The sequence below is a fragment of the Thalassorhabdus alkalitolerans genome, from assembly GCF_042656525.1.
Taxonomy (GTDB): Bacteria; Bacillota; Bacilli; order Bacillales; family Marinococcaceae; genus Thalassorhabdus; species Thalassorhabdus alkalitolerans.
The window spans coordinates 1-57,671 of the sequence record NZ_JBHSOZ010000004.1 but is presented as its reverse complement, the minus strand read 5'-3'; the positions used below and the strand labels follow the sequence as shown (position 1 = coordinate 57,671).

General features: G+C 40.1%; 53 protein-coding genes, 1 pseudogene and 1 riboswitch (1 of these 55 running past the window's edge). Of the genes and pseudogenes, 14 read left to right on the top strand and 40 right to left on the bottom strand.

Annotated features, from left to right (window positions below):
- The 3 genes in view from ACFPU1_RS09800 to ACFPU1_RS09790 are tightly spaced (at most 39 nt apart) and all read left to right on the top strand, a layout consistent with a single transcriptional unit that may run on beyond the window.
- A protein-coding gene (locus ACFPU1_RS09800; protein ID WP_385940605.1) for a spore germination protein crosses the window boundary here: on the top strand, positions 1-407 show its 3' portion. 1,174 nt of this gene lie to the left of the window's left edge; 407 of the gene's 1,581 nt are visible here — the last part of the coding sequence; its start codon lies beyond the left edge, outside the window; the stop codon is at positions 405-407.
- Positions 408-429: 22 nt separating this feature from the next.
- Complete coding sequence (locus tag ACFPU1_RS09795) at positions 430-1,626, top strand: Ger(x)C family spore germination protein (RefSeq protein ID WP_385940603.1); 1,197 nt, start codon at positions 430-432, stop codon at positions 1,624-1,626.
- 39 nt (positions 1,627-1,665) lie between these two features.
- Positions 1,666-2,796, top strand: a complete 1,131-nt coding sequence (locus tag ACFPU1_RS09790) for a GerAB/ArcD/ProY family transporter (RefSeq protein WP_385940601.1) — start codon at positions 1,666-1,668, stop codon at positions 2,794-2,796.
- 63 nt (positions 2,797-2,859) lie between these two features.
- On the opposite strand, the gene ACFPU1_RS09785 is transcribed toward ACFPU1_RS09790, so the two are convergent.
- The 3 genes from ACFPU1_RS09785 to ACFPU1_RS09775 form a co-directional block, all read right to left on the bottom strand.
- Entirely contained in the window at positions 2,860-5,217 is a 2,358-nt protein-coding gene (locus ACFPU1_RS09785; protein WP_385940599.1) for an FdhF/YdeP family oxidoreductase, read from the bottom strand.
- Between the two features lie 142 nt (positions 5,218-5,359).
- A complete protein-coding gene (locus tag ACFPU1_RS09780; RefSeq protein ID WP_054637502.1) occupies positions 5,360-5,719 on the bottom strand; it encodes a Na-translocating system protein MpsC family protein in 360 nt (119 codons plus the stop codon).
- Positions 5,720-5,779: 60 nt separating this feature from the next.
- Positions 5,780-7,024, bottom strand: a complete 1,245-nt coding sequence (locus ACFPU1_RS09775) for an L-lactate MFS transporter (protein ID WP_385940596.1) — start codon at positions 7,022-7,024, stop codon at positions 5,780-5,782.
- Between the two features lie 445 nt (positions 7,025-7,469).
- Here ACFPU1_RS09775 and fdhD point away from each other — a divergent pair, with 445 nt between their 5' ends.
- Both fdhD and ACFPU1_RS09765 read left to right on the top strand, forming a co-directional pair.
- Positions 7,470-8,261 (top strand): formate dehydrogenase accessory sulfurtransferase FdhD, encoded by a 792-nt coding sequence (gene fdhD / locus ACFPU1_RS09770; protein ID WP_054637496.1) that lies wholly within the window; start codon positions 7,470-7,472, stop codon positions 8,259-8,261.
- A gap of 31 nt (positions 8,262-8,292) precedes the next feature.
- Positions 8,293-8,523 carry a hypothetical protein gene (locus ACFPU1_RS09765; protein ID WP_054637497.1) on the top strand — a complete coding sequence of 77 codons (231 nt, stop codon included), beginning with the start codon at positions 8,293-8,295 and terminating at the stop codon, positions 8,521-8,523.
- Positions 8,524-8,568: 45 nt separating this feature from the next.
- On the opposite strand, the gene moaD is transcribed toward ACFPU1_RS09765, so the two are convergent.
- Genes moaD through moaA form a run of 5 tightly spaced genes read right to left on the bottom strand, consistent with a single transcriptional unit; the run spans position 8,569 to position 12,025 of the window.
- Positions 8,569-8,802 (bottom strand): molybdopterin converting factor subunit 1, encoded by a 234-nt coding sequence (gene moaD / locus ACFPU1_RS09760; RefSeq protein ID WP_100397881.1) that lies wholly within the window; start codon positions 8,800-8,802, stop codon positions 8,569-8,571.
- Positions 8,795-9,268 (bottom strand): molybdenum cofactor biosynthesis protein MoaE, encoded by a 474-nt coding sequence (locus ACFPU1_RS09755; protein ID WP_054637503.1) that lies wholly within the window; start codon positions 9,266-9,268, stop codon positions 8,795-8,797. Before ACFPU1_RS09755 ends, moaD begins: the two co-directional genes overlap by 8 nt.
- 1 nt (position 9,269) lies before the next feature.
- The gene (gene mobB / locus ACFPU1_RS09750; protein WP_385940593.1) at positions 9,270-9,782 is read right to left on the bottom strand and encodes a molybdopterin-guanine dinucleotide biosynthesis protein B; all 513 of its coding nucleotides are present in this window, start codon (positions 9,780-9,782) and stop codon (positions 9,270-9,272) included.
- Positions 9,746-11,035, bottom strand: a complete 1,290-nt coding sequence (locus ACFPU1_RS09745; protein ID WP_385940591.1) for a molybdopterin molybdotransferase MoeA — start codon at positions 11,033-11,035, stop codon at positions 9,746-9,748. Before ACFPU1_RS09745 ends, mobB begins: the two co-directional genes overlap by 37 nt.
- A 36-nt stretch (positions 11,036-11,071) precedes the next feature.
- Complete coding sequence (moaA, locus tag ACFPU1_RS09740) at positions 11,072-12,025, bottom strand: GTP 3',8-cyclase MoaA (protein ID WP_385940925.1); 954 nt, start codon at positions 12,023-12,025, stop codon at positions 11,072-11,074.
- A gap of 527 nt (positions 12,026-12,552) precedes the next feature.
- Here moaA and ACFPU1_RS09735 point away from each other — a divergent pair.
- Entirely contained in the window at positions 12,553-13,143 is a 591-nt protein-coding gene (locus tag ACFPU1_RS09735) for a molybdenum cofactor guanylyltransferase (protein ID WP_385940589.1), read from the top strand.
- 21 nt (positions 13,144-13,164) lie between these two features.
- Here ACFPU1_RS09735 and ACFPU1_RS09730 read toward each other — a convergent pair whose 3' ends face one another.
- Both ACFPU1_RS09730 and ACFPU1_RS09725 read right to left on the bottom strand, forming a co-directional pair.
- Positions 13,165-13,815 (bottom strand): cyclase family protein, encoded by a 651-nt coding sequence (locus ACFPU1_RS09730; RefSeq protein ID WP_385940587.1) that lies wholly within the window; start codon positions 13,813-13,815, stop codon positions 13,165-13,167.
- 69 nt (positions 13,816-13,884) lie between these two features.
- Positions 13,885-14,301 carry a universal stress protein gene (locus tag ACFPU1_RS09725; protein WP_385940585.1) on the bottom strand — a complete coding sequence of 139 codons (417 nt, stop codon included), beginning with the start codon at positions 14,299-14,301 and terminating at the stop codon, positions 13,885-13,887.
- Between the two features lie 269 nt (positions 14,302-14,570).
- On the opposite strand from ACFPU1_RS09725, the gene ACFPU1_RS09720 reads away from it, so the two are divergent.
- Entirely contained in the window at positions 14,571-15,875 is a 1,305-nt protein-coding gene (locus ACFPU1_RS09720; RefSeq protein ID WP_385940583.1) for a protoglobin domain-containing protein, read from the top strand.
- A gap of 164 nt (positions 15,876-16,039) precedes the next feature.
- Here the strand turns inward: ACFPU1_RS09720 and ACFPU1_RS09715 are convergent, their stop codons facing one another.
- Positions 16,040-16,165, bottom strand: coding sequence for a hypothetical protein (locus ACFPU1_RS09715; protein WP_269758167.1), 126 nt, complete (start codon positions 16,163-16,165; stop codon positions 16,040-16,042).
- Between the two features lie 122 nt (positions 16,166-16,287).
- Between ACFPU1_RS09715 and ACFPU1_RS09710 the strand changes: the two are divergent.
- Positions 16,288-17,095: pseudogene (locus tag ACFPU1_RS09710) on the top strand (transposase); the annotation flags it as partial.
- Here ACFPU1_RS09710 and dctP read toward each other — a convergent pair.
- The 5 genes from dctP to ACFPU1_RS09685 all read right to left on the bottom strand — a co-directional run bounded on the left by dctP (position 17,013) and on the right by ACFPU1_RS09685 (position 22,963).
- Positions 17,013-18,047: a TRAP transporter substrate-binding protein DctP gene (gene dctP, locus ACFPU1_RS09705; protein ID WP_385940581.1), complete on the bottom strand. Its 1,035-nt coding sequence runs from the start codon at positions 18,045-18,047 to the stop codon at positions 17,013-17,015. The pseudogene ACFPU1_RS09710 and the gene dctP sit on opposite strands and share 83 nt — an antisense overlap.
- Positions 18,048-18,291: 244 nt before the next feature.
- The gene (gene megL / locus ACFPU1_RS09700; protein WP_385940579.1) at positions 18,292-19,476 is read right to left on the bottom strand and encodes a methionine gamma-lyase; all 1,185 of its coding nucleotides are present in this window, start codon (positions 19,474-19,476) and stop codon (positions 18,292-18,294) included.
- 239 nt (positions 19,477-19,715) lie between these two features.
- Positions 19,716-20,846: a 5-methyltetrahydropteroyltriglutamate--homocysteine S-methyltransferase gene (locus tag ACFPU1_RS09695; RefSeq protein ID WP_385940577.1), complete on the bottom strand. Its 1,131-nt coding sequence runs from the start codon at positions 20,844-20,846 to the stop codon at positions 19,716-19,718.
- Between the two features lie 216 nt (positions 20,847-21,062).
- Positions 21,063-21,254: riboswitch (cobalamin riboswitch) on the bottom strand.
- Between the two features lie 77 nt (positions 21,255-21,331).
- Entirely contained in the window at positions 21,332-22,180 is an 849-nt protein-coding gene (locus ACFPU1_RS09690; RefSeq protein ID WP_385940575.1) for a patatin-like phospholipase family protein, read from the bottom strand.
- 18 nt (positions 22,181-22,198) lie between these two features.
- Positions 22,199-22,963, bottom strand: a complete 765-nt coding sequence (locus ACFPU1_RS09685; RefSeq protein ID WP_385940573.1) for an alpha/beta fold hydrolase — start codon at positions 22,961-22,963, stop codon at positions 22,199-22,201.
- A gap of 209 nt (positions 22,964-23,172) precedes the next feature.
- Between ACFPU1_RS09685 and ACFPU1_RS09680 the strand changes: the two genes are divergently transcribed.
- The gene (locus ACFPU1_RS09680) at positions 23,173-23,367 is read left to right on the top strand and encodes a YwbE family protein (RefSeq protein WP_054636015.1); all 195 of its coding nucleotides are present in this window, start codon (positions 23,173-23,175) and stop codon (positions 23,365-23,367) included.
- Between the two features lie 133 nt (positions 23,368-23,500).
- On the opposite strand, the gene ACFPU1_RS09675 is transcribed toward ACFPU1_RS09680, so the two are convergent.
- From ACFPU1_RS09675 to ACFPU1_RS09610, 14 genes are all read right to left on the bottom strand, one after another.
- Complete coding sequence (locus ACFPU1_RS09675; protein ID WP_385940571.1) at positions 23,501-23,926, bottom strand: universal stress protein; 426 nt, start codon at positions 23,924-23,926, stop codon at positions 23,501-23,503.
- A gap of 26 nt (positions 23,927-23,952) precedes the next feature.
- Entirely contained in the window at positions 23,953-24,678 is a 726-nt protein-coding gene (locus ACFPU1_RS09670) for a hypothetical protein (RefSeq protein ID WP_385940569.1), read from the bottom strand.
- 634 nt (positions 24,679-25,312) lie between these two features.
- Positions 25,313-26,692: a sugar transferase gene (locus tag ACFPU1_RS09665; RefSeq protein WP_385940567.1), complete on the bottom strand. Its 1,380-nt coding sequence runs from the start codon at positions 26,690-26,692 to the stop codon at positions 25,313-25,315.
- A gap of 65 nt (positions 26,693-26,757) precedes the next feature.
- Positions 26,758-27,855 carry a glycosyltransferase family 4 protein gene (locus ACFPU1_RS09660; protein ID WP_385940565.1) on the bottom strand — a complete coding sequence of 366 codons (1,098 nt, stop codon included), beginning with the start codon at positions 27,853-27,855 and terminating at the stop codon, positions 26,758-26,760.
- A gap of 13 nt (positions 27,856-27,868) precedes the next feature.
- The gene (locus tag ACFPU1_RS09655; RefSeq protein ID WP_385940563.1) at positions 27,869-29,143 is read right to left on the bottom strand and encodes an O-antigen ligase family protein; all 1,275 of its coding nucleotides are present in this window, start codon (positions 29,141-29,143) and stop codon (positions 27,869-27,871) included.
- On the bottom strand, positions 29,133-30,593 hold the full coding sequence (locus tag ACFPU1_RS09650) for an oligosaccharide flippase family protein (RefSeq protein ID WP_385940561.1): 1,461 nt from the start codon (positions 30,591-30,593) through the stop codon (positions 29,133-29,135). The genes ACFPU1_RS09655 and ACFPU1_RS09650 overlap by 11 nt, the downstream gene beginning before the upstream one ends.
- A gap of 39 nt (positions 30,594-30,632) precedes the next feature.
- Positions 30,633-31,268 carry a CpsD/CapB family tyrosine-protein kinase gene (locus ACFPU1_RS09645; RefSeq protein WP_385940559.1) on the bottom strand — a complete coding sequence of 212 codons (636 nt, stop codon included), beginning with the start codon at positions 31,266-31,268 and terminating at the stop codon, positions 30,633-30,635.
- Positions 31,249-31,995, bottom strand: coding sequence for a YveK family protein (locus tag ACFPU1_RS09640; RefSeq protein ID WP_385940557.1), 747 nt, complete (start codon positions 31,993-31,995; stop codon positions 31,249-31,251). The genes ACFPU1_RS09645 and ACFPU1_RS09640 overlap by 20 nt, the downstream gene beginning before the upstream one ends.
- Before the next feature lie 18 nt (positions 31,996-32,013).
- The gene (locus ACFPU1_RS09635) at positions 32,014-32,940 is read right to left on the bottom strand and encodes an NAD-dependent epimerase/dehydratase family protein (protein ID WP_385940555.1); all 927 of its coding nucleotides are present in this window, start codon (positions 32,938-32,940) and stop codon (positions 32,014-32,016) included.
- Positions 32,941-33,251: 311 nt separating this feature from the next.
- Positions 33,252-34,241 (bottom strand): hypothetical protein, encoded by a 990-nt coding sequence (locus ACFPU1_RS09630; protein ID WP_385940553.1) that lies wholly within the window; start codon positions 34,239-34,241, stop codon positions 33,252-33,254.
- Positions 34,242-34,616: 375 nt separating this feature from the next.
- Positions 34,617-35,477: a methyl-accepting chemotaxis protein gene (locus ACFPU1_RS09625; RefSeq protein ID WP_385940551.1), complete on the bottom strand. Its 861-nt coding sequence runs from the start codon at positions 35,475-35,477 to the stop codon at positions 34,617-34,619.
- 22 nt (positions 35,478-35,499) lie between these two features.
- Positions 35,500-36,957, bottom strand: coding sequence for a benzaldehyde dehydrogenase (gene yfmT / locus ACFPU1_RS09620; protein ID WP_385940549.1), 1,458 nt, complete (start codon positions 36,955-36,957; stop codon positions 35,500-35,502).
- 265 nt (positions 36,958-37,222) lie between these two features.
- Complete coding sequence (locus ACFPU1_RS09615; protein WP_385940547.1) at positions 37,223-37,816, bottom strand: nitroreductase family protein; 594 nt, start codon at positions 37,814-37,816, stop codon at positions 37,223-37,225.
- 46 nt (positions 37,817-37,862) lie between these two features.
- Positions 37,863-38,726, bottom strand: a complete 864-nt coding sequence (locus ACFPU1_RS09610; protein ID WP_385940545.1) for a pirin family protein — start codon at positions 38,724-38,726, stop codon at positions 37,863-37,865.
- A gap of 370 nt (positions 38,727-39,096) precedes the next feature.
- Here ACFPU1_RS09610 and ACFPU1_RS09605 point away from each other — a divergent pair, with 370 nt between their 5' ends.
- On the top strand, positions 39,097-40,443 hold the full coding sequence (locus ACFPU1_RS09605; RefSeq protein WP_385940543.1) for an amidohydrolase family protein: 1,347 nt from the start codon (positions 39,097-39,099) through the stop codon (positions 40,441-40,443).
- A gap of 81 nt (positions 40,444-40,524) precedes the next feature.
- Here the strand turns inward: ACFPU1_RS09605 and ACFPU1_RS09600 are convergent, their stop codons facing one another.
- The 3 genes from ACFPU1_RS09600 to ACFPU1_RS09590 all read right to left on the bottom strand — a co-directional run bounded on the left by ACFPU1_RS09600 (position 40,525) and on the right by ACFPU1_RS09590 (position 43,956).
- The gene (locus ACFPU1_RS09600) at positions 40,525-42,198 is read right to left on the bottom strand and encodes a ribonuclease J (protein WP_054635987.1); all 1,674 of its coding nucleotides are present in this window, start codon (positions 42,196-42,198) and stop codon (positions 40,525-40,527) included.
- 103 nt (positions 42,199-42,301) lie between these two features.
- Positions 42,302-42,955: a ribonuclease H family protein gene (locus ACFPU1_RS09595; protein WP_385940540.1), complete on the bottom strand. Its 654-nt coding sequence runs from the start codon at positions 42,953-42,955 to the stop codon at positions 42,302-42,304.
- 104 nt (positions 42,956-43,059) lie between these two features.
- Complete coding sequence (locus ACFPU1_RS09590) at positions 43,060-43,956, bottom strand: DMT family transporter (RefSeq protein WP_054635985.1); 897 nt, start codon at positions 43,954-43,956, stop codon at positions 43,060-43,062.
- Positions 43,957-44,197: 241 nt separating this feature from the next.
- On the opposite strand from ACFPU1_RS09590, the gene ACFPU1_RS09585 reads away from it, so the two are divergent.
- Complete coding sequence (locus ACFPU1_RS09585; RefSeq protein ID WP_385940538.1) at positions 44,198-45,172, top strand: prenyltransferase; 975 nt, start codon at positions 44,198-44,200, stop codon at positions 45,170-45,172.
- 139 nt (positions 45,173-45,311) lie between these two features.
- Here the strand turns inward: ACFPU1_RS09585 and ACFPU1_RS09580 are convergent, their stop codons facing one another.
- Positions 45,312-46,787 carry a protein adenylyltransferase SelO gene (locus ACFPU1_RS09580; protein ID WP_385940536.1) on the bottom strand — a complete coding sequence of 492 codons (1,476 nt, stop codon included), beginning with the start codon at positions 46,785-46,787 and terminating at the stop codon, positions 45,312-45,314.
- A gap of 255 nt (positions 46,788-47,042) precedes the next feature.
- A complete protein-coding gene (locus ACFPU1_RS09575; protein ID WP_385940534.1) occupies positions 47,043-48,335 on the bottom strand; it encodes an ATP-binding protein in 1,293 nt (430 codons plus the stop codon).
- Positions 48,336-48,810: 475 nt separating this feature from the next.
- On the opposite strand from ACFPU1_RS09575, the gene ACFPU1_RS09570 reads away from it, so the two are divergent.
- Positions 48,811-49,245 (top strand): hypothetical protein, encoded by a 435-nt coding sequence (locus tag ACFPU1_RS09570; RefSeq protein ID WP_385940532.1) that lies wholly within the window; start codon positions 48,811-48,813, stop codon positions 49,243-49,245.
- A gap of 96 nt (positions 49,246-49,341) precedes the next feature.
- On the opposite strand, the gene ACFPU1_RS09565 is transcribed toward ACFPU1_RS09570, so the two are convergent.
- The 5 genes from ACFPU1_RS09565 to ACFPU1_RS09545 form a co-directional block, all read right to left on the bottom strand.
- Positions 49,342-49,791 (bottom strand): GNAT family N-acetyltransferase, encoded by a 450-nt coding sequence (locus ACFPU1_RS09565; RefSeq protein ID WP_385940530.1) that lies wholly within the window; start codon positions 49,789-49,791, stop codon positions 49,342-49,344.
- A 145-nt stretch (positions 49,792-49,936) separates the two neighbouring features.
- Entirely contained in the window at positions 49,937-50,914 is a 978-nt protein-coding gene (locus ACFPU1_RS09560; protein ID WP_385940528.1) for an HD domain-containing protein, read from the bottom strand.
- A gap of 391 nt (positions 50,915-51,305) precedes the next feature.
- Positions 51,306-52,700, bottom strand: a complete 1,395-nt coding sequence (rlmD, locus tag ACFPU1_RS09555; RefSeq protein WP_385940526.1) for a 23S rRNA (uracil(1939)-C(5))-methyltransferase RlmD — start codon at positions 52,698-52,700, stop codon at positions 51,306-51,308.
- Positions 52,701-52,863: 163 nt separating this feature from the next.
- Complete coding sequence (glpK, locus tag ACFPU1_RS09550; RefSeq protein ID WP_054635975.1) at positions 52,864-54,357, bottom strand: glycerol kinase GlpK; 1,494 nt, start codon at positions 54,355-54,357, stop codon at positions 52,864-52,866.
- 19 nt (positions 54,358-54,376) lie between these two features.
- Complete coding sequence (locus tag ACFPU1_RS09545; protein WP_385940524.1) at positions 54,377-55,222, bottom strand: MIP/aquaporin family protein; 846 nt, start codon at positions 55,220-55,222, stop codon at positions 54,377-54,379.
- 441 nt (positions 55,223-55,663) lie between these two features.
- Between ACFPU1_RS09545 and adh the strand changes: the two genes are divergently transcribed.
- Positions 55,664-57,184, top strand: a complete 1,521-nt coding sequence (adh, locus tag ACFPU1_RS09540) for an aldehyde dehydrogenase (protein WP_385940522.1) — start codon at positions 55,664-55,666, stop codon at positions 57,182-57,184.
- Positions 57,185-57,241: 57 nt separating this feature from the next.
- Complete coding sequence (locus tag ACFPU1_RS09535; protein WP_385940520.1) at positions 57,242-57,604, top strand: DUF779 domain-containing protein; 363 nt, start codon at positions 57,242-57,244, stop codon at positions 57,602-57,604.
- Positions 57,605-57,671: the final 67 nt, after the last annotated feature.

Sequence of the window (57,671 nt, the reverse complement as noted above, 5' to 3'; positions counted from 1 at the left end):
TTGTAGGGGCTCTTGTTATTGGACAGGCAGCTGTAGAAGCAGGATTTGTGTCTTCATCTATGGTAATCGTCGTAGCAATCACAGCAATAGCTAACTTTATCATGCCAAATTACAACATGTCGATCCCGGTAAGGCTATTACGGTTCGCTTTTATGATCATTGCTTCCATGCTGGGGCTGATTGGCATTCTCTTTGGGTTAATTGCTTTAACCATTCACTTATGTAAGCTTCGATCCTTTGGTGTTCCTTATATGGCTCCTTTAACTCCTTTACAGGGAGAAGAGCAAAAAGATACAATCCTCCGCCTGCCATGGTGGACATTAAAGAAACGTCCTGGCTTTATGTCGAAGAAGAATGTGTTAAGAAATGAAACACCAAAACCCCAGCCTGAATCACCTAGTAATTAGAAGCAATGAGGAGGCGTTGTAAATGGGGAGAAAAGGCTTCATGCTTTTGCTTTGTTGTCTCTTGCTAATCCCTTTGACGGGGTGCTGGAATACCAAAGAGCTTGATGAGTTATCTATCGCTTCAATGATAGCTATCGATAAAACAAACGAAAACACTTATGAAATCACAGCACAAATTATTAACCCCGCCCAAAACGTGGAGGAAGAGCGGACAGATCGGGCACCGGTAGCGACGCATAGAGTAACGGGTGCCTCTGTCTTTGAAGGGCTGCGTCGGTTAACTACTGATATTCCTCGAAAGCTTTATTTAGCGCATATCAGAGTCATCGTCATTAGTGAGAAGATTGCCGAGGAGGACTTTGCTGAAGTTTTGGACTTCTTATTCCGTGATCATCAAGTAAGGACTGATTTCTTTGTCGTTATCAGCAGAGACCAACAAGCAAAGGAAATATTAAAGGTGTTAACTCGAGTGGATGAAATTCCTGCAGAAAAGGTATTTTCCTCTATCACTTTTTCTGAAGAAAATTGGGCTCCCACCAAAGGAATGCAAATCGATGACATTGTGGAACAGCTGGTACTAGATGGGGATAACCCTGTAGTAACTGGTATAAGGGTTGTTGGCGATAAGGAGATAGGCGGTAGCAGAGAACATGTGGAAACCATTGAAACCCAGGCAGTGCTGAAGCTTCAAAACCTGGCTGCCTTTCGAGGGGAAACGCTTGCCGGCTGGATGACAGAGGATCAAAGCAAAGGTTATAACTATATCCGCGGCAATGTGCAAAGCACCTTAGGTGTGATTCCCTGTAAAGACGGCAGGCTTACCTTTGAAGTGATTCGTTCAGAAAGCAATATTGAGGCAAAGGTGATTAATGGCAAGCCTCAGATAGACGTCATCATTTCCACAGAGGGAAATATCGCTGAAGTAACTTGTGCCATTGATTTATCTAACCCTCAAACCATTGAGAAAATTGAAAAAGAGATAGCTGACGGCATTAAGACTATATCCATGGATTCGATTGCCCGGGCTCAAACTGATTTCAGAAGCGACATTTTTGGGTTTGGAGAACACATCCGCAGAGCTGATCCTGCCTACTGGAAAAGTGTAAAAAATGATTGGAACACTCATTTTGAAGATATAACTGTAAATGTGAACGTCGATTTCTCTATTCACCATACAGGTACATTGACTGAATCCTTTATTAATGAAAAGAAAAAATAATAATCTGGTGGTTTTATCCAAGAGGGAAGGAGAGGGAGGATGCAGAAAGCTCGAATTGGATTAATACAGCTGTTTTTTTTAATGGCCCTTTTTCAGTCCGGAAGCGCTGTCATCGTTGGAGTAGGCATTAATGCTAGACAGGATGCCTGGATTGCTATTCTTTTAGGAATGGCTGCAGGCATGCTTTTATTTTTAATTTATGCCTACTTGTTCTCTCAATATCCGGAGCTTCCCCTTTCCAAATATGCAGAAAAAATACTTGGAAGCTTTTTAGGGAAATTTGTAGGTTTTTTGTATGCTCTTTACTTTTGTTATATAGGGGCACGTGTCTTACGGGACTTTGCTGATTTAGTCATCATTGAGCTGATCCCGGAAACTCCAATGTTTGTTATCTCTTTACTGATGATTCTCGTCGTTATCTATGGATGCTATGCCGGCTTTGAAGTAATAGCCCGGTCCTCAGAAATATTCTTTCCGATCGTTTTTGTGATAGCGTTAGCTTTTGCCATCTTTGTTTTAGTAGGTGACTTACCAGACGTTAAGCACCTCCAGCCTGTCCTGGAAGATGGGTGGACAAATGTTTTTTCTGTAGTCTTCCCCTTGCTTATCACATTTCCTTTTGGGGAGTTAATCGCTTTTACTGCGCTTCTCCCTTATGTTAGTCAGTACAAGAACAACATTGTTATCAAGGTTGGCTTAGGAGCCATCCTGTTCACCGGTTTATTTCTCTCCCTGCTTATGAGTTTAATCATTGCCGTTATGACCCCTGAAATTACTCAATACTCAGCTTTTCCGTTACTTGATGTGGTGGAAAAAATAAACATCAGGGACTTCATTCAGCGCATCGACCCTGTTGCTGTCGTAATTTTACATGTCGGTGGTTTTTTTAAAATCGTAATTTTTGCTTACGCGGCTATTGTCAGCTTATCTACAGTCTTTAACACCGAAGAGAAAAAAGGATGGGTAACCTATACAGTAGCGGGCATGATTTATATACCATCATTAATCATTGCCGATAATACGATCGAACACTTTCAAGTAGGGCTTGAATGGGTCCCTTACTACCTGCATATTCCTTTTCAAATAATCATTCCCCTTTTGTTAGCTGTCATTGTTGTAATGAAGAACTTCTTCAGCAGAAAAAAAAGTAATCAATCAGCCAGCTCATAGCCCTTTCATTTAACAAAGAAACAAACCCGAAAAGATAGACTCTTCGGGCTTAAATAGTATATATTAGCTTACGGTTGTTTCTAAATCTTCCACAGGCTTTTCAAGGTATTTTGTATCCTTGCGCGCATTAAATCGATCTGCCTTTTCCACTTTCACGGCAATATTATAATCTGGCATGCCGGCAAACTTCTCATAGCGACCTTTCGGAAGGAGGAAGTTACCTTCTGGGAAATGAACACCCAGGTTTCCTCGCGCAATATCTGCAAACCTTGCACGCCCCTGGAATACACCAAACTGATTGTATGCGACAATACCCTCGCCTTCTTCTACGCTAAGCTCTTTGGCATCTTCTTTGTTTATGAGTACGTCATATCTTTCTGCCTGGTTAAATGGATCTGTTTCTTTATACACCATAGAGTTAAACTGCTTTCCTCGTCTCGTGGTGATATAAAAGTCTCCTGGTTTTTTATTTAAGTTTGGAATGTCTACAGTAATTAAGTTACCTTTTCCATCAGGTGTTGGACAAATTCCATCCTCACATAACCATGCGCCTCCCCATTGGAATACGTCGCCTTGTTTTTTCAGGTGCTGAATTCCATCATAGCTTGGGTTTGCCTTGGCAATCTCTTCACGTATTTGCTGAGCGTCTTTAAAATCAACCAAATGAGCGGTTTCCGGTTTCACGCGTTTGGCTAAGTCAACGTAAATTTTCCACTCCGCACGAGCTTCTTCAATTCTATTTTTATTCCCTTCGATTTCAGGCGAGAAATAAACCATTCTTTCTGTTGAGGTAGAGGTTCCTCCCCCCTCCTGCTCGTAACGTGTCTTTGCAGGAAGAACGATGACAGCTTCCTTCGCGTCTACAAGCGTGGAGGTATTTAATATAATATCCTGGTGAACCCTGATGTCCAGTTCAGATAATGCCTTTTCTACAAAATCAGGCTCTGGCATTGTCTCGAGGAAATTTCCACCAGATAAATAGTAAAGTTTTATTTTTCTTTCGTGATCCTCTGGAAGAACAATATTCTCAAGGGTAACACCAACAATATCTCCCTGCCATTTTGGAAGGTCAAAGCCCCACAGCTTTTCGACTCTCTCAATGTTATCTCCTTTAAAGTCGCCTCCCGGAAGAACGAATGGATCTGCTCCCATTTCACCGCTTCCTTGAACAGAGGAGTGTCCTCTAAATGGCATTAAGCCATTATACTTACGACCCAAGTATCCACGTAACAAGGCAAGGTTTGCCACTTGAGAGATGTTATCTGTAGCAAAAGAATGCATCGTTAAACCAAGTGCCCATGCGAACACTGCGTTTTTGCTGTTTGCAAGGAGCTCGGCCAGTTCAATAATTCTTTCTTTACTCACACCTGAAGACGTTATGATTTCTTCCCAGGACTGTTCTTCTACTTTACCTTTAAGCTCCTCATATCCATTCACGTGCTCATTTACAAACTCATGGTTAACCGCGGAACCGTGCTCGGTTTTTTCCATCTCAAACCAATGCTTCATAATGCCGTGCATGAAGGCGATATCTCCGCCTATATTCACTTGGTAAAAGTCGTCTGCTACTTTCGTGCCAAACAGAGCTGACTCTGTTACTGAAGGGACCCAGTACTCATCCATAGAAGGCTCCCGGTACGGGTTCACGACGATAATTTTCGTTCCTTTTTTCTTAGCTTCAAGCATGTATTTAGTAGAAACCGGTGAAGCATTTGAAGCCACGCTTCCCCAGAACAAAAGAACGTCTGTGCCGATCCAGTCTTGATAATTTGCTGTCGAAGCTCCTACCCCTACAGAGCGTTTTAATGCCGTTTTACTTGGTGAATGACAGATACGAGATGCATTGTCTATGTTATTGGTTCCTAAAAAGCGAGAAACCTTTGCTCCTACATAATAAGATTCATTGGTGATCCCTCTAGATGTTAAATAAAACGCGTATTGCTTTGGATCCAGCTTTTTCATCTTCGAAGCAACCATATCCATTGCTTCATCCCACTCAATTCGGGAGAATGTTCTTTCTCCTGGCCGGCGGATAAGAGGATAAGGGATACGCCCAAGCTTCCGCAGCTCAGTGCTTGAATACTTTCTTAATTCGTCTATGTCAGAATGAAGGATCTCTTCTTTGATGGCAGGCATCGTATTTAAACGGAGAACGTTAAATCTTGTGGTACACATATGAGGGCCTGTTAACGTTTGGTCATACAGACCAGATACTCCTAAGGCACAGCCGTCGCAGACGCCCTTTGTGATGATGTTTGCTGCATACCCTAGGTTATCTTTGTTCTCCCACATTGTTTTAAATGAATCACGGATATGTTTTGGTTTTACTTTTCCAAGTCCAAACGGCACAGGACTTACCCAGTGCTCCGGTGCTGGCTTTTTTGATTTCTTCATAGGGCCGTTATGCTTCGTATTCCCCATTGATAACACTCCTTTTGTCTTTCGGATCTTTAATGTCACTATATGTTTTCTTATAAAAAAACCACCGTACACTTTAGAAAACTAAAATGCTACGGTGGTTAAGTCTTTAACAGGAACGCTGCCAAGTGCCAAACCTCAATATTTAATTCGAAAATTTCTCTTCAAGATTTTCATCAAACACAAAGATTGACATTCCTTTGTCCTGTTCTATATCGATGTCAACAAACAGTTCAACAAACCTGCATCCCAGGAATTCCTCCATCTCACGTGGAGGGTTTTTGCGATACATATCCTTTACCATCTCTGTTCGTGCAGCCCGAAGCATTTGTTTTCCTTCATCGGCACTCGCAATAAACCTCTCGATTGGGGATAAATTCCCTTCCATTTCACATATTGCCCAGTTCTTGCAAAAGGTTGTACTAATTTTACTGGGCCCTTTACCCATATGCTTTTTCCGAAACGACCTGACTAAGTTACTAAATTCAGCCTCATATTTACCCATCATTCTCCAACCTTTTTACAGTTTATTATAGTAAAAGGGTAGATGTCTGACTGTCAATTGTCAACTTGCGAGCTTTTGCTCCTCGTTTTGCTGTCTCAGCTGTTTAATATCAACTCGAATCGCAAGAGAAACGATTAAAGCTAGAATAAACATTCCGCCAAAGATATACAGTGTAGCTGCGTAACTTTCAGTTGCCTCACGCACGTAGGAAGCAAGAAGGGGACCAACCAGTCCTGCACAAGCCCAGGCTGTTAAAATGTAACCATGAATCGCTCCAAGCTGCTTTGTTCCAAAGATGTCGCCAATATAAGCAGGAATTGAAGCGAAACCGCCGCCGTAGCAAGTCATAATTAAAAATAAGATAAGCTGGAAAGCCAAAGCATGGGTCACTGATGGAAGCATCATAAATGTTACAATCTGAATGGCAAAGAAAGCAGTATAGACATTCGGGCGTCCAAGATAATCTGAAATAGAGGCCCATCCTAATCGGCCTGCTCCGTTAAAGAAGCCCATGATACCAACCATCGTTGCAGCTGCTGCGGCAGATAGTCCCGCAATTTCCTGTGCCATAGGGGAGGCAATAGCAAGGATGGCAATCCCGCATGTTACATTGATGAAAAGCATGACCCATAAATACCAGAAACGTCTTGTTTTTACTGCTTCATTTGCAGTGAGCTGAGCAAGGTCTGGAGCTGCTTTCTTATTAGCATTCCCCACACCCTCCATGTAACCTTTTGGTGGTCTTTCAAGGTACAAAGCTGAGGCAAGCATAATGACAAAATAAGAAACACCCAGAATATAAAATGTGCTGGCTACACCGACTGAGTCAATTAACGTGGCCATGATCGGACTTGCAATCATGGCAGCAAAGCCAAAGCCCATAATTGCTAAGCCCGTTGCCAATCCCCTGCGGTCAGGGAACCATTTCACCAGTGTGGAAACTGGAGTAATATAGCCCACTCCAAGACCGATTCCTCCTAATACTCCGTATGTAAGATACAATAGCCCAATAGATTCTACAGTTACTGCAAATCCTGAACCAACAATTCCAATTCCAAAGAATGTCGCTGAAACAAGTCCTGAAGCCCTTGGACCATACTTCTCAACGAAGTGACCCATAAAAGCTGCAGACAGTCCTAAAAATGCAATCGCTATACTAAAGGTTAAAGAAATCGCACTTAAGCTCCATCCGTACTCTTCCGCTAAGGGATTGGTAAATACGCTCCATGCATACACTGAACCAATTGAAATATGAATTCCAACAGCTGCCAGCGCTATGAGCCAGCGATTTTTTGTTTTCCCCATTGTTCCCCACTCCTTCTCCAAATAAAAAACCGTTGCTATCACTTCCCAGGATTAAAAAATCCCAAAAAGAAACGCAACGGTTAGTTTCACGCAGGTTCGCTGCTCTGAAATACCAACAGTAATCGCTTTTTTATCCGTAATTGCAGCAATTAAAATCGATGACAGGGCCGCTATCTCGTATCTTAATTGTTACAATTTCTTGAATTCATATAAATAATACCGCCTTTTGAAAGCAGTTTCAATAGTTTTTCCGAAGAAAAGTTCAATTTTTATACACATTATTAAAAAGGGTGCCTGGCACCTGACAAGTTTGTAACATTTTTGTAATATAAAGGGGAAAAAGGATAAGGGTTGTGTCTTCCTGAAGAATCTGTTTATAGTGTAGCCAGGAGATATGGTTCCTTGTCAGGTGCCACATATGGTCTATATAAAGAGGTGAAATATTATGCCCCAGGAAATGAGCTTAAAGAGGTCTATCGTGAAATACCGGGACCAGGATTTTCATAATCTTGAGGATGACATTGTCACGGAGTTTCCCTTAACCATCCACGTCAATAATGAAGAGTTTGCTACCATGGTATGCACACCAGTTAATCTGGAAGAAATGGTGGCAGGTTTCTTAGCTTCTGAAGGAGTTATCAGGTTGAGGGATGATATAAACAAGCTTTCCATTGATGAAGAAAAAGGATTCGCGTATGTAGAGCTTCATCATCAAAATATCATGAACCAGCAAATGTATTCCAAACGCTTTATTGGCTCCTGTTGTGGAAAAAGCCGTCAATTTTATTTTCATAATGATGTAAAAACAGCGAAAACGTCTACAGTGGAGACAACGATCACAGCGGAGCAATGCATCAGCCTTATGAGGGAAATGCAGGAGAGCAGCCATGTATTCAAGGGGACAGGCGGAGTGCATAATGCAGCTATCTGTACTCAAGAAGAAATGATTGTAAGCCGTACTGATATCGGCAGGCACAATGCTCTTGATAAATTATACGGCCACTGCCTGCTAAATAAGATACCAGTTCGCGATAAGATTCTTGTTTTCAGCGGCCGAATTTCGTCAGAGGTATTAACAAAAGCAGCAAAAATAGGCGTTGGTATTGTTTTATCCAAGTCTGCTCCTACTGACCTGGCTATAAAACTGGCGGAAGACTTAAATATCACTGCAGTTGGATTTATCCGCGGCAGCTCGTTTAATGTGTATTCTCATCCATCCCGGATTGTTTTAAAATAGCATGTAAATAGTAAAAAGAAAGGTGATATTTATGGGTTCTTGTAATATCGATCATTCTGTTGAGGATGTTTTTAAAAAGCTTTCAGATCAAAAGGAGTTTCTTCCAGGTGAGTTGTACAAAGGGAGCAAGGATTTCCTTAACAGTCATCCTGATCAGCCTTCCCTCAACGAGCTCTTTCATTTATTGAAAAAATACGATTTGGCTTCAGAAGAAGAAAGACAGGAACGAGATGGCAAGCTTCGTTCCTTGCTAAGAGCATAACATGCAAAACCCCAAGCCTCCTTTAAGGTAAGGCTTGGGGTATTATTATCCTCCGCTTACTGGAGGTATAAATGCGATGGTATCTCCTTCTTGGACAACTTCATCGTCATAGGCATATTGCTCGTTAATTGCTGTCATTGTATTTTCCAGGGGCCCCACTGCGTATTCTTCTTGAAGCCACTCTTTTAAATGACTGACTGTTGATCCTGCTTTTTCCACCTCTACCTGGTCCTTGCCGATAACCTCCTGCAGTCTTGCAAATAAGAGGATCTTAATCATGATTTTCTCCTTTCTCAGGTGCGCCTTTCGGATATGGGGTCTGCTCAAGCTGATCCCCTACCCACTCTGTACCGTCCTCCCAATACTCCTTTTTCCAGATAGGTACTATTTGCTTGATTCTCTCCATAGCGTACTCATTTGCTTCATAAGCCGCTTTCCGATGGGGAGTGGAAACGGCAATCACCACTGCCACATCTGTGATTTCGAGCATCCCAACTCTATGAGTAATAGCAATGGTTGAACCGGGCCATTTTTCCTGAACCTCTTTCCCAATATCTTCAAGCGTCTTAACTGCCATCGATTCGTACGCTTGATATTTAAGCCGAAGGGTTCGTTTTCCATGGGTAAGCTCGCGCACTGTTCCAATAAAAGTAGCAATTGCTCCGCAGTCTCTCCGGACTACCTTATCGATGACTCCTTCTATGGAAAATGATTTGTCCGTCACTTCAAAAAGCTTGTCTGCCATGTTAATCCCTCATTGTATCTAGAATATATTTGATATATTGCTCTTGTGCTTCAATCGGGAAAGTCTTTACGTTCTCAATATCAACCGGTGTCCATACCACAGCACATAGAACGTTCGTTACGTTTTCAAGTAATGATAAATCTTCACTGTCTCTTATTAGGACAACTTTTGGATAATCTTCGGCTTTATACCCTTCAACCAGAATAACATCGGGCTGAAAATACTGGTACAGCTCAATAAGATTTTCAAGGGACCACTTCGAACGGACACCCTCCATCTGAAGAACTCCCTGACCTTCTACTACTGTAAAAGAAGCGCCGGCCAGACGGTGCCGCCGGCTGTCTTTTGATGTTATTTCAGTGTCAGGCTTTCCTCCATGACCGTGGTGCTTTATTGTAGCTATCTCCATTCCGTCAGCCGAAGCAGCTTCTATCAGCTTTTCGACCAGGGTTGTTTTTCCACTATTTTGGTAACCGACTATCTGTAAGACTGGACAATGTTGGTCCACGGCCATTCACTTCCCTGAAAATCTTCTAGAAGCAGAACGTCAACGATCATTCCCTGCTCATAACCTCTTGTACCACCAGGGAGAACAATTAGTGCATCTGCTGCAGCAAGCGAAGTAACAACACCCGATTTATCAAGCCCCGAAGGAAAAACAAGGAGCTTATTTTCCTCGTACTCTATCTTAGCTCTAATGAAGCGAGTAAATGGGTTAGGCTTTGGAAAGTCAGCCCCCAGTGCTGCTTTAGTTTTTCGTAAATGAGGCGCTCTGCGGTAAAAAGCGGTATGAAGAACTGGCCGCACAAATAATTCAAACCCTACGTAACAGGCTGAAGGGTTTCCAGAGAGACCATAAATAAATTTACCGTCTGTGTGGGCTACAGTGGTTACACTTCCAGGACGCATCGCTATTTTATTAAACAGCACTTCAGCCCCCAGAGCTTTAAAAATTTCAGGCACGTAATCATAATCGCCGACCGAAACTCCTCCGGTGGTAATTAACATATCCACTTTGGATAATGCTTCTTTCGTTACCTGCAAACATGCCTCAAAATCATCTTCAAACTTCCCAAAATATTCAGCTTGTCCTCCCGCTTTTTCAATTTGGGCGAGAACCATATAAGCGTTGCTGTTACGGATCTTCCCTGGAACCAGCTCTTCCTCCACTTCCAGAAGCTCACTTCCTGTGGCAATCACTCCCACAACAGGTTTTGCGGCAACAGGGACTTCTTTATAGCCAAAAGTGGCAAGCAAAGCTGATACTCCGGGATTAATATAGGAGCCTTTTTCAGCTAACACTGTTCCTTTTTTCGTATCTTCTCCTTGAAAAGAGATATTGTCACCCTTTTGAAAAGTACGTTTAATATCGATTAGAGGGTTGTCCTTCTCTCCATGTTCCTTCACAAGCTCCAGCATAACAACGGCATCACAGTCTTTCGGAAGCTGAGCCCCCGTCATAATGCGTACAGCTTGAAAAGGCTTCACCTTATCTTCAAATAAAGAACCTGCACCGATCTCACCGACAACTTCAAAAGTGACAGGATGATCACTGCTTGCATTTTTAGTATCTTCTGCACGAATGGCAAAACCATCGTAAGGAGAGCGGTCAAAAGAAGGCACATCATGGTCAGCAATTAAATCCTCTGCCAGATAGCGGCCATGGGCTTCCTCGATCGGAACCATCTCTTTTTTCCCTTTCTTGGCTAAGTCCATTACTTTGTTTACAGCATCTTCTACTGGTATGGGTTTCCTTTTTTCTACCACGGTCTTTCCCTCCTCTAACTAAAAAAGGGGCAGTGGCTACCCCCCGATATAAGACATTTCTATTTTCTTTCGGTTATTTACCGTATCTGCCGTCCGCTCTTCAGAATACTTATCAGTTCTCTTCTTCCAAATGTCAGTTAAATAATTACTGATTTCCCGATTACTGGCTCCGGAGCGAATATATTCTTTAAGATCATGGCCTTCTTCAGCAAAAAGACAAGTAAAGAGTTTTCCATCTGCTGAGATTCTGGCTCTTGTACAATTTCCACAAAAAGTATCTGAAACAGAAGAGATAAATCCTACTTCTGCTTTCGATCCTTTATATCTATATCTTGAAGCAACCTCGCCTAAATAATCCCTTTCTAAGATTTCTAAAGGCGCGATCGCAGAAACCTTCTCCATCAGCTCTTTTTTTGTAACCACTTGTGAAAAGTCCCAGCCATTTGTTGTGCCGACGTCCATGAATTCTATAAACCTAAGGGTTATACCCTTATCTTTACAATAGGAAGCTAGCTTTACTACTTCGCCATCGTTAACTCCCTTTTTTACCACCATGTTTACTTTTACGCGCAGCCCCGCAGCCAAAGCTGCATCAATGCCTTTTAAAACTGCTGATGGCTTTACTTTTCTTCCATTCATATGCTGAAATATTTCAGTGTCCAATGCATCAAGACTTACATTCACACGCATGAGGCCGGCTTCTTTCAGTGCAGGAGCCTGCTTTACTAAATGAACGCCGTTTGTTGTTAATGCTATATCTTCTATTCCTGAAATGGCTGACAACTTTTCAATCAGGACTGGAACGTTTTTGCGCAGCAAGGGTTCTCCTCCTGTCAGACGGAGCTTTTTCACACCAAGCTTCGTAAATTCCGTTGTTAGTCTGACAATTTCATCAAAGGAAAGAAGCTCTTCCTCAGGCAAGAAAGCATAGTCTTCTCCGAATATTTCTGCAGGCATACAATAGGAACAGCGAAAGTTACATTTATCCATTATAGAAATCCGCAAATCTTGCAGCGGACGATAGTACTGATCACTGACTTCTCTGGCTGCCACGCTTATCCCTCCTGCTTAATTAAAAGGATGAAAATCCTGCAATAAATGTTTGCTGCTTTATGAATTCTGTTAAAATCACATTAAGATTGGCAATCGTTACTAGCATTATTGACTTATTCTAACACAAAAAGAAAGGTGATTTCACAATATGCACCATTCTAATGGTGTAATCAATGAAATCAGTCTTCAGCTTGTGTGCTGAACATTACTTGCAACTTACAATATGAATAACAAACCAGACAATAGCGGTCAAGCTGTTCACCTTGTGATCCATATAACAAATCATCATTTCATTGAGTATCAAATAATAAATCAGAATCTGCAGGCCAAGCAATCCTCCTTCACGATGCCGCCTGAAGATTAACAAGAACATGTGGCCTTTTTGATCGATCTTAACCGTAAATTACATGGGGAATGGAAAAGGTAATACTTCCTCCTCATTTTGCCGAGGAGCTGGTGAAAGAATGAATATAGCAGGTGTAGTACTTGCAGGTGGAAAGTCTTCCCGTTACGGAAGACCCAAGATGTTTGAAATTTATAATGGAAAGGCATTCTATGAGCATAGTGTGGAAGCTTTTTCAGAAGCGGGCATTTGCGATGTGTTTATTTTAAGTAATGAAAGCCTTGCCCCAGCTTTTCAGACGGAAAAGGCCGGAATACTGATTGAAAAAGAAATGCATAAAGGCCCTCTCTATGCCCTTTATCATGTCCTGGACGAACAGCTTCCTGGTTATGACTGGGTTTTTCTCTTGGCAGCAGATGTACCTTTTGTTTCGCCAGCTTTTGTAAAAAGGATGAAAAATCACATCGTGGAACCCTCTCCTATTCAGGCCTGCATCCCTATATCAGGAGAGAAATTCCAGCCGTTGCACGGGATTTATCACCGCAGCTGCTTGCCTGCATTAAAAGAAATTATTAATAGGAACAGAAGCTTAAGCATGAAAGAGCTTTTTCAGGAAATCAATGTTCACTATGTCAATTTTGCACCTGAAGAAAAAGCTTTTATAAACATCAACCGGCCAGAGGATTGGGAAAATAACAAAGAGGGGAAGTGACATTTGTCCTTTCCCTCTTTGTTACTCTGCCTTTAAGGCTACTGCTCGTACTGGTGACCCATCCAAGCCTGGAAAGGATAGCGGCAAAGCCATGACAAATGGATTTTCAAAATCTATCAAGTGAAAGTTCGCAAAGTTTTCCCCGATAATTCCATTGACCTCAGTAATTAACTCATGGCCCTTAAAAGAAGATCCATCCGGGACATCAATGTTAAGCGCATCTATGAAAAATACCCGCACACCTTTTTCAAGCATAAACACCACTGCTTCTTCACTTATATACGGATGTCTGTAGTACTTCTCATCTTCTCTGTATTTATCCCATCCAGTATAGATCAAGGCAATCTTGTCAGGAGCCAGCCTGGCTGAATAAGGGAGAATGTCGTTTAAGGTAATAGACTCTCCTTCCCCTTTACCTGTAACATCCAGTACCACTCTTTCCCCTGCAAAAGTAGAAAGGGGAATTTCATCAAGCTTCTTTCCTTCCTTGCGAAAATGGTAAGGCGCATCAATGTGGGTTCCAGTATGACTTCCCATATGCAGGTGACTGACGTTATAGCCTTCTCCTTCAATGGTTGCTGATGGAGTTACTTCCGGTTTGGGATCGCCAGGGTAAATAGGCGTTTGTGTCGTTACAGGCATGGAAAGATCAATAATGGTTGTATACTTCAAATTTATTTCCCCCTTTCTTCCAAGCTTATAAGGCTTCCGCCGTTTCCTCAACTGTAAAATTCAAGATTCTCACTTTACAATCATAACCGGGCAAGAAACTCTTTTGGCAACCTTATGGCTTACACTTCCAAGAACCAGGCTTTGCAGATTATTCAGTCCACGGCTTCCTATTACCAGGCAGTCATAGGATTTGTTGTTTGCATGTTTTATAATGGCGGGCCCCGGTTCTCCGTGTAAAAAGACAATATTATAGGATGTCTTTTCTTCTTTCAGCACAAGCTCTACTCTCTTCAACTTTTCTCTTCTTTTTTTTTCGAGGACATATTGGTAAGAATGATTCAGGTTGTCTGCTTTCGACGTTTCCCCGTCAACTACATAAACTACATCAACTTTCCCTCCACTTGCTTTTGCTAGCTGTGCTGCCTGCTTTCCTGCCCGGAAAGCATGGTCTGACCCGTCTGCCGCTAATAAAATATGTTTGTACACTAATGCTTTCACCTTCCTTAAATTTATAACTTACTATTAGCTTATGTCTGGAAAGATGTTAAACATCTCAAGATCTTCATTTATAAAACACTATAAGAATAACCACCTTTTTATGTTTATAGTACTTTGGCACAGTTAGGTCCAAAGATCTGACAATAAACAGGTGCACATGGCCTTATTAACTGGTAAAATTATCATATAAATAGGTACATAAATCTAATTCTTGTGAGATAAGCAGGCTTTTTTTGGTCTGCAGAGGGGTGAAAAGGTTGTTGCTTAAAAAGAGAAAGAGTAAAGAAGATACAGCTTTGTTTCGTTTGGAAGAAAATGAGGGGGAAATTGTTCTTTGGAGTGAAAACAGAGAGGTTAGCAGGCAACTATCCATGATTGATTTACAAGAGGAAGATCTCCTGGTTCTGCAGAAGCTGCGTCCTCTTGTGAAGGAAAATATTGAAAAAATTGTGGCTCAGTTCTACAAAAACTTAGAGAAGGAAAGCTCTCTTACTAAAATTATCAATGACAACAGCTCGATAGACCGGTTAAGCCAAACCCTTACGATTCATATAGAGGAGATGTTTACCGGTGTGATTGATCAAGCTTTCTTTGACAAGAGAAGTAAAATTGCTCAAGTTCATTTGCATATTGGCCTTCAGCCAAAGTGGTACATGTGTGCTTTTCAAGACTTATTATTATCATTGATTTCCCTGTTTGATGAAACCATAGAGAACAGAGAAGATTATAATAAAGCAATCAAAGCCACGACAAAAATACTCAATATTGAACAGCAGCTCGTTTTGGATGCTTATCAGAAACAGCACGATGAAATAAGAGATGAACAAGAAAAAGCGAAAATCCATCTTCGTGAGGAAATTAGGAAAATGACGGAGTCACTGGCTGCTGTTTCAGAAGAAACGACGGCCTCTCTTGAAGAAATTCTTTCAAAATCACAGTATATTTCCAAGCTATCAGTGAGCGGGGCGAAAGCTGCAGCGATCGTGGAAGAAAAATCAGTATCCGGGAAAGATGATTTAACAGTTCACCAGGAATCTATGATTAAAATTGATGACAGTATGACTAGGATCATTGAGGAGATCAACCAACTGAAAGCTGTATCCAAACAAATTGGAAGTATAGTAAGCATGGTTACTCAAATAGCAGATCATACAAATGTCTTAGCATTAAATGCCTCTATAGAGTCTGCGAGAGCAGGTGAACACGGAAAAGGCTTTGCTGTCGTAGCAAAGGAAGTAAGAAAGCTGGCTAATGAAACAAAAACAAAAGCTTCCAGTGTTGACGACTTAATTGTTAAAACCGAGGCTCAAATTGATAATGTTTCTACGTTTGTTACGGAAGTAAATAGCCTTATTGCCAACAGTTCAAGCAAAATGAGAGATATTAATACCCTCTTTGGAGAGTTTGTTTTCGAAATGAAGCATAGTAAAGAACAGAGTCATCTTATTGAAAAAGAACTTCATTCTTTCCTTCAGGGAATAGATGAAGTGGGGAAAGCGATAAACCATCTGTCTTTGTCCGCTGAAGAATTGTCTTATTTAACAAGCAAACAACAGGAATAATTACCAAGAGTCTGGGACAAAACTCCGCTAAATAGAAGGACCCTCACCGTCGGTGAGGGCTTTTGCTATAGGAAGTATTTTAAACAGTTTATTGTTCAAAAATACACTCGCTTGCACCTAAAGGCACAAGTGCGACATCCGTTCAAGCATCATTTCATTCGCTTTCACGGTGTCTTCTTTGCCGCGGGCAAGGCTTCAGCTAGCCGTGGAAAATCGCCCCGGCGGATCTTCAGCTCTTGCTTTTCCCGCAGGCGTCTCGTTATGTTTGAACCACCGACGTATATGTACACAAAAATGATACCTTCTGATAAAGTTAAATCACCACAAAATAACAGAATCGGAGGTATCCTTATGTTTAAAGATTATAACATGAATCAAGTTGTTTTGCCGATGGACCTTTCTTATAAACTCTTTTTTGGACACAAATGAGGAAGATTTTTTCTCTTTGCCATCTTATATCGTGGCTGATGCGAGTTATGGAAGTGAACAGAATTATGAAGACGTGTTTAACAATCGTCAGCGAACCCCACTCATCACATACGGCATGTATTGCAAAGAGAAGAAAAAAGCATATAAGAACCAACCCATTCAACGTAAGTAACTGGATTTTTGACCAGGAGACCGATTCTTTTACCTGTCCGAATGATAAGAAACTGAGCTTTACGTATTGGTCGACAAGAACAGATAAATCAGGATTTGAACGTAAGTTTAAGGTTTATGAAAGTAAAGATTGTTTGGAATGTCCACTTCGTTCTCAGTGCACGAAAGCCAAGGAAGGAAGTAACCGCAAGGTTTATTATAATGAGAAGTGGGAAAATCAAAAAGCCTATATTCAAGAACTGCTTTCAGACGAAGAAACCGGCGAGATCTACGGGAAGCGTAAGGTCGACGTGGAGCCAACCTTCGGATTTCTGAAGGCTAATTTGCGTTTCACCCGAATGTCGGTGAGAGGAAAAAAACAGGTGAAAAACGAAATTGGATTTGCATTACTGGCGGTGAACTTGAGAAAGTACACCGCCCATAAGCCCCATCATTCCAATTCTGATCAACAAAAAGGTGCCAGCTATCGAAAATCGATAACTGACAACCTTTTATTTCTTTTCAGAGACTGTTTTGTCCCAGCCTCTTTCTTCTTCCCTATTCCACGTTTTCAATTCTTTCTATATAATCCCCATATTGGTCTGCGTATTTCTCATACACCGGCTCTACCAGCTCTCTAAACTCCTCAATATTAATATCTTCCATAGGAATAATTTCGACACCGTTTTCCACTAAGTTATTGTGCTGCTCTTCTTCGAGTTCCTGAGATATTTCACGTTGCACTTGGGCATATTCTTTTCCAAGTTCTATAATAGTTTCTCTTATATCTTCCGGAAGCTCCTCATATAACTCATCATTAATAATTAATGTAGCCGAAGCATAATATAATCCCGATTCCGTAAAATATGGCAGCTGTTCATAGGTATTTGTACTCCAAATCACGCCATACGACTGGTCTGTTCCGTCAATTACTCCTTGCTGAAGGCCGCCGTACACTTCAGGGAAAGCCATTGGAGTAGGATGAGTGCCTAAACTCTCATACGTTTCGATTAAAATATCACTTTCAATTGTTCTCATATTTAACCCGTTTAAATCTTCAGGCTCTGTAATAGGTCTTTTGTTATTGGCAAAATGACGCTGGCCATTTTCCCAGAAAGCAATCCCTTTAAATCCGGCACTATTCATACCATCAAGTATTTCTTGTCCAATTTCTCCATCCAATGTTTTGTAGGCATGATCTAAGTCCCTGAATAAAAACGGAAACTCCAAAGCTGTCACTTCTGGAACAAAATTACTAATTACCCCGGTAGTGACAAGGCTCATATCAATATTCCCTATTTGTACACCCTCAGCCAGCTCTCTTTCCCCTCCTAAAGAGCCATCACCAAAGATTTCAAATTCTACTCTTCCATCTGTAGCTTCTTCTACAGCTTCAGCATAAGCTTCGAAACCTAGTGCATATGCCTCTCCCTCAGGGGCAATATGCCCTACCTTAATAGTAATTACATCTGATTCCTGGTCTGTTCCTTCATTCTGTGCATCTGCCGCTGAGTTGCTATCATCTCCACAAGCTGACAAAAGCAGAGCCGCTGCAGCCATTGAAGATAAGGATATACCCTTATTAAGTTTCACCGTAATCTCTCCCTTAATTTTTAAAATTTTCCCTTTTTTATATACAATTATTTTAGCGCTTAAAAGCGACAAAGTAAAGAAGTGTTTTTTTACTAACTAGATTTATTAGAAGTACTGAAAAAATAAAAAACCGATTGGCTTTTTAAGAGCAAACGGTTTTTTATAAATTATAGAGTAACGAACCGGGAGCGATAAGGGAACGCCATGTTCTGTTTCTTATTATCAGTGGGCGATATTCTTTCATTCAGATAGAATCAAGGGCTTCTTCAAGATCCTCCCAAATATCTTCCCAGGCTTCAAGACCGATAGACAAACGCAAAAGTCTTGCTGATATAGCCATTTCTTTTCTTTCCTCCTCAGGCACCACTGCATGTGTCATGGAAGCCGGATGCTGAATTAACGTTTCTGCATCCCCAAGGCTGACTGCTATCCGTACCATCTTTAATTGATCTACCATTTTCTTAATATCTTCAAGTGTTCCTTTTACTTCAAAAGAAATGAGGCCTCCTCCCTTCTTCATTTGCTTCTGCATAATAGAGTAATCAGGGTGATCCTGGTCACCAGGGAAATATACTCTTTGAATTTTAGAATGCTTTTTTAGCTCTGTGGCAATTTTTTCTGCATTCTCACAATGTCTATCCATTCTTACTGCCAAAGTTTTGAGTCCTCGCAGGAGCAGCCATGCATCAAATGGTGAAAGGACTCCTCCGATATCCTTTTGTGCTGTTTTCTTTAAATAGGTAACGATCTCTTCATTCCCGGCAAGAAGACCTGCTATGACATCTCCATGTCCTCCAATAAACTTAGTCGCACTATGAATAACAATGTCACAGCCTTTTTTTAACGGTTGCTGCAAATAGGGGGTGGAAAACGTATTATCTACAATTACTTTTATTCCTCTTTCTTTAGCTATAGAGGCCACTTTCTCCAAATCTATTAATCTCATTGTAGGGTTAATCGGTGTTTCTATATAAATACATGTTGTGTTGCTTCTGATATTAGATATTATTTCTTCAGGCGTATCTAAGGAGGAAAAAGTGTGGTCGATATTGTATTTTTCTTTTAACAGCTGAAGAAGTCCGAAGGTACAGCCGTATACTCCTTTTGAGCACAAGATATGATCTTCTTTCTTTGTGAAACCTATTAAAGCAGCCGATACTGCTGCCATACCCGAACTAAACGCCAGTGCTTTCTCGCCTCCCTCAAGCTCAGCGACTCGCTTTTCCAGTGCATCTACCGTGGGATTAGATATCCGTGAATATATGAACCCTTCTTCTTCACCGGAAAATCTATTTGCACCTTCGTCCAATGAAGAAAAAGTAAACGTAGAGGTTTGATAGATAGGCGGAGTCAAGCTGTCAAAATGCTCATTCGGTTCGTACCCGCCATGTATAGCTTTTGTTTCAAAACGACTCGTTTTCTTTTTCATCAAATCCCCCCTTGACCTTTACTATAAGCATACACAACAACTTTTCTTTTTGTAAGCGCTTTCTAACATTATATTGTTTTCTCCTCTTAGTAATACTCATATAACATAGAATCCTTTTTATGTAGGCTCTGTCAAAGCTAATATTGATTTTCATAAACCATTTGATTATAGTAACCACAAAATGTAATCAAGCCTTTATTAAAAAAAGCCTCATCGATTTCTCGATGAGGCTCTTCTCACTATTTCCATACGTCATTTGCGATGCTGATCACATGTCGAACCTTGGCCCATTGTTCTTCTTCGGTAAGAAGATTCCCTTCTTCTGTGGAGGCAAAACCACATTGAGGGCTTAAGCATAACTGCTCTTTTCTTAGATATTCTCCTGCTTCTTCAATTCTGTTCTGAATTAGATCTGGATCCTCTAGCTCTGGAAATTTAGATGTGATCAGACCAAGGACAACATAAAAATCTTCGCGCTCTACATGGCTTAACGGTTCAAAGCCTCCGGAACGTTCATCATCAAATTCAAGAAATAAAGCATCTACGTTTAATTTCTTGAACATAATTTCGGAAACCGCATCATAACTGCCGCTTGATGCATACGTGGACTTATAGTTCCCTCTGCAAACGTGCATTGTTATTGTCATATCATTTGGTTTGTCTGCGATCGCCTCATTTACAGTGTCAACGAATAATTCAAGGGTTTCTTGTGGGTCAAGACCTCTGGCCTGAAGCAGTCCCCCCGACAGAACCAGGTCCTTGTCCTTCTCGGCCTCCAGGAATAATGACCAAGTAGTATCATCAAATTGCAGGTGGCGGCAGCCTGAGTCATATAAAGCACTGATTGCGTCTTTGTATACTTTAACTAGATCAGCAAAGAGTTCAGATTCTGAAGAATAGAATTTTTTTTCTTCATCCGTTACTGTCCTGAAAATAAACATGCTAGGACTCGGTATTGTGATTCTTGCTTCATGGTCTCCCTTAATACTGTGAAGGAATTTGTATTCCTTCACCACAGGATGATCGCCAAAAGACAGCTTGCCCGTCACCTTAGCACCTTCTGCCTTTGTTTCCGTTCCTCCGCTGAAGATAAGGCCTTTATCCAACGTGACAAATTCCATTCCTTCTACTTCTTTCATGAAATCCAAATGGAACCATGCACGTCTGAATTCCCCATCTGTTACAGCTTTTAAGCCAGCTTCTTTTTGTTTATCTACCAGTCGTTTTATTTCTTCATTCTCCATTTCCCACAGTTCCTCAGCTGTGATTTCCCCTCTGTTCCTCTGCAGGCGGTCTTTTTTTAATCGTTCCGGTCTTAAGAAACTGCCTACATGATCTGCTCTAAATGGTCCTTTTACTGTATCACTCATTTTATTCTCTCCTCTTCTATTTTTGAGTTTCTCACTAGTAAGACTGTCAGCGTCACGACACAGACAACTGATAGAGGATAGTACCCTATTCTAATTAACAACACAAAAAAGCAAACAAACCACAGCGGCCTGAATGCTTCTATCAAACTATGTAGCATAAGGAATGAACCTTAATACAATTAATTCAGCAAACACCCCTCCCTATTTCCCGTAGGTCCATGTGTAATCATACAGGCAGGTCTCCTGACTTATCTTCATTGTTTCCTGCTCCTTCCCGCTTTCCAGCAGTGGATCTTTGCAGGTTACTCAGATTTACAGTGGCGGGAACCGTGCCGGACTTTCACCGGCTTCCCTTTTAAGCTGTAATGTATAAAACCAACTTACAACACCTGTTTAATATTATTTAATTATACTTCTGAGTATATAGCTGATTCCTTCCCTTTGTCCATGCTTTTAGTAAAATTTTCTATTATGTCAGCATATCCTCAATACTCTTGTTCTTGTTCTGTTAATACTTTTTTTATTTCTTCTATTTTCGCCATAGCTGTCTCATACCCTAAATCAATACAATGACTAGCCTTCCGAAAGTCAAAAGCCCCGATAGCTCCTACCTCCGGATAGAGATTATAATCGGCTTCCTTATGCTCTGCTTCCATTTGGGTTTTCAATGAAAGGTTGATGACGTTATTGATGACTTTGACGATGCTTGCTGAACCAGACTTTGCATTGATAATAGGTGTAATAGGATCTACAGAAATAACGCGTTCTGCTCCCAATGCCCTGCATATTCTAACAGGACAATTTGAGGTAACGCCACCATCAATCAACATTCTTTCTCCATAATGATACGGTTTAAAGAGTACTGGAATCGCAAAGCTAGCCCTTACGGCATCTGCTATTGAAGTATTGTTCACATATTCATAATCTCCCACAGAATTTGAAGAAAAAACAACGCTTGTCCCCCGCCCGTAATCAGTTGCTACGATTCCGCATGGTATTTTCAAGGAAGACAGAGGTTCATCCCCTGTGTGTTGTACCATAATATTTCGTAAACGTTCCCCTTTCAATATCCCTTCTACTCGGGGCCGAATAAATAAGGCTCTATAGAAAAGAGATCTCCAGTCAAAATCAAGCAAACGCCTGTTTAACGAAGGAACAATCCTTTTTAAAGTCTCTGCTTTATGGCCATAGGCGTATAACGCCGCTACCATAGCTCCAGAACTTGATCCGGTTACGTGTGAAACCTTAATTCCAGCTTCTTCAAAAGCGAGCAGCACTCCTACAGCTGCCGACCCCGGTATTCCTCCTCCGGCAAATGCTAACCCGGTTTCCATACATGCACACTCCTGTAATCATGAAATAAATTCTTTGATGCGCAGGTTCAATTCAACACTTCTTTTTAAAGGAATCTCATGTCCGCATTTTTTTATAAAAATCAATGTACTGTCCGGCAAAAAACCTTTCATGGGCAAAGCATACTTACCAGTAATTCTGTCCTTTTCCCCGTATACAAGTAAAACAGGTACTTTAATAGAAGGAAGACGTTTTGTACAATCATAATGCAAAAAGGCGTGATAAAACTGTGAGGCATCCAGCCCGTTTGTTGGTAAAGATGCTTTAAGCAAACTCAAAAACCTTTGCCAGTCATTTGTATTGATGATGGCTCCAAAAAAGGCAAGGAACAACGCGGGTTTATCTATAAGCGATAACCGAACTCCATTCTTCACAATAAAATAAAGAAGGCCATCCACCACCTTAGGGACAGGGCCGAGTTGAATCAGGCCTTTGACAGCCCCAGGGTACTTAAACGTAAATTCAAAGGCAATAGAGCAGCCTGCTGAATAACCGCAAAGCCATGCTTTTTCAATACCAAGCCTGCCCAAAAGTTCTTTCAGGTCATTTGCTATATCTGAAAAATCCCATGGATCTGGGGAGGAGGCTGTTCTCCCGTGTCCTCGTATATCCATTGAAATGACATGATAGTCTGAAGATAATTCCTCCAATTCAGGACGGTAAACATCGCTGGGATGCACGGGGCAATGAATAAAAACAATGGCTTCCCCTTTACCTTTTGATTCATAATATGTTTTTAATCCATTTATCTTCATAAATGGCATAGCTCCTGTCCTCCATAATTAATGTATGATCCTATTTTCACTGTTACCCGCTCTGTTCCTCTGGTAGTCACTGTTAGATTGTGACAAAATATAAAATTCATACAATAATCTCCCCCTTGCCATTTATGCCAATGAGTTCTACTAACTGCCAGGGAGACATGATAAGCTGTATGTACAGAAAAAACTCTGAAAGAAAGGCGGTTTGCTTTATGAATGGCACTCAGCGCAGCAGTTTGTACCCGGGTTTAAAAGTAGAGATTGTATTAAAAAAAGATCAGCGAAGCGGCAAGCTGACTCAAGGAATTGTAAAAGACCTATTAACAAAATCAGCAACTCATCCTCACGGTATTAAAGTCAGACTCGAAGATGGCCAGGTAGGACGAGTGAAAAATATAATTGATTAGGTTTTACACCTAACGTTAACTATCAAAAAAAGCACCGCCTGGGTGCTTTTTACACTTTCTCTTATTTATATTTCGATTATTTTCTACTGAAATTTTAACTGGCTTTTATCATTTATTTAAAATAAGTACTGTTTTAATCTTCTTGGACAATTAACACGTCACATGAGCAATGGCGGGCAATGCTTTCTGAAACCCTTACATATTTCTCATTAGATTCCTTTCCCACTATCACTAGATCACTACCAAATTCCAGCGAGCGTTCCTTAGATATTTTCACGACAGGAGATCCAAAATTAAGGGTGGTCTCCACATCTTTCAGTCCCGCGGATCTAGCTTCTCTTTCACAGATACCAAGGAGAACATTCCCGTGCCTTTCAGACAACTTCATAAAAGCGGGGTCTTCTTGCTGCTTTTCGGGAAACGCACTGTAATCAATTACATGAGAAATAATCAGCTTACTGTCATTTTCTTTTGCCATTTCTATCGCTCTTTGTAATGCAAGCATAGCTTCCTTTGTCCCATCTACTGCTACCAGAATAGAGGAATATATAGAATTCACCGCTTTACTCCCTCCAACAATTAAGATTACCATTCAAAAAAGAACTTAAAAAACATAGCAGAGCTTGTATAAAGAATTACTCCAAACGCAAAGGTTGGATAATGAGCCTCACGGTGTTTGGGGAGCTCATTACTTAAAACATTAAGAATCATTGCCCCTGAGATAAATGCAAAAATAATAGCTTCTAGTAAATAAGAGATAGACAGCCAAATCCCCATTATCCAGCCTATCATTACCCCTGAAGCCATAATATATCTGCCCACAGCGACATATTGGGTTGGATAATACCTCCAAATATCGTGAGCTACAACCAGAAAATGAAGCCCTAGAGCAGAGGCATAAAACATAGCCTGCACACCGCTTACTTCAGTAGAAACAAGAGTATAAGAAACCAATATGTTATAAAGGGCAAAGAAGGATACCTGCACCCAAAAGTTTGAGGTGCTTGATGCACTTTGTACTTTACTAAAATTCCCCTCAGAGTATTTCTGTACCCCGTAAAAAACGAGTAAACCTACTAAGCATACAAAATATAGTTCAGTTTGAGTGGCTAAACGCCCATATTCTTCTTTGATGGCATGCTGGTGGTCGTGAAGATATGGCAATACATAAATAAATACATAAGAAGCTGCTAACCCGCCAACAAAAGAAATCCACTTTTCACGTCTCAGCTTGTTTGAAGGCACCAATTTATATGCGAATAGATAAATAAAGGAATAAAACACTCCAATCATAATAATACCAAAGGTCATAAATACAGCCCCTTACATTTACACCAAAAACATCCCCCCATACTTTGAAACCACCTGTAAATAAAAATGCGTAAATAAAGAAACTTTAGAGAAGTAAGCAGGACGATGGAAGGCTTTTTTTATAATTAGGCTGATTATAATAAATTGACAAGGGAGGAGCCGTGAGGTACATCACAGTTTATCTCTAATCACCTCTTGTTGACATAGTCTTGACCTACCTTTTATTTTCACACGATAAGGATGTGGCTACCTATGTAAAAAATAAATTGATCTTTACATACTTTCCACTGTTCAGCTTTGCACGGAGGAATTAAAAAATCAAACAAATAAAGACCCGCACACTTTGAAAAAAGTGTGCGAATCTCACCCCAAACAATCAACTAAGGAAGTTGATTATATATTTTCGTTTTCTTTGCTAGTGGATTGATTATTAGTTATTGTTTTAGCTGCTTTTATTTTTTAACATGTGAGGAGGACCTTGGTCGCACCACCCGTGATTTCCGTTACTCTAGTGTTATTCACTTCCCCTTTCAATGCTATTTGCACTGTTGAATTTAGACTGAACGGTGGTTAATAATCACATGAATATACATAGATTGGTGGAATCCTAATCATTTCTTTTAATTATATTTAGTTAGTGCTGTTCCATTACTTTTATTTTCTTTTGTGTTTCTTCTATCTCAGCATCTGCCACTCCTTTCGCCTGCTCTCTCTGTAGTACCACTCTTAAGGTCTGAAATAATATTTTAATATCAAGAATTAAAGATAAATTCCTTACATACAAAAGGTCGAATCTGAGTTTATCTTCAACAGTCGTTGTATAATTAGCCAATACTTGAGCAACACCTGTAATACCTGGTTTAACGGCAAACCTATGCTCATACTCAGGTATATCTTTCTTAAATTTTTTTATAAAAAAGTCTCTTTCAGGTCTGGGACCTACTAAACTCATGTCACCCTTCACAACATTAAACAGCTGAGGTAGCTCATCCAGTCGCAAAGCCCTCATTATTCTTCCAAGCTTAGTGATCCGTGGATCATGTTCGGAAGCGAGAACTGGACCCGTTAGTTTCTCGGCATCCTGAACCATACTTCTAAATTTATAAGTAATGTATGGTTTTTCATGAAGCCCTATTCTTTCCTGCTTAAAAATAGCTGGGCCTCTTGAAGTAAGAGGAATTAAGACAAACAAGGCAATAATAATTGGACTAGCTGCAATTATTATTAGGATGGAAAATACAAAATCAATTAGGCGTTTCACCTGTAAGGTTCCTTTATTTGCAACCATTGGTTTTAAAGAATATACAAGCATGTCATCGATTTGTTCTGGCTTCAACTCAGTCAACAACAAATTATAAAAGGTAGGTACAACCATAATTTCTTTTCCGTTACTGCTGATTAACTGAACCATTTCCGCTTTCTTATCTTCAGTAATACTTGGGCTTATCAATACTGCATCTACTACACTCAAATCACTCTTTGTTAAATTTTTGTTTTTTACGTTCGTATATCCATGCACTTGAAACCAGCCTGGTTGATGCTTAAGTATTTTCTTTGCCAGGCCTGCGTCCTCTCCTTTGTCTTCCCCTATTATCAAAACTTTTTTTAAGCCATGATTCTTTTTTTGTATGGACCATAAAGGGATATGCATGCCGCCAATAAAAAATAGTTGAAAGGCAAAGACCAGTAACACCAATCCAGAGGACAGGGGAACTTCAGAAAACCAAGATATCCCTAAATTAATTAAACACACAGTCGAAAGCGCCAATACAATTGAATAAACAAGGTTTTTGATACTTTTTCTTTTCCAGCTTGAATATAAATCAAATAAATTAAAGCTTACAATTGCTACTAACGATGTAATTAGAATAAGTTGATGGTTTATTAAAAGATCATTTGTTGAAGAGAGGGCTTCATAAACCCCGTAGGCTGCAAAAAAACCGACATATAACAGTACCAAATGCAATAATATTAAAAACAATTTACCGAGGCGAATATTGGACTCTATGTTCATGCTTTTTCCTCCTCTCTTACCCACAAACTACAACAATTCTTTTTTTGTAAAGGAGAGTACCTTTATTAGACATGGGCCTCCCTCTCTTTCATCATCATTTCCTTTTGTGTTTTATGAAGATCAATATACTGGGAAAGGGTATCATTGACCATTGCATCCAATGAGAATTCCTTTTCTACCTTGGCCCTTGCGTTAATTATAACGTGTCTGCGGATGCTTTCATCATTTGTTAGAATCTCGATTTGTTCAGCAAATTGGTTTTTATCATGCTGAGAGATTAGTATACCCGTCGACTTGTCTATCACAGCTTCTCCTACCCCTCCTCTATCAATGGAAATAATCGGGGTCCCTACTGCCATAGCTTCTAAGATCACCATTGGGAATACTTCTCTATGAGAGGTTAACAGCAAAATATCAATGCTTTTTAGAAATTCCTCTGGTTTGTTAACGGCTCCAACCATCTTTACATTTTCTTGTAAATTCAATTGGTTAATTTTCGTTTCTAACTGCTCAAGCTCTGTCCCAACCCCACCTATAAGGAATTCCATATTTAAACGGTTTTTACATGTGTTTGCTACATCAATGAAGAACTCAATATTCTTTTCCTTGGATAATCTCGCTAATATTCCTACCTTTCTTATATTTCTCTCACTATCACGCTTGAATGTGAACTGTTGTAAATCTACTCCATTATGCACTGTTACTATTATCCTACTGTCTACCCCTAAATCTACTAAATTATCTTTCTCACATTCACTAACTGTAATAACCCTGCCAACGTGTTTATTAATTATCTTGCTAAAAAGGGCTGGATGTTGCTTTTCTAAATAAGTAACATTATGCTTTGTATAAATAATTTGGACCGGTTTTCTTGCGAGGCTTTGAAGAATAATTGAGTAGAAAACCATGCGTAAGCTATTGGCATGAATAATGTTTATATCTTTTTCTGTTACCACCTTACGAAGCTTTCTTATATTTTTAAGATGAGAATTGCGATCCAATTGCCAAAAATGCTTTGTTTGAGTTAGCTTTTCATAAAGCTCTCCGGGACCAGCAGCAGCATAGAAATGACAGTTATCATGATGTAATTTATTCATTAGCTTACAAAAGTAAATTTCTGCTCCGCCGGTTTTTAACTTATCTGTAAGTAAAAGCACATTCATTTTTAGTCCTCCTTTATCCACTTGCATGGTTTATTTGTTGTGGCGAAACAGGAGACGTGCCGGCCCCTTTTTTTGTGTTAAATAGCAGTTCTTTTTCTTTTAATCTCTCTTTATGCAAGTAGACTGAAAGTATAGCCAAATACATGAAAAACATATCGTTTATAATCACTGAAAGTGACAGCATTTGAAGAACATAGCCGATAAAGGTTAATAATAAATAAGGTTTTTTTCTGTAGACCTGATACTGGAACATTTGTACAAATACAACTACTACAAACAAAGTAAAGGGAAGAATGCCAAGTAAGCCGGATTCAGATAAAATATCTAAAAAGGTATTGTGCACACTTAGGTCATCATTGAAATAAAATTCATTATAATCTGAAAAATTAAAGGCTCCGATTCCGACTACTATACTAGAATTAAAAAACTCCCAGGCTCTTTCCCATAACTCAAAACGCCCGCTTCCTCCATCCGTTGAAAAGTCTTCAAACCTGGCATCTATCATTCCCCATATATTAAGGTTTAAATGAAAGACAGTGATATAAAAGAGAATGCTTGTAGAAGCAATCAAGCTAAATAACATTTTGACCTGTTTTACCGGGTTATTCATAAGTAAATAGATTAATAAAATAATGAAAAGAGCCAACAGCCCTCCTCTCGAAAAAGTTAGTAAACTTGTAATTATACAGAGACCCAAGCCCACTTTGTTTCTTAATCCATGTGTGTTACATAAAAAGTAAGCAAAAAATATCGTATTATAAAAAACAAAAAAATTCGGATCCTCTAACAAACCAATAAGACGTGGGTACGTTCTATCCACCATGACTCCAAGCTCAACAATTCTTTCACCTTGAAAAGTAAAGCCAAATTTATTTAATCCAAAAATATACAAAACTAAGCTAGCAAGGTTGAAGATTATTCCTGCATATGAAAGGCTTTTTTCAACCTGTTTTGAAGAAAAATGTAAGATAATGGATTTCATAATAAAATAACAAGTTAAATAAATGATAATACCTACCATGATTCTAAAACTTGAGCCAGGATATAAAGCAAACGCTCCTGAGAAGACATACATGATATAAAACATCCCCATAATAATTTCAAAAAGGTGAACTCTTTGAAAATATAAAGAAGATAGATGGAACATAATAAAGACAAATAGAAAGATCATATAGGGCTTTAATGCAAATCCTATATATAAACCATAGTTGGCTAAAGTCACCGTCAAAAACATCAGAATCAGAATAAGGTTTGAAGGAACAGACGTTGAGAGTTTATTAGGCTCCATCTTTTACCCCCTCTGATTTATTTATGCCAGAACGATCAACCAATGTTTTAGTTATAAAAAACTCCTTAATTTTCCCTCTCATTTCTTTATCCAGCATCATAAAGATTCCAATAAACAGTAAGTTAATAATAAGGGCTAACAAAGGAATATGGTTCAAGAAATAACTGCAAACCCCTACACTGATTGCAAAAAATGTCATGTAGGGTAAAATTGCTCTTTTGGCAATAACAACCCGGTGGGGGTTGCATAACCAAAACCCTGTCAATGCCAGCATTTCAATACATACTCCTGCCAAAGCAGCCCCTATTACACCATAAGGAAGGCTGAAATAATAATACATTACGGCTCCCAATATAACGGCAATTAACTGTACTGTCATCCGATGATTTTGGCGGGACCTTGAAGTCAAACCGTCTGCAAGGGCTATATTAACAGACTGAAGAACAAGCATGACTGAAAGGATTTTTAATGGAACAACAGCTCCAAGCCAGTCCGCCCCAAAAAGAAGGCTAATAACAAATTCAGAAAGGTGAAAAAATATAACACACATAGCCATCCCTATCAAAGCCATAAACTTGATTTGGTTAATGTTAAGCTTCAAATGTTCAACAAGTAATCGTTGGTTATAGTACCTAAACAAAACTGGGTAATAAGCTCCAGCAACAACAAATGGAATTTGCTGCAATGCCTGCGGTATTCTATACGCAACAGCAAACAACCCAACCTCAGCCAGACTGATTGTGTTTTCTAATACAATAGGACCTAAGTGCGGCAAGATGATAAATAAGAATCCACCAATGGTAAAAGCCCCTATGTTTTGTAAAATCCCCTTATGAAAAGGGCATTTCACAGGAATTCTTATATGTTTCCTTACTAGATATAGTCCAAATAATCCACCCATCATATAGGAGAAACCATAGAGAAAAGAGATCAGGTATGGACTTAACGAAGCAGCCATTCCAATAGATAAAGTTAGTAAAAGACAAACAGCCGAGACGATACGTATCAATCCAAAAAAATGCATTTTTTCAACTAACTGAAAATACGTGGTTCCTATGCTTTGTAATGCGACCCCTGTAACCATGGGAATAATTAAATAATAAGCTGTCTTCAGTAATTCCTGATTGTTTTGATGGACAATTTCAATCAGCAAGAATCCTCCAATAAAAACAAACAATAGCAGTGTAAAGCGTAGCTTTATATAAGAAGACATTAATATAGGTGTATCTACTTCTTTTTTGGATCCTTCTCTTAAGACAATGCCACTTAATCCAGCATCAGTAAAATACCCCATGATCATGGCAATCGCTAATACGACACTGAATAATCCATAATTATATGAATGTAAATAGTATGCTAGTACAATTAACGCTGAAGCATTGATTGCGCTTGATAAGGCCGTGCTGTAAAATAGATGAATTACATTTTTTGCGATGGAGTTTTTTTTCATATTACCACCTTAATAACGAAATACCTGGCTACTATCTTTTTACTTTGTTTGGTAAATTACCCCAAGAATCCTATTATTGCTTCTTTCGAGGCTCTCCTTGGCTTTATGCAGCTCCTCTGTTTTTGTACTATTCTTTTGAACTACTATTATTACTCCATCACAACCGGCTGCCAGTACATACGGTTCAGAATAAGGAATGGCAGCTGGGGCAGCAAAAATAATAACGTCATAAATCTCTTTCCAGTAACTAATGAGCTTGTTGACCTTACTAATTTTAAATACTTCCCCTGGATACTCTATGTTCGCCCCTGCGGGAAGCAAAAACAGACCCTGGATATTAGTTTCCTTTTCATTTTTGACCATTTTTTCCGGGTCAGTCCATATAAGAGTATCCACAAGGCCGGTGCTATTGCTCACTTCAAAAGTCTCATGCAACAAGGGCATTCTAACATTGCCATCCACCAGCAATACCTTTTTATCCTGGTGAGCCATGGCTGCTGCTACCTTGGCCGATATAACTGCTGTATCACTGCTGGGTTGAGGAGAAGTAATCATAAAAGATACGGATCCTTTAGACAGTTCATTTTCTAAACTTGCACTTATCACTTTAATTTGTTCGTTACTTCTGCTACCGCTCATCACATTCAATTTATTCTTAATATGATTTTTCAGCACTTATCTTACCTCCTTTCTTTCTCTTAGCGACTTCCAATCCTTTATTCGCCTTAGTCTTCTGACTTCGTGGCTGATCTTTTAGATCAACTTCCCCTAACACAGTGAGACCTAAGACTTCAATTTCCTTATAGCTTTTTATAGAGTCATCGAAATAATCCCTCATTAACGCTAAACTCCCACCCATTATTAACGCCACCACAAAACCAATGACTAAGTTCAGTGCTACATTATCCACTCGTGTTAAAGAAATGGTTTCTTCTGTGTTGCTAAGAACTTGAATAGCATCCATGTCAAACGATCCGTTCATAGTTTCTACAGTCGTTTCTGTTATAGTAGAGGCCAATCCTTTAGCAATTTGCGGATCATTATCCCTTACAACCACGTTAATGATTTGTGAGTTATCATTGTTATTAATAGTAATCTTTTCGATCAATTCGTCATGGGGAATATTAAATTCTCCATTAATAGCATTCAAGATAATGGGACTTTTAATAAAGTCGATAGATGAAGCCAAAAGCATATCGATCTCTTGACGTTCACCGTAGTATTGTTCTTCGGTTTTCAGCTCACCAACCAACAAATAACCAGTCGCTTCATAGGTAGGTTTAACTAAAAAAATTAAGGCAAGAGCTGTCAATACAAACACACAAAAAGAAGTGATGACAATTGTTATTATCCGTCTTCTTAAGATGTTCAAAATCCCCTTGATATCCACACTTTCTTCCATGCTTTTCTCCTCCAAGCACTATATAATCTCTACTGCAATGTTTTTATAGTAACTTATAGTGTCATGCAGTCCCTCTGATAATGTATACATTGGTTCCCAGCCTAATTCAGATGTTGTTATTTTATTCGATAAATAACTATCTCTTATATCTCCTTCTCTTTCTTCTGTGAATTGTGGAAATATCTCTTTATTGAAAGCTTTTGCCATCTCATCAATAATCTCAACTACTGATGTCTTTTTTTCAGTGCTCACATTAAAAACCATGTCGTCTCCATTTTCTAATGCTGCTACATTAGCTTTGGCTACATCCTTTACAAATATGAAATCTCTGGTTTGCAGCCCGTCCCCAAATATGGTCGGCCTATCCCCTTTCATTATTTTTTCTATAAATATAGCGACTACTCCGGCTTCACCATGAGCATCTTGGCGCATTCCATAAACATTTGCATATCTTAAAATGGTATAATTCAAGGCGTATAATTCTGAAAACATCTTTATATATGATTCAGCATTAAGCTTTGAAAGTCCGTAAAAAGATATTGGTTTCCATTCATGCTTTTCATCAATAGGCAAGTAATGAGGTTCACCATACACGGCAGCTGTTGACGCAAAAATTATTTTCTTTACTTTATATTGAACGCATGCTTTTAATACATTAATTGTTGCAAGTATATTCTGCTCCCCATCATATACAGGCTTCGATATAGAATGTGAAACAGATACTTGAGCAGCCATATGAATCACATAATCCGGGTTTTCTTTTTCAAAAATTTGATTTAAATTATCACGAATATCCACTTTATAGAAGGTCACGCCATTTGGCAGGTTTTCTTTTTTCCCTGTAATTAAATTGTCAACGACACTTACTTGGTACCCTTTAAGTAATAACTCCTCAACAACATGAGACCCAATAAACCCTGCTCCTCCTGTTACCAATACTTTCATGCCGTTCACTCCTTTTTTGTTTACAATATTGTTCTTCATTAAGATTACATTTGTGCTTTATTGAGAACAAATGGACAAAAAAATATAAAATCAACATAAAAAAATAGTATTTTGTGCTATTTATAGAATGTTTTTTGATTATATTCCTTTTTTTTAAAAAATAAAATCCTCAAAATAGATTGAATTACCAAACCACCACAAATATCCTTCTTATTTCTGTAAATTTCTTACTCTCACTCATTTTTTGTTTTCTATAAAGAACAATAAAAGGACCATCCTGTTTAAAAGTATGATGCTGGGCAATAATAAAGTTAATTAGTATCTCCACTTTCTCCTGGTGAGATAGAATAGTTACTCTCTCCATTGTCTTCTATGTATCCATCTCTCATATTAGAAGATAACTTGTTTTGGTAAGAATCCTGGGTAAATTCAATGACTGCTTCCTCGTGCTCTATAAGATGAACATCCCATATTACCCCTTCAAATCTATTATCTGAACCACTGATAGATAGAACTTTTTCTGTTATATCAGATAACTGAACCTGCAAACCTTGAAACGAATTCCCTGTAACTTCATCAGGAATAGTGACAGAACTATTTAATTCTATACAGTAGACACAGCTATCCAAAGTAATATTATGGAATCTATTTCCATTAACCCAGCTGTAACCCTCTTCCTCATCAGGATTATCAGCTTGTAAACGTATACCGGTTTCAAAGCCTACAATGTTGATATTATTAAAGTTCACAAAGCTTACATAATGATCGGCCTCTCGAGAATGAAGAGACAGACCGATTCCTTGATTGGTTCCTGTCGTATTAATAAGAGCTACATTTTCAACCTTTGTTTTTCCCCAGGACCAAAATTGTGATCTTCCGTCTAGATAAATGACTTCTGAAGAAAATTCTTCTGTGTTTATTTCGATAAAGCCGTTTGATAATGAAGAGTTTTCTTCCATTTCGATCACGCGAAAATCACCTTCAACAGATAACCTTGTATTCTCCCCTAATTCTAAAGCTACCCCCTCTTTCAATAACAGTCCTGAGTTCAATGTGAAGGTTGCATTTCCTAGTAATTTTACTTTGCCAATATTTGAATCGACTGCAAAATCTATGGCTTCTTGAAGACCCTTACTTTTGTCATTATCGCTCTCTTCTATGAAATCATTTGCCTCAATATACCATTGATGCTCAACCTTTTCCGCTTCTCCACTGCTCGTCACTTCTGATAGTTGAAAATAGCTGAATGCACCAATGAGTAATACCAATATTGCTGCTATTATTAAAACTTTGGCGTTCATAGTGATCTCCTCCGTCTACAATAAAACTGATAGCTAATATTATTCTTTACAATTCTATCCATATCCTTGTTAATAATAGTAGAAATAAACAGTGAATTAGCTTGAGTAATATTAAAGAAGGGTAAAAACACTAAGGAAAAGAACGGAGCGACATGACAACACCAACAAACCTTCCTGTAGACAACAAAGAGCAGTAGACCTTTTGAGAAAGGTTCTGCTCTTTGTTACTTCCTAATCCGGTTTTATTAATGACTACGGTTAAGCTCATTTAAAAGGACTCGACATCAGAAAAAGAAGTGGCTAATCGTTGAAGGGAGAGCTTGGCATGTGTCCCTCTATTATTTTGGATCAACACTCTCTTGTAAATCAACCATATTATGGACATAAAGAGCTTTCAGCCATTTCAGCTAAATCTTGGGCCGTTTTGCTTATCTCCTGAATCGTGGCTGAAAACTCCTGGATAGATCCAGCTTGCGTGTCTGTGAGACTATTAATGTCTTGAAAAGCTTCATTTAACTGTTGAAGCAATTCTTGAATAGTATTAGTGATCTCATTAATCTGATCAACGTTTTCTTTTGAATTTGTTGCCAGCTTGCGAATTTCATTGGCCACCACAGAAAATCCTTTTCCTGAATCACCGGCTCGAGCTGCCTCAATGGCAGCATTTAGCCCGAGTAAATTACTTTGGTCAGAGATCCCTTTGACAACGGTTGAAATTTGGCCAATCTCATCTGCGCTTGAACTTACATTTTCCATTTGCAAAGAGACTTCGGTTACTCGCTCAGTCAGCATGACCACTGATTTATTAATTTCTTCTATAGAAGCCGCCGTCTCCTCAACGATTGCCGAAAAGCTTTCGGCCATTTCAAAGAGCTGGTTCGCTTTTTCCAAGCTAGTTCCCATGCCTACTCCCCCTACAATATTCCCTGACTGATCATAAAGAGGGATGGCACGAGCTATCAATGGGAAACCAAACAATTCCTTAGGGACCAGAGACGTTTTTTCTTGACCATCTTTAATTGCATCGGTAACAATATCTCCTTGTGTAAGAGGGTCTCCAGGCTTTACGTTCAAAGAAAACGTTTTTGCTGGAATATTAATAATTAATTTCTCAGTATCATAAATACCTACCGTAATATCGTCTTGTACTAAACTATTTAATAATGGTGCTATTTTGACAAAAGCATCTATTAGTTCCGCACTTGTTCCAGACTCTTCTCTCACAGCTTCACTCATTACACATCTACCATCCTTTTATTTAATAGGGAAATTGCCTTTGTTCATAGTTCACTGATACCCATTGCAAGGTTGTAAATTCTTCTAAACTCCATTCTCCATTTAAACGTCCCAATCCAGATTGTTTTTCTCCCCCGAATGCAACGATAGGTTCATCATTAATGGTAATGTCATTAACATGAATCATTCCTGTATGAATTTTCTTAGCCATTTCCACGCCTTTTTCAAGATTCGCCGTGTGAACTGCACCACTAAGACCAAACTTTGAATTATTCGCAATAGATATTGCTTCCTCCTCCGTCTCAAAAGGAATGACACATACCACCGGGCCAAACAGTTCTTCCTGGGCAGCAAGCATATCAGGAGTCACATCTGCCAGCACAGTTGGTTCCACCATTCTTCCCGTTATGGCCCCCCTTACCACGGGCACAGCCCCCGCCTCAATCCCTTTTTCCACAGCCATTTTCAAATTCTCTGCTTGTCTTGTATTGATCACTGGTCCAATAATTGTATTCGGATCTTTTGGATCTCCTGTTTTAAGTGAGGATACCTTCTCAGCATACTTTTCTATAAACTCATCATAGATTGGTTTCTGTACAAGTATGCGATTGGAAGACATACATATTTGTCCCTGGTGAGTAAAACGACTGAAAACGGCTGCTTGTACTGCATAATCTAAATCTGCATCCTTCATAATGATAAAAGCACTATTGCCGCCCAGTTCTAACAATGGTTTTTTAAAGTTTTTTACGGCCAACTGGCCAATATGACTGCCTACTGCAGTAGAGCCTGTAAAGGAAATAATCCTTGGTATTGGATGTTCAACAAAAGCATCACCGATTTCATCAATGTCTGTTATGACTACGTTTAAAAGTCCATTCGGAATTCCTGCTTCCTCAAAGATTTTGGCGACTAGAGTGCCGCCTGTTACAGGAGAATCTTCGTGTGGTTTCAGCACTACACCATTGCCTGCTCCTAGAGCTGGGGCAACTGACTTTACGGATAAGAAAAAAGGGAAATTAAATGGGCTGATGACTCCCACTACACCTCCTGGTATCCGATAAAGTCTGTTTTCTTTGCTATCTTCCGTCGAGGGAAGAATTTTACCTTCCATTCGTAAAGGAAAGGTAGCTGCTTCTTTAATCATATTTTTGACCAAAGAAATTTCAAAGGCTGCTTTCAGACGGGTTCCCCCTAGCTCTTCTACAATAATTTCTGTTATTTTCTCTTCATGCTCTTTTATGTAATCTACAGCCTTTTCAAGAATATCACGCTTATTATAAGCGTTTACCTTATCCCACTCCCTTTTGGCTTCAAGTGCAGAGGCATAAGCCTCGTCTATATCATCTACCGTGGCTGCTGTAATTTCAGTAAGGATTTCCTCGTTATAAGGATTAATATTTTTTAAGAGACGACTGCTTTGACCCTGTCTCCATTTCCCACCAATAAATTGCTTTCCTAACGTCTCATAGCTTATCATTTTGCCCTCCACTAGTTTATATTGTCGTCATTATTATCGGCTAAGTGGTGAAAGGTTTTGATAACTATTATTCCCTTTCTTTGTTTCTCAGCAAATCACTATTATAGGGACTTCACTGCATGTATACCCATTACTTATTCTGCATTCATTAATTCATAAGCAATAACCTAGAGTGTTTTTTGTTTTTCTTGCAGGATTGTATGTACTTCTAAATCACAAAAAAACCAGGAACGCCTCTTTGGTCCCCGGTTTTGCCTTATTCGAATTACGCTTTGTGGAAAAATCCCTTATCTTTTATCCAGGTCGTAACTTCACTGTAATGCTTTCTTTTTCCTGCTGGCATTTCCTTTTTGGGGTAGCCGAGATAGAGGAAGGCAAGCATTTCACCTTTTTCAGAGAGTCCGAACAGTTCATTAATCCTTGTATTGTAGCACGCTTCGCCTGTTCGCCAGAAGACTCCAAGCCCAAGGCTATGGGCGGCTAAAAGCATGTTTTGAATAGAAGCATAGACAGCGGCGTGTTCTTCTTTCGCCATTACCCTTGACTTTTCACTCGGTTCTACTCCCACGGCAATGATAACAGGAGCCCTAAAGGGGTTTGCCTTTACTCTTTCTAATTTCTTTTTGTTCGTTTCACTTTCCGGGTCTTCCATTTCTTTAGCAGTAATTTCCGCCAGGACCTCGCCTAACGGTTCTCTGGCAGTTCCCGTTAATACAAAATAACGCCAGGGCTCTGTTCTATGGTGATTTGGAGCCCACGTACCGGCCTCTAAAACTTTTTCGAGTAATTCTTCTGGAACAGGTTTATCAGAAACTAACCCATTGCTCCTTCTTGTCTCAATTGCCTTTAAAACATCCAAATGAGACACCTCCTGTTTGAGAGTAATAATATCTTTCTCTTATACCTTATACGGCAGGGGGACCAAACTTTCCATTATGAAAATCACGATATGCTTCTTTAATTTCATCCATCGTGCTCATCACAAAGGGTCCGTAAGGTACAATCTCTTCCCTGATCGGTGTACCTGAGTAAACAAGAACCTTTGAACGCCTGCTGTTTGCCTTCATAATAAGATCACTCTCATTATTTTCATTCCCGTTTTCTTTAAAAGTTAAGGTTCCTGCTCCATGTTTTTTTAAATTTACAGGACTCTCTCCAAATTCTATGTCACCTGAAAGGACATAAACAAACGCATTATGAGTTTCAGGCAATTTATGAGTATAAGAGGCTCCCTCCGTCAGAGTGATTTCAGACATGGTGATTGGAACTGCCGATTGCAAAGGACCAGTTACACCGGCAACATCTCCGGAAAAAACTTTTACTGTTCCTCCTTGAAAAGAAACTACGGGAGCATCTTCAGCGTAGACATTTTGATAGGACGTTTCAGAATGACGAAGATCTCTTGGGAGGTTTAACCACAACTGCAGGGTATGAGCAATATCATTGCCCACTGCTTCCTCTGCATGCCTGGCCGACCAGCCCGCATTCATATACTGCATATCCCCCGGCTCTAAAATATCTCTTCCACCTCCGTTATCAATGTGTTCAAGCCTGCCGTCGATCACATAGGTGACAGTTTGAAATCCTCTGTGCGGGTGGTCTGAAAACGCCCCTCTTTTAAACCAATCCTCTGCCATTAAGATAAATGGATCAAAGTCTGCCCACCTCTCGACTGGCAGCACCCATCCTTTCTGTATGAAGGGAAAGCTTGCTTCTTCATATTTCACATACCAGTGATCCTTTATATTTCTTTGAACAGCTTCACTCATAATGACACTCCTTTGTCTTTATATATAGTTTTTATATATAGTTGCTACAACAACTATATAGGGTGTAATAATACTTTATCAAGCTTCCAGGCCTGATAAATAGGTGTTCTTAAAAATACAGCTGTGCTTATCTAGATTTCATCATACTTACTAAATTAAAGCAAACCTTTTATTTCACCCACGTTTTCCTGTTATCTTCTGTCATATAGGTCTTAGTGCTTTGTATTACTCACACGTCTTTCCAGTTACATTTTCCTACGTAAATAAGGATATCCTCCTTCTCTTCCTCGAAAGAATTGACACTTCTAAAATGATCCAATTATTCTGAACTTGAAGATACACTAGTAATTCTAATGAAGGAGAGATGCAGATGAAGCGAACCTTAATAAAAAATGGACTGGTCTTAAACTCTAAGTACGGAACCTTGGAAGAAAAGGATATTCTCATTGAAGGAAAACATATTCAAGAAATACGGCCCGTAATTGACGGTATTGATGTTACAGAAGAAATTGATGCACGGAACATGATTATTGCTCCAGGCTTTGTAGATACACACCGTCATGTATGGGAATCATTGATTCGCCACATTGGCACTGATTGGTCTCTGCAAACCTACTTAGAACGTATTTATTTTAATAACCTGGGTTCTCGCTTAACACCTGAAGACAGCTATCTTGCTAATCTATGGGGTTCCTTGGAGGCCCTTGATGCGGGTGTTACCACCCTTTTAGATTACTCCATGCTGGAGACCCCGGAGCACGCCGATGCGTGCATTAAAGGTCTGCAGGATGCAGGTATTCGCGCAGTATTTGCTCACGGAACTTCGGGTCACAATGAATATTGGTCAAGAGACAGCGAAAAAAGACATCCTGTTGATAGCAGGCGAATTAAGAAGGAGTATTTCCAGACAAATGACCAGCTTCTTACTATGGCTCTAGGAGTTCGAGGTCCGGAATTCAGCTCCTGGGAAACGGCCGTTGATGACATTCATCTGGCCAGGGAGTTAGACTGCATTTCTTCTATGCATATTGGCTTTGGGACATGGGGTCCTCATGATCGCTCTATAGAAAGACTGTATCACGCTGATTTATTAGGACCCGATATTAATCTTGTTCATGTAAACACTGTCATGCCTCATGAATACAAACTTATTGGTGAAACTGGTGCGTCTGTTTCTGTAACACCTGAAGTGGAAATGATGATGGGACACGGATACCCTGCCACTGGACGCGTTTATGAGAATAACGGCCTCGTAACTCTAGGAGTGGATGTAGTCGTTTCTACTGCCGGCGATATGTTTTCTCAAATGAAATTCGCACTCCAGGCTGAAAGGGCTCTTCAAAATGAAAAGCTTCTAGAAAGAGGAGAAATGCCGGGAGACCTTCCCCTTTCCACAGCCGACGCTTATACTTTTGCTACAGCTAACGGGGCGAAAGCTCTGGGGTTAGAAGAAAAGACCGGAACTCTTGAAGAAGGGAAAGAAGCTGACCTTATCTTTATCAACCCTGATTCTTTTAATTTGCATCCCTTAAATAACGAAATTATCGGGGCTATTGTCCAGAGTGCCCGACCTGAAAATATTGATTCTGTTTTCGTAGCCGGTACCCCTGTAAAAAGAAATGGCAAAATGTTAAAGGGAAGTGACTCAACCTTCAAAAGGCAAGTGGAATCAGCCAGCGAGGCAATTTTTAACCGTCAATACAAAATGACACGGTAAATCTGACACGTGGAAAATAAAGCAGGAGTTGTGAATAGGATCGTTCCCTTTTCCCACTCCTGCTTTTGGCTTCTAAATATATTACACTTCAATGATAATAGGCAAAATCATCGGCTTTTTCTTCGTTTGCTGAAACAAGTGCTTCCCAGCGGCTTTTCTGACCTGTTGTTTGATTACATTCCATTCACTTCTATCTTCTTCTTTCATGTTGCTTACAGTCTTTTCTATCAGCTTATTTACATCCTTAATAAGCTCGTCAGAATCTTTCATGTAGACAAAGCCTCTGGAAATAGTGTCAGGGTCTGAGACCAGCTTCTTTTCAGTCTTGCTCATTGTTAGCACGATAACAAGCATTCCATCTTCAGAAAGCTGTTTCCGGTCACGAAGGACAATGTCTTCTACATCGTCAAGACCGATACCGTCTACATACGTATTCCCTGCAGGTATTTTTCTCGTTGAACGGGCTTCCCCATATTGAATATCCACGATCTCACCGTTACCCATGACAAATGTATGGTCTTTTTGAACACCGACAGATTCAGCGAGCAATCGGTGATGGTGAAGCATCCGATGTTCCCCATGAATCGGGATAAAATATTTTGGCTTAAGGAGAGTGAGCATTAACTTTAAGTCCTCCTGATACCCATGCCCTGAGACGTGCATCCCCGAAGAGCTTCCCGTTCCATATATCACATGTGCTCCAAGGGTAAATAAATTATCAACTATCTTGCTGACACTTCGTTCATTTCCCGGAATAGGCCCCGCCGCAAGAATCACTGTATCTCCAGCAAAAATCTCCACATCCCGAAAGTTCCCGGTAGACAGACGCGATAAAGCGGCTAACGGTTCTCCTTGACTTCCAGTACACAAAACAGCAACCTTCTCAGGTGGAAATTCGTGTACCTCCTTTTTATCAATTAACATCCCATCGGGCACATCTAAATACCCTCGCTCCATAGCAACATTTACGACGTTTACCATGCTTCGTCCAAGGAGAGCCAGTTTACGATTCGTTTTCCGTGAAGCATCCACAACCTGTTGAACACGGCTTACATTTGAAGCAAAGGTGGACAGAAAAACTTTTCCCTCCGCTTTCATAAATACCTCTTCCACATTTTCTCCTACAATCTGCTCTGAAGGGGTCGATCCAGGACGCTCTGCGTTTGTGCTTTCAGAAAGCAAAGCCAGGACCCCTTCCATGCCGATGTCAGCTATTTTGTGGAATTCGGCGTGTTCGTCCATGGCCGGCGTTAAATCAAACTTAAAATCCCCGGTATGTACGACGTTTCCTTCTGGAGTTCTGAACACAATACCCAAACAATCAGGAATACTATGAGTTACTTTGAAAAAGGTTACATTTATTTCACCGATAGTAAGGCTTGAATTTGAATCGATTTGATTTAATTCTGTTTCCCGGAGAATTCTATGTTCCTTTAATTTTAATTCAATTAACCCTAGCGTAAAACGCGTCGCAAACACAGGAACATTTATTTTCTTCAAGAAAAATGGGATGCCTCCTATATGGTCTTCATGACCATGGGTTACAATTAACGCTTTAACCTTTTCCTTATTTTCTACTAAATAGGTCATATCCGGAATAATTAAATCAATCCCTAACAAGCTTTCATCCGGAAACTTATTTCCACAGTCAATCACAATAATTTCATCTTTATACTCAATGGCATACATGTTTTTCCCTACTTCATTTAACCCGCCTAAAGCAAAAATAGAGATAGCATTTTCATTAGTGCTCACATTTATCCCTCCTGACAGCAATGTTACAAACTAGTATGCCCGGAAGAGGGATGATCAATTAAAAAAAGCGCCTGCCCTTGAAGTGGACAGACACTAAATTTCGCTATATTTCAAGTGTACTTGTAATTTCTATATCCTTAAGCGCTTGCGAAGCTAATTGATCAGCTTCCTGGTTCTTTTTTCTTGTAACAAGGGTGAATTCAGGAGTGATTCCAAGCTCTTTAATCTTTCGCTCTATTCTTTCAGCCCATGTATTTAGCGTCTCTTCCATACAAGGCCACTCTCCATTAAGCTGATTGACCACTACTTGAGAATCCCCGATAAAAGTCACTGGTAAATGGTGAACGCCCAAAAGCTCTAGTTCCTGTAAACCAAAATAAAGAGCAGCATACTCTGCTTCATTATTTGTATCAAGGTCATCAACCTGTGCGTTTTTGCGCATTCGAAATGACTTGCCGTTTTGTTCATAGTAAATTGCACAGCCAAGACCAGACTTTCGTGAACTGTGGTCAAATCCCCCGTCAAAATACACCGTTATATTATGAGGTTCCGTTTCTACTTCCTCTACATATTTTTTTATCTCTTTAATAGTCCATGTCGTTTGCAGCTGGTCAACAAAGATAACTTCTTTTACTCTGCCTGTTTTTTGCAAATCTTCAGCAATCAGCAACGCTTTTTCTACCTTCATCTCCTCTGAGGTGAACGAGGTTTCCGTCCCTTTCGGCGTTTTGTACTTCACTTCCAGACTAACCTTCATCTTGACCCCACCTTTTGTCACTTTTACTACTGTTATACCCTTTTACCTTCAGATTTAGTTTTTGTCCTGTCACTAATCAAGTTTAGTAACTTTCGCAGAAAAGATCAGTATCCCTGTGACTTTGTTGATCGTACTTTTTCACGTTTGCCAGAAAACTGTGTAGTTATGATTACACCGGCAATTACGATAAGAGACCCAAGCACCTGCATTCCCGTTATGGTTTCATCAAGCCACAAATATGCTCCTGCCATAGTGAAAACGGGGAGAAAGTTCAAAAATACAGAAGCTTTGGAGGGACTCAAAAGATCCACTGCACGATTATAAAAGACCAGAGCGATAAAAGAAGGAAAGATTCCTAAGTATAAAAGGCCGCTCACGTGACTGGAAGGATCAAAAGCAGGCACCCCAGTAACAATCCATTCAATTAGGACAATAGGTAAAAGAACAACGACTGAAACTCCTGTCATCACAAACAGAGCAGCATAAGGTGGAAAGAGATGCATGTACTTTTTTACAAAGATTGTGTAGACAGCCCACGTGATAATGGCTCCAATCATAATGACATCACCAATGTTCCAGGCCATGGCTGTTATGCCAAATATCCTGCCATCCAAAACCACCCATACCGCTCCAAAAAAAGATAAGAAAACCCCAATCCACTGAACACCTGCCAATCGTTCCTTCAGCATAAAGGCGCTTAAAATAACCGTGGTTACTGGTATCACTGTTTCAAGGACAGCGACATTGGTAGCGGTAGTAAATTGCAGGGATCCATATATAAACGTATTAAAAAAAGTAACACCAGTTAATGTCATAATTAAAAAAGGCTTTTTATATTTCCAGAACGTCATCCGGTATTTCCAGGCGGTAAGAAATCCAATCGGAACTAAAACAATAAAAGCCACTAACAAACGAAAGAACGCAATTGTGAAAGGCGGCAGATCATTCATTGCTTTTCCTACAAGAATGTTGCCAGCGTAAAAGATGACAACAAGTATCATTAATATGTATGGATAAATTAGAATTCCCCTCCTTTAAGAAAGAATAGACAAGCTCTACAATAACATGCCTTGTACTTTTCATACACTTCCCTTTTCATATAAAATGAGAGGCACCTTGTAAGAAACAAGAACTATAAAAGGTGGGATGGTAAGCTGTAAAAAATATTTCAAGGAAAAGACATGCAAAGCGTTGAACATATAATGTACGAGTATAAGTTTTGGTCTAGGTTACACTCACTAATTGTCCTTATTAAACATTACAGAACGAATGAAAGAAAGGGTTACTGCCATGGATCAACGTATCCTCTCAAGCTTTCGGATTGGATGGTTATTACTTCGCGCTGTTGCTGTGCTTTCTTCAAGTGTTGCAACAATTGTCTCTACCATGCTTCCTTTATTTTTGTACTATACCATTTCAAACGGGTATTTATTGTTCATGTTTCTTTTTTTAACCTTCTCTGCTTTTTTGATTCACGGGGTCCTCACGCATGCTTTGAACGACTACACTGATTTCCAGTCTGGCACTGACCAGCACAGCCCGGCTATATTGTCGGGGGGAAGCCGCATAGTTCAGAATGAACTGGTGCCTCCTAAAACGCTTTGGCTAGTAGGGAAGTGGCTCGCCATTATTCTTATATTGCTTGCTTTACTCCTTGCCATATTTTCTTATTACAGATTGTCTATTTTATTAGTGATAGGGGTGTGGGCAGCAGCTTCCTATTCTCTTCCGCCTCTTCGCTTAAGCTATCGGCCTTTTCTTGGGGAATGGCTTAGTTTATTTATTTCTATCCTTTTTCTTGGTTTTGCCGGTCCGTGGCTGATTCTCGGAGAAATCCCTTTATGGGCCTGGCAGAATGCTGTCATTAATGCCTTGTTTTGCTTAGCCTGGGTAATGGTTCACCATATTCCTGATCTTGAAGCAGACAAAAAAGCTGTCCCGCAAAAAAGAACCAGTGTCGTATGGTTTGCCGAAAAGTTCGGCCTGTACTATGCACGTATTCCTGCCCTGCTTTATCTATTTGCGTCGGGTATCAGCATTTTCTGGCTTGGAAGCGACCGTATAGGAGCGGCATTGGTTCTCCTTGTTACTGTTTCCATTGCTGCGTTTCTTGTATTGAAAATGAACGTAGAAAATCATCACCAAGTCTCTTATTTTGAGAAGATCATGCTGCTTCTTGCTATGATCACTGCAACAGGCTTAGGCCTCTTTATTTAAGTACACGCTGTGCTTCAAGTCATCTTACCAACGGATAGAGAAATGTTAGTTCTCTCAAAGAAAAATGAAAATGAAAGAACCCCCGTCTTTTAATAAAAACGGGGGTTCCTGTGTTGTGTTTTCTTCTAATTACTTTTCCTTACGTTCCGCAATAAGTCCGGTAAGGACGTCCTGAAGGTACAGGCAGCGTAGTGTATTCATCCTGTTCCGGGGAATAAGCATAAGGGTCTGCTAGAACTTCAAGAAGCTTTTCCATTACGCTGTAATCTTCATGTTCCACGGCAGCTTCAAGCGCCTCTTCCACCCGATGATTACGTGGGATGACAGATGGGTTGCTTCTTCTCATTACCTCTTGAATAGAGTCTTTTGAAACCTCTTGCCTGCTGACTCTTTCCTGCCACTTTTCATGCCACTTACTAAAGTCTTCAGCGTCAAATAAACTTGAGCCCTCCAGCTTGCCTAACGTTAAAGCCCTGAATGTATTCGTGAAATCAGCTTCATGCCTCTGCATGATAGTGAGAAGATTTTCAATGAGAGACTCATCTTCTTCCTCTTTACTCAATAATCCTAGCTTTGACCTCATTCCTTCGAGCCAGTTTTGCTTAAAGAGCTCAGGAAAGCGAGAAACCTCATCCTGGGCAAGGCTCACAGCCTGTTCCTGGTCTTTCTCAATCAACGGCAGCAAGGTTTCAGCAAACCGTGCGAGATTCCAGCCGGCAATTGGCGGCTGATTGCCATAGGCGTACCGGCCTTGAACATCAATTGAACTGAATACCGTTTCCGGATCATAGGCATTCATGAATGCACAAGGGCCGTAATCTATTGTTTCTCCACTTACAGTCATATTGTCTGTATTCATTACTCCGTGTATAAAGCCAATAAGCTGCCACTTTGCTATCAAGTCAGCTTGACGCTCGACTACTCTTCCAAGCAAGGATAAATAGGGACGGTTATGTTCTTTTATACCTGGGAAATGCCTCTCTATTGCATAATCGGCTAACGCCTGCAGATCTTCAACCGATGTCCCCTTGGCTGCATATTGAAAGGTTCCTACTCGGAGATGACTGGAGGCTACTCGGGTTAACACAGCTCCTGGCAGGATATTTTCCCGGTACACCGGTTCACCTGTGGTGACAACTGCTAAACTTCGATTCGTAGGCACTCCTAGCGCGTGCATCGCTTCACTCATAATATATTCTCTCAGCATCGGTCCAAGGCCCGCTCGGCCATCTCCCCCGCGGGAGTATGGAGTTCTACCTGAACCTTTAAGCTGAATATCAAACCGCTCTCCTGATGAAGTCATCTGTTCTCCCAGGAGCAGGGCCCGTCCGTCCCCCAGCATGGTAAAATTTCCGAATTGATGACCAGCATATGCCTGGGCTAGAGGATTTGAACCTTCAGGGATCTCATTACCAGCAAACAAGGCTGCTCCATCGTCACTCTCCAAGGCTTCTGGTTCCAATCCTATTGATTCTGCAAGTGAGTGATTAAAAATGACAAGCTTAGGCGAACGAACAGGGTCAGGTTCAAGGCTGCTAAAAAACAATTTAGGCAGACGGGCATAACTGTTGTCTAAATTCCAACCTGCTTCTGTAATGTCTTTTCTCTGTGTCATCCTATCTCCTTTTCTTTATTTGACTTAGTCGTTCATTTATAAACATGTAGATACGTTATTAAAGACATAACCTTTTTAATGTCTGCTTTTCCCATTTTGATATACCTTCACACAACTTGGATAACATTTCCTGCTTTACATTGTACATTACCTTCAGGACATTTAACATTAATAAAGCTTCTGCCTTTGACTCCCTGTTTTGTTTTTCCGTCACAAAAAATTGCCAGCTGCTTACCTGACACTTCAAGAATTGATTTACTCATTTTCAGAACCCGTTTCAGCACCTGACAAAGGCAGAGTCAGCTGAACGGTGGTCCCTTTAGATTTTTCACTCTCATAATTGACTGTTCCTTTCATTTGTTCGATAATGCTGCGTGTCACCATAGTACCAATCCCGCTTCCTGTTTCCTTCGTCGAATAAAAAGATCCAAGCTGGCTGATCTGGTCTCTTGTCATCCCCGGTCCTTCATCTGTTATGCTTATGATTACTTTTTCTCCTTTGTTTACAGCCTTTACCTCTAACGTCCCTCCCCTTGATTCCATGGCTTCTACCCCGTTTTTTATAATATTGATCAATGACTGCCTCAACTTCTGTGAATTCCCCTCAATCTTTCCATCCGTGTTGATGTCAGTAATAATATTTACCCCGAATCTCATAGCAAAAGGTTTCATTATTTCTACAGCATAATTGACTTCTTCCTTTACGAGTAGTGATGTTATCTCATCAGTATGTTTGGATAAGCTTAAATAGTCAGTTATAATGCCTTCCGCCCTTTTTAACTCCTCCAGAACTATCGACACATACCACTCTTTTTTGTTGGTATCTACTTTTTCATTCCCTAACAGTTGAACAAACCCCTGAACTGTCGTGAGCGGGTTTTTTACCTCATGTGCGACAGTACTGGCCATTTCACTTAGTACTTTAGATTTCTCTAATTGGATATAGTCTTGACGCAATTGAGCATTTTTCTTTATTTTTTCCAGAAAGTAAGTAACCAGTAGAAGAAACAACAGCTGCATCGCAGCCAGGTCTGCAATTGTAAGAAACTCTAAAGAATCTATCGGTCTGAGCATTCTAATGTTTGCAGTAAATATAAATAAGTAAAACACATGGATGAACGTAATGAAGAATGCTTTGTGCTTTAACGATCCCTTAACAAAATAAGGGTACACAAACCACAGGAATATATAGAGGAGGATATATGGAACAGTAACAAGCGTGATATGTTCATAGGGAAAGAAAACAATTCTCATAAATCCATAAATAAGAAACAAGATCAGGCCCACTTTCGGTCCTAAAAATAAAAAACCTATTATCATAGGAACAAGCCTGAGATCAAAGCGGATTCCCTCATGTATCTCAATGGGAGTAAACAATGTAATGAGCAGTAAAACGGAAAGAGCCACTATCAAGAGAGGTTCTGGTATCGTATGCTGCTTAAACGGTTGATCAAAATAGAAAAGCACGTATAAAAATAAAGGCAAAATTAATAAGAGAAGATGTAATAGAAATAATAGATGAGCGTCTATGACAAGTGGCAATGTCATGGTGTTCACTTCCTTTTTATGCATGCAATGTATATTCAGTATACCGCGTTTAAAAGGAAATTTATTTACTTTTTTCTAATAAATGTCTCCATATTTTTGTTACACTTAAAATAAAAGAAGAAATGGTTATATTTCACAGAAACTCTCCCATAAAAAAATATAGCAGGAAGCCGGAAATAGGCATCTCCTGCTTTTTTGCATTAAAGGGGCGCTTCAAAAAAATCTTACTCTCAGGGTTGTTTTTGGGAAGAAATCTTTTATCATTTCATATTTTATAAAATATAGCTAAGCTTAGAAGAAAATGAGCGGAAACTTGATTATTGTAATTGCAATATTCTTTTAGCGTCACTTAGCTGAACTATCGAAAACAAACAGATAGAGTTGTTGAGAAAATGAAGGAGCATAACAAACTGCGAGAAAAGATACATAGGCAACCTTCTTAACCCTGCTCTCTTGCAAAAGGCGGTGAATAGACTTGATACACAACTTTTCCAGCCCGTTATTGTTGTTATCCTTATTTTTGCTTGTCAGTTGTACCTTGGATAATAGTGAAGAATTTACCGCAACGGGGAATGGAGTACATTGGAACATAGAGATGGAATATTATTTTAGCGAGAATGATGAATTTGAAGAGTACGGAATAGCTACCTATAAGTCTGATGAACCTATTCATTCCCTTTCTTATGAATTTCATTACCCTGCATCTCAAAGCAGAGGTTCTTCAGGAGAACGTAACGAAATAGAGGAGGGAACCTCAGAATTCAGCCTAGGGGGCAGCGGTGGAAGCGGCGGGACTACTGCCCAGAGTGTAAGGTCTTTTCAAGAAGGCATAAATGAAACAAGCGTCACGCTTTCGTGGGAAACCCCCAAAGGAGAGAAGGAAGAAACGATCTCCCTAAAAGTTGATTGATATCAAAGAAGCAGGGTTCTGTCTTTGAAAAAGTCGCCCATTCTCTTACTATTAAGGAAATGAGCGACTTATAAGGTTTAACTTTATTTTTCCTCGTTAGTTGAGTAATTTCTTTTCAAGAATGATTTTGTGTAATCCTTTTTCGTCAATATAAGTATCAGTAACATCAAACCCTTTCTTTATATTCAACACTAACATACTACGCCATTTATTCATTGTTTTTGTTTGAATAACACTATAACCCTGTTCCTTTATATATCGATGTTGTTTTTCCATTAACTCAGAAGCAATACCATGTTTTCTATAATTTTTATCCACCCCACCTAACCAACTATAAAATTTATTCTTATCAAGTTCATACCCAATCTTATAACCAATTACCTTTGTACCGTCCATCGCAATAATAACTAATAATTTTTGTTTACTTCTCATTTTGGTAATCAAATCATCTGAAGTGCCAAAAATATTTTTATGTAAATCTACTATTCCAACTAAAACTTTCTCTTCAGGTAATGAGTTAAAAATAGTAGAGTAATCAATACTCAATTGTTTCCCCCCTACTGTAATAACTAAATATTTAATTTCCTTACGACAAGCTTAAACAGAATTGTCTCGTTGCTTCAATAAGAGAAAGGCGAAAACCTTATTAAGCTGTCGCACCCCCGTCAGTCATCTTAATAACATTGTATTCCTAATTAGAGAGTATTCTTACATACATCCCTCCTGTGGCTTTCTCATAAGCTACATTGCCCATTATCCTTACTCTTTCTGATAATTTTGACGCTCGTTTTAATTCTCCATTCCTATATACAGAAGGGTTAATCAGTCGAAGTTTGTTTCTTCGGTATAAATCGTAATACTCTCTATCTTCTTTTACTTGCACATTCGGATTGAGCTTTCTTAACAAACTAAGTAACTCCTTATCCTCTGATGATTTGATTTTATTTATTAACTCGTCATCTTGGCCAAGGAAGTCATTAGAGTTTAATACATTTTTTTCTAATGAAAGTTTCAGAGTCTTAGCTAAGATATCATATCCATAAATATTTAACGGGTCCATAAAGAAGTCAATTACTTCCTTGTAATACGTTTCAACAAACCATTCAGCTACATCAATGCTTTGAAGATACATTTTCCCTTCAATCACAATCAAATCTTTCAAAAAATCATGTACCTCTTCTAGTGAGACGTTTCCATATTTATACATGTCACGAAGAGTATAATCTACCCTATCCGCACATAATTCAGGTGCGGCCTGTTCTAACAATGTCCACTTTGAATCGTCAAACAGAATTTCTTCATAGTTGTAATCATATTTAGCTAAAATTACCGGTATATCGGAGTTTTTAACAACATCACTATATATTTTCTCATGATAGTCTTCTTCTATATTTTCAAAGACAAAATCAATGACATGAGAAAAAGCTGTATGGGAAACATCATGCAATAACCCTGCGATCTGCTCTTCTAATGAACCACCAAGTTTTCTAATTAACAACATGACACCTATTGAGTGGTTAAAGCGTGTTTCATTCCACTTCTGATTAACCAAGTAACTTGCTCCGCCTTGATGAATTCCCTTCAACCTTTGAACTGGTTCACTAAAAATTAATTCTTCTAATACTTTCTCTACTTCAAATTCACCGTAAATGTCATCATATATAATCAATAATTCCCCCCTTAAACTTATTGTCACAAAGCAATCTCCAACTGTTATGTTTGTTAGATAGTACATTTGTAAGGCCTTACTAAACAGTCTCCCCATTTAGTATACAAGAGCAGCCGCTTAAAACCTCTTGACTGCACGAAGAATACCGAGAGGTCGCTGATAAAGCACAACAGGAACTAAAGGATTTATACGAAAAAAGAGAGAAGCTCAAACAACAGCTTCTCTCAAGTAATCCATTAAATGAGTACCATACCTTAAAGGAAAGTTTGAATCATTACTTTCCCTTTGATGATTTGACACCTGAAATGCTTCATCATTTTGTGGAAAAGGTGCTGGTCGATAAAGATGGAAAGCCAACCATCCATTATCGCTTTAACCTATTCACTGAAAGTTAATTCCCTTTCCATATTATCTGCGACACACACTCCACATGTGCCGTCTGTGGGAACATATCGACGGGCTGTACTTCTTTGGTTTCAAATCCGCCCTCTTCTAATATCTTCAAATCTCTTGCCAGCGTTGCCGGGTTACATGACACATATACCACTCTTTCCGGCTTCATCTTTATAATCGTTTCTAACAGCTTTTCATCGCAGCCTTTCCGCGGCGGGTCTACCACAATCACGTCTGGTGTGATGCCTTGAGCTGTATGCCACCAGGGGATCACTTCCTCTGCTTCTCCGACAGCAAAGTCTACATTATCCATATGATTCAGCTTCGCGTTTCGTTTTGCATCGGAAATGGCCTCGGGCACTATTTCTACTCCGTAGACGTGCTTTGCTTTCTGGGCGAGGAATAAGGAAATGGTTCCGATGCCGCAGTACGCATCAATCACTGTTTCTCTTCCAGTCAAATTTGCATATTCCAGTGCTTTGTCGTAAAGGACCTTTGTTTGCTTCGGGTTCACCTGGTAAAAGGAGCGGGCCGATATGGCAAACTTAATCTCACCGATCGTGTCATAAATGTATTCTTCGCCCCAGAGCACCTTTGTCTGTTCTCCAAAGATAACATTTGTCCGTTTGGGATTAATGTTTTGTACGATGGATTTCACATTAGGCAAAGCCTGACGGATTTCATCTATTATATTCTTTTTGTTAGGCAGCTCAGTTCCTTTGGTCACAAGTACTACCATCAATTGATCTGTATTTAGAGCATGGCGGGCAACAATATGGCGGAGTGTTCCTTTATGAATTTTTTCATCATACGCTTTAATACCATATTGATCGGCGATCTCTTTTACCCTTGATACCGCTTCATCATTAGCCTCATCCTGAATGACACAGCGTTCCATATTAATGATCTGGTGGCTTCGCTGCTGGTAAAAGCCCGCCACAAGGCCCCCTTCCTCCATTCCTACCGGAACTTGAGCCTTATTACGGTAGCGCCAGGGATCCTCCATACCTAACGTAGGATGGACAGTCACATTTTCCAGCCCTCCAATCCTTTGCAGGACATTTTTCACTTGGTTCTGCTTATAATCAAGCTGTCCTTCATAGGAAAGGTGCTGAAGCTGGCATCCCCCGCACTGCTTATAAATGGGACAGGGAGGTTCAACCCTGTATTCACTTTCTTTCGTATGCTCCAGCAGTTTTCCAAATCCATAGCCTTTCTTGGTCTTCACCACTTTCACCTTCGCCTGTTCGCCCGGAAGAGCATTGGGAACAAACAAGGCATACCCATCAACCTTTGCAACTCCTGCCCCTTCGTGAGTTAAATCTTCGAAGGTAACATCAATAATTTCGTTTTTTTGGACAGGGGCGTTTCCCTGCTTATTTTGTTTGCTCATCTATATCGTTCATCCTTTATGGCTGGTTGTGTAAGCTATCGTGATTGTACCACATACTGCCTGATTTCTTATATTATCTCCTCTGAAGAGAGTTGTACACAAAAAGCTTCCAAAATCCTTCCCAAACAAAAACCTGACCGGTTCTCCGGCCAGGTTTTCTCATTTATTTAAAAGCCTGTGCTGCTTGAATAGCTTTTTTCCATCCACCGTACAATTTCTCTCGTTCCTCTTCTGCGATTTCAGGTTCAAAATACTTTTCCACTTTCCACTGCTTGCTGATTTCTTCTTTGTCCTTCCAAAAGCCTACAGCCAGCCCTGCCAAGTATGCTGCTCCTAAGGCAGTGGTTTCCTTCACATTTGGCCTTTCCACTCTTGCGCCTAAGATATCACTTTGAAATTGCATCAGGAAGTTATTAGCAACCGCTCCCCCATCCACGCGCAGGGATTTAAGCTCTGTATCTGCATCTGCTTCCATTGCCTGAAGTACATCCTTTGTCTGATAGGCAAGAGATTCAAGAGTAGCTCTCACAAAATGCTCTTTTTCTGTTCCTCTTGTCAACCCAAATACGGCCCCTCGAACATCTGAATCCCAGTAAGGAGTTCCCAGACCAACGAAAGCAGGCACTACGTAAACTCCGTCAGTAGAAGAGACTCTTTCAGCATACTTCTCACTGTCAGAGGCATTCTTTAGCATACGCAGACCGTCGCGAAGCCACTGAATGGCAGATCCCGCAACAAATATACTTCCTTCCAGTGCGTAGTTTACTTTGCCATCAATCCCCCAGGCAAGAGTAGTAAGTAACCCATGCTCGGAGGCTACTGCTTTTTCTCCTGTATTCATAAGCATAAAGCAGCCTGTTCCGTACGTGTTTTTTGCCATGCCTTCTTCAAAGCAAGCCTGGCCGAACAGTGCGGCCTGTTGGTCTCCTGCTGCTCCAGCCACTGGCACTCTTTCACCAAAAAAGTGATAGCTTACGGTTTCCCCATATACTTCTGAAGATGGCTTCACTTCAGGGAGCATTGCTTTTGGGACATCCAAAATTTCTAAAAGATCATCATCCCATTTCAGCTCGTGGATATTAAACATGAGAGTCCGTGAAGCGTTGGAGTAATCAGTAACATGGGCCTCACCGCCAGTCAGCTTCCAGATTAGCCACGTATCAATTGTCCCAAAGAGAAGCTCACCTTTTTCTGCTCTTTCTCTTGCCCCGTCCACATGGTCTAGAATCCATTTTACCTTCGTTCCGGAAAAATATGCATCTATTAAAAGGCCTGTTTTATCTCTGAAGGTTTGATCAAGCCCTTGGTTTGAGAGTTCTTCACATATTTCTCTCGTTTGCCTGGACTGCCAGACAATAGCATTATAGATTGGTCTTCCGGTCTCTTTTTCCCAGATGACTGTCGTCTCTCTTTGATTTGTAATACCTATGCTGGCTATTTCCTTAGGGGAAATACTAGCTTGGGCCAGCGCCCCGGCAATCACTGAAAGAATGGAACTCCATATTTCGTTGGCATCATGCTCCACCCAACCTGGCTTTGGAAAAAGCTGTGTAAATTCTTTTTGGCTGACAGAAATGATTTCTCCTTCTTTATCAAATAGAATGGCCCGCGAGCTTGTCGTTCCTTGATCAAGTGATAGAATATATTTTTTCTCCATGGTTAAGCCTCCCTTACCCTTATGCATCTACTTTTCTGCGATGGATAACATCTTCTTTAAATTCTTCGCTGATATTCTTTCTTCTTTCTAATACTATGGTAAGTCCTTGTACCACGGCAAAGAAAATGATAAACAGCCAAAGGGCTGAGTAAATGACTCCTTCAAAAGCAGCACTGTAAAAAAGGGCTCCAAGTCCTCCGCCAATTACTGGTCCCGCTATGGGAATCCATGCATATGCCCAGTCTGAGGAGCCTTTATTTGCGATCGGCCAAAAGAAATGAGCAAGACGGGGTCCAAGATCTCTTGCCGGATTAATCGCATATCCGGTAGTCCCCCCTAATGATAAACCAATAGCTATAATTAAAGCGCCTACAATTAAAGGATTTAAGCCTTCTGTGAATTCATTTGCCCCAATAAACAGCAGGCCAAGAACCAGTACGAACGTTCCAAGTACTTCACTAAAGAAGTTGGAAGGTGAATGCCGGATAGCAGGTGAGGTAGCAAATACGCCAAGCTTTGCCCCTTCATCCTCTGTTTTCTTAAAATGAGGATAGTATTGAAGCCAAATGAGTGAAGCACCAATAAATGCTCCGGTAACTTGTGCAGAGACATAGCCTGGAACCTCACTCCAGGGGAAATCTCCGATTAACGCAAATCCTATCGTTACCGCTGGATTAAGATGGGCATCGCTTATACTCCCAACAGCATACACACCCATCGTCACTCCAAGCCCCCAGGCCACGGTGATGACGATCCAGCCGGAATTCTCTGCCTTTGTGCCTCTTAATACAACTCCTGCTACGACCCCTGCTCCAAACAGTATTAAGATCATCGTTCCTAGTAATTCTCCTATGAACGGACTCATGCCGAAGACCACCCCTTACCTTTCATATTCTGGCTAAAACAAAAAAGAGACCAGCAAAATCGCTTATACCAAGGAACATACTTTCCCTCGTATAAACGCATTTGCTGGTCTCCATGTCTCCGCCAGATTGATTAACTTACATACTAGTAAATCATAGGCTGAAAGCGTTGTCAATTTATTTTTCTACTTTTGTCTTCCCTACTAAGCTTTTATTCTTTTTGTTAAAAAGTACAAATTTCATCCAGATTATGAGAGTTAATATTTGTATTTTCTGAAAAAAATGATAAAATGAAAGCGATCTCAAAACAGGGGAGGAGAAGAACCGGAACAGTTATTCAGTCAAGAAATTGAATTGTTCTGCTTTATCAAGGTACTGCATATGTCTAGGTAGACTACTTACAGTCTATGAAAACTATTTATCTACCAGGGAGGATGATTTGCATGCGCTATGATCAGCCGAATACTCCAAACTCACTTGTCCAATTCAGAGACCGCTATGACAATTACATTGGCGGGGAATGGAAGCCCCCTGTAAACAATCAGTATTTTGAAAATGTTACTCCAATTACGGGAGAGGTCTTTTGCGAACTGGCAAGATCCTCTTCAGAAGATGTAAACCTTGCTCTTGATGCAGCCCATGAGGCGAAGGACAGCTGGGGCAAAACACCTCCAGCAGAAAGAGCAAATATACTTAACAAAATAGCAGATAGAATGGAAGAAAACCTGGAAATGCTCGCTGTTGCAGAAACCTGGGAAAACGGCAAAGCAGTCAGGGAAACCTTAAATGCAGACATCCCTCTTGCGGTTGATCACTTTAGATATTTTGCCGGGGTTATTCGCAGTGAAGAAGGATCTCTCAGCCAAATTGATGATGATACCGTGGCCTACCACTTTAACGAGCCTCTTGGCGTAGTCGGGCAGATTATTCCGTGGAACTTCCCGCTCTTGATGGCAACATGGAAAATTGCTCCTGCCCTTGCTGCCGGCAACACTATCGTCCTTAAACCTGCCGAACAGACTCCTTCTAGCATTTTTGTTCTGCTTGAATTAATAGAAGATCTCCTGCCGCCAGGTGTATTAAATATTGTAAGCGGGTTTGGAGTAGAAGCTGGCAAGCCCCTTGCTTCCAGTGACAGAGTAGCCAAAGTTGCCTTTACCGGGGAAACAACTACAGGAAGGCTCATCATGCAGTATGCTTCTCAAAATATCATTCCAGTTACATTGGAGCTGGGCGGAAAGTCTCCTAACATATTCTTTGAAGATGTGATGGAGGAAGACGACAAGTTTCTAAACAAAGCCATTGAAGGATTTGTCATGTTTGCTTTAAACCAGGGGGAAGTCTGCACCTGCCCGTCTCGTGCTTTAATACAAGAATCCATTTATGATCAGTTTATAGACCGGGCCTTAAAGCGAGTCAACGAAATTAAAATCGGTGATCCTCTAGATACCGATACAATGATGGGAGCCCAGGCTTCTCAGGAACAGCTAGAAAAAATCCTTTCCTATCTTGATATTGGGAAACAAGAAGGAGCAGAAGTTCTCACCGGAGGCTCGAGAAACACACTTGAAGGAAACCTGGCCAATGGTTATTATGTCCAGCCTACTGTGTTTAAAGGAAGAAACGATATGCGTATTTTCCAGGAAGAAATTTTCGGCCCCGTCGTTTCGGTCACAACTTTTAAAGACAAAGAAGAAGCCCTTTCAATTGCCAATGATACTCTTTACGGATTAGGGGCTGGTGTGTGGTCCAGAAACATTAATACCGCTTACCGCTTTGGCCGTGACATCCAGGCTGGGCGTGTCTGGACAAACTGCTATCATGCATACCCGGCTCACGCTGCTTTTGGCGGGTACAAAAAATCAGGAATTGGAAGAGAAAATCATAAGATGATGCTTAGTCATTATCAGCAGACGAAAAATCTTCTCGTAAGCTACAGCGAAGATGCCTTAGGTTTCTTTTAAGATAAAAAACACCCCCGGCAGCATGAGCAGCCGGGGGTCTTTGAAAGGATGAGAGGTGTGGTTGAAAAAGTAACTGCTACTAATGCAGCACTTGAGCTGATCGAAAAGTTAAAAGCAGTCCATGGGCCTTTGATGTTTCACCAGTCAGGCGGATGTTGTGATGGCAGTTCTCCAATGTGCTTTCCAGAAGGGGATTTTCAGGTAGGCGACAGTGATGTTCTTTTAGGGGAGATCGGTCGTTCCCCCTTTTATATATCCAAGGATCAATATGAATACTGGAAACACACACAGTTAATCATTGACGTGGTTGATGGACGCGGGGGAATGTTTTCACTTGAAGGACCAGAAGGAAAACGTTTCTTTACAAGATCCCGGGTTTTTACTCAAGAAGAACGTGAAGAACTGGGCCAGACCAGATAATCGAGTAGGAGGAGGTGACTAACCTCCGTCCTCTCACACCACCGTACGTACGGTTCCGTATACGGCG

Excerpts from the sequence above, each read along its gene's own strand:
- ACFPU1_RS09795 (WP_385940603.1), top strand. The coding sequence starts at position 430 with ATGGGGAGAAAAGGCTTCATGCTTTTGCTTTGTTGTCTCTTGCTAATC.
- ACFPU1_RS09790 (WP_385940601.1), top strand. The coding sequence starts at position 1,666 with ATGCAGAAAGCTCGAATTGGATTAATACAGCTGTTTTTTTTAATGGCC.
- ACFPU1_RS09785 (WP_385940599.1), bottom strand. The coding sequence starts at position 5,217 with ATGGGGAATACGAAGCATAACGGCCCTATGAAGAAATCAAAAAAGCCA.
- ACFPU1_RS09780 (WP_054637502.1), bottom strand. The coding sequence starts at position 5,719 with ATGGGTAAATATGAGGCTGAATTTAGTAACTTAGTCAGGTCGTTTCGG.
- ACFPU1_RS09775 (WP_385940596.1), bottom strand. The coding sequence starts at position 7,024 with ATGGGGAAAACAAAAAATCGCTGGCTCATAGCGCTGGCAGCTGTTGGA.
- fdhD (WP_054637496.1), top strand. The coding sequence starts at position 7,470 with ATGCCCCAGGAAATGAGCTTAAAGAGGTCTATCGTGAAATACCGGGAC.
- ACFPU1_RS09765 (WP_054637497.1), top strand. The coding sequence starts at position 8,293 with ATGGGTTCTTGTAATATCGATCATTCTGTTGAGGATGTTTTTAAAAAG.
- moaD (WP_100397881.1), bottom strand. The coding sequence starts at position 8,802 with ATGATTAAGATCCTCTTATTTGCAAGACTGCAGGAGGTTATCGGCAAG.
- ACFPU1_RS09755 (WP_054637503.1), bottom strand. The coding sequence starts at position 9,268 with ATGGCAGACAAGCTTTTTGAAGTGACGGACAAATCATTTTCCATAGAA.
- mobB (WP_385940593.1), bottom strand. The coding sequence starts at position 9,782 with ATGGCCGTGGACCAACATTGTCCAGTCTTACAGATAGTCGGTTACCAA.
- moaA (WP_385940925.1), bottom strand. The coding sequence starts at position 12,025 with ATGGATAAATGTAACTTTCGCTGTTCCTATTGTATGCCTGCAGAAATA.
- ACFPU1_RS09735 (WP_385940589.1), top strand. The coding sequence starts at position 12,553 with ATGAATATAGCAGGTGTAGTACTTGCAGGTGGAAAGTCTTCCCGTTAC.
- megL (WP_385940579.1), bottom strand. The coding sequence starts at position 19,476 with ATGAAAAAGAAAACGAGTCGTTTTGAAACAAAAGCTATACATGGCGGG.
- ACFPU1_RS09695 (WP_385940577.1), bottom strand. The coding sequence starts at position 20,846 with ATGAGTGATACAGTAAAAGGACCATTTAGAGCAGATCATGTAGGCAGT.
- ACFPU1_RS09690 (WP_385940575.1), bottom strand. The coding sequence starts at position 22,180 with ATGGAAACCGGGTTAGCATTTGCCGGAGGAGGAATACCGGGGTCGGCA.
- ACFPU1_RS09685 (WP_385940573.1), bottom strand. The coding sequence starts at position 22,963 with ATGCCATTTATGAAGATAAATGGATTAAAAACATATTATGAATCAAAA.
- ACFPU1_RS09680 (WP_054636015.1), top strand. The coding sequence starts at position 23,173 with ATGAATGGCACTCAGCGCAGCAGTTTGTACCCGGGTTTAAAAGTAGAG.
- ACFPU1_RS09670 (WP_385940569.1), bottom strand. The coding sequence starts at position 24,678 with ATGACCTTTGGTATTATTATGATTGGAGTGTTTTATTCCTTTATTTAT.
- ACFPU1_RS09665 (WP_385940567.1), bottom strand. The coding sequence starts at position 26,692 with ATGAACATAGAGTCCAATATTCGCCTCGGTAAATTGTTTTTAATATTA.
- ACFPU1_RS09660 (WP_385940565.1), bottom strand. The coding sequence starts at position 27,855 with ATGAATGTGCTTTTACTTACAGATAAGTTAAAAACCGGCGGAGCAGAA.
- ACFPU1_RS09655 (WP_385940563.1), bottom strand. The coding sequence starts at position 29,143 with ATGGAGCCTAATAAACTCTCAACGTCTGTTCCTTCAAACCTTATTCTG.
- ACFPU1_RS09650 (WP_385940561.1), bottom strand. The coding sequence starts at position 30,593 with ATGAAAAAAAACTCCATCGCAAAAAATGTAATTCATCTATTTTACAGC.
- ACFPU1_RS09640 (WP_385940557.1), bottom strand. The coding sequence starts at position 31,995 with ATGGAAGAAAGTGTGGATATCAAGGGGATTTTGAACATCTTAAGAAGA.
- ACFPU1_RS09635 (WP_385940555.1), bottom strand. The coding sequence starts at position 32,940 with ATGAAAGTATTGGTAACAGGAGGAGCAGGGTTTATTGGGTCTCATGTT.
- ACFPU1_RS09630 (WP_385940553.1), bottom strand. The coding sequence starts at position 34,241 with ATGAACGCCAAAGTTTTAATAATAGCAGCAATATTGGTATTACTCATT.
- ACFPU1_RS09625 (WP_385940551.1), bottom strand. The coding sequence starts at position 35,477 with ATGAGTGAAGCTGTGAGAGAAGAGTCTGGAACAAGTGCGGAACTAATA.
- yfmT (WP_385940549.1), bottom strand. The coding sequence starts at position 36,957 with ATGATAAGCTATGAGACGTTAGGAAAGCAATTTATTGGTGGGAAATGG.
- ACFPU1_RS09610 (WP_385940545.1), bottom strand. The coding sequence starts at position 38,726 with ATGAGTGAAGCTGTTCAAAGAAATATAAAGGATCACTGGTATGTGAAA.
- ACFPU1_RS09605 (WP_385940543.1), top strand. The coding sequence starts at position 39,097 with ATGAAGCGAACCTTAATAAAAAATGGACTGGTCTTAAACTCTAAGTAC.
- ACFPU1_RS09595 (WP_385940540.1), bottom strand. The coding sequence starts at position 42,955 with ATGAAGGTTAGTCTGGAAGTGAAGTACAAAACGCCGAAAGGGACGGAA.
- ACFPU1_RS09590 (WP_054635985.1), bottom strand. The coding sequence starts at position 43,956 with ATGATACTTGTTGTCATCTTTTACGCTGGCAACATTCTTGTAGGAAAA.
- ACFPU1_RS09580 (WP_385940536.1), bottom strand. The coding sequence starts at position 46,787 with ATGACACAGAGAAAAGACATTACAGAAGCAGGTTGGAATTTAGACAAC.
- ACFPU1_RS09575 (WP_385940534.1), bottom strand. The coding sequence starts at position 48,335 with ATGACATTGCCACTTGTCATAGACGCTCATCTATTATTTCTATTACAT.
- rlmD (WP_385940526.1), bottom strand. The coding sequence starts at position 52,700 with ATGAGCAAACAAAATAAGCAGGGAAACGCCCCTGTCCAAAAAAACGAA.
- glpK (WP_054635975.1), bottom strand. The coding sequence starts at position 54,357 with ATGGAGAAAAAATATATTCTATCACTTGATCAAGGAACGACAAGCTCG.
- ACFPU1_RS09545 (WP_385940524.1), bottom strand. The coding sequence starts at position 55,222 with ATGAGTCCGTTCATAGGAGAATTACTAGGAACGATGATCTTAATACTG.
- adh (WP_385940522.1), top strand. The coding sequence starts at position 55,664 with ATGCGCTATGATCAGCCGAATACTCCAAACTCACTTGTCCAATTCAGA.